The following is a 46,842-nucleotide window of genomic DNA, read 5'->3' on the forward strand; positions in this document are numbered from 1 at the left end:
CGGCGGATCTCGTCGTAGCGGCGGCCGCCGACCAGAGCCTGACCCGACGTCGGGCGGTGCAGGCCCAGCATCATCCGCATCGTGGTGGACTTCCCGGCCCCGTTCGGGCCGAGGAAACCGGTCACCACGCCCGGTCGGACCTCGAAGGACAACCGGTCCACCGCGAGTGTCGATCCGTATCGTTTGGTCAGCTCCAGCAGCTCGATCATGTGGTCGATCGTGGCAGCGGAGACCTCCCCGGCGCGTCAGACCGAGGTCGGAACTCGATGTATGACCCAGGTCAGATGTGCTCGCCCACCCGGCCCGATTAGCGTGATCGCCATCGCCATCGCCATCGCCATCGCCGAATCGCCTACCGCCGCTGCCGGGGAGGTCACGTGACCGCACAGCCCGTACCGGACATCAGTGTTCTTCTCGCCGACGACCATCCGCTGATGCGGGAGAGCTTCCGGACGCTGCTCGACGTGACACCCGGCCTCGTCCTGGCCGGTGAGGCCGGCACCGGCGCCGAGGCCGTCGCGCTGGCCCGGCTGCATCGGCCCGACGTGGTGCTGATGGACGTGCAGATGCCCGGGATGGATGGCATCGAAGCGACCCGCCGGATCCGGACATCCCCGGAGACCTCGACGGTACGGGTGATCATGTTGACCACCTTCGCCCACGACGACTTCGTGTACGCCGCCCTCGCAGCGGGCGCCAGCGGCTTCCTGGTCAAGGACTCCACCGCCCTCGACCTGCTCAACGGCATCCGTCAGGTCGCCGCCGGCGGCTCACTGCGTCCCCTCCCGGTGGGCTGACCCGCCCTACTTGTCGAACTCGCCGTCCCGGACCCCGTCGGTGAACGCCGCCCACTCCGCGTCGGTGTAGACGATCACCGCGTTCTCGGGCTTCCGGCTGTGCCGGACGGCGACATGTCCGGGCGCCTGCGGCAGGTCCAGAGCAACCTCGACACAGTTGCCAGTGCCGGACCGAACCGACTTCCGCCACTCCGCGCCGCTCAGGTCAACATTCACTGTCACTCAGCTCCTTCAGTCGTCGGGACATCAGCGCTGCGGACCGGGATTGGTCAAGCGCAGTCGCGTCGAGTCCCTTCCATACTTGTCGATATCTGTTCAAGTCCTGCGGTCTGTCGAGATACATGCCCTGTATCTGACTCTCGAGGTAGATCGTGCTCGGCGGGCGATGACCGTTCTCCAGCGGAAAGTCCAACAACACGAACCCGCTGATCTGCGAGGCTCGATGCAGCCCGACGGACAGAGGCAGCACCCGCACCGACACGTTCGAGAGGCCGGCGACCCGGAGCAGGTGCCGGAGTTGAGACCGCATCACGCCCTCGGGCAGAGCCACCCTCAACGCCGATTCGGCAATGATCACCTCGAGCCGCGACGGCTGAGGAGACGCCCGGGTCAGTTGCCGTTGACGTGACCGCCGGACCTCGACACGGGCCGCAAGCTGTTCCGGCGTCAAGTCGGGGTCCACGGCCAGAATCGCCGTCTCCATGTAGGCGGCATCCTGCAGCAGACCCGGAATCAGCCACGGCTCGAAAGTACGCAACCGGTCAGCCGTCTGCTCCAGAGCCACATAGAGCTCGAACCAGGTCGGCACGGCGTCACCATAGGAATGCCACCATCCCTTGGAACGGGTCTCGCCGGCCAGTTCCTCGAGCACGGCTCGGGTCGAGTCGGGAACGCCGTACCGCATGCACAGCAGGGTGACCTTGCCCTTCGGCGTGGAGACCGTGCCGCGCTCGATGCGCCGCAGGCTCTGCACCGTCTGCCCGATCACACCCGCCGCCTCGGCCATCGTCACCTTGGCGTTCTCGCGGGCCTTGCGCAGAGCGATGCCGAGCGTCCGCCGCGGGATCGTCGACCCCACGCTCGCGGACTCGGTCACCTCCCGGCTCCTCTCGACCCTCACGATTGCGGATTGAGGTATTCCGTCACCGCCTCTCTCTGGTCGAACAAATGATTCATGTGGATCGAACTGGAAAGGCCGTATGTGGCATCTCCGGTTTTCAGCTAACAGCCAGACCCTCGAACCCCACAAGCCACTCGACCATTCGAGAATGACGCCGGCACAGCACCACACCGACCCGCCGCGGACGGAACCGCCGGACGGGGCCTTCGGCATCCCCATGCCTGAGCTGCGACGACGGGCGGGCCGCGCAGCCTCGCCGGCGACCACCCGCCCGTCGCCGCGAGCGTCGACCGCACCCGGAGCGCCCCCCAGAAGTGGAACACCTTCGAGCACCCCGAACAGGCCCCGCGCTACGAGCACCGACCCGTCACCGAGCGGCGCCGCACCCACGAAAACGCCGTCATGAGCTCCGCCGGTCTCACCGGGCCGCCATCGGTCCTGCCGGACCGCCGGCGTGAAGGCTAACCGCGTGCCTCGATCCTGTCCGCCCGATCGCGCAGCTCATGGGCGTGCCGATCCCAGTCGGGGCCGAACGACAGCAGATCCGCCGACGCCTCCCGCAACACGGAGACGTCATCCGGCCGCTGAAGGCAAACCAACCGGTACGCCAGATTTCGTGCCCAGGGCGGCATCGCCATCCAATCCTCGTCCGCGATCTCCCGCAGCACGCGCAGGATCTCATCCGCCGGCGCAAAGGTGACCACCTCGACATACGTCCGTATCGCGTCGATCATGGCCCGGTGGCCGGCGTTGTCGTCATTCGGAATGACGTTGCGGGCGGCGGCGCCGAGGTCGGTCATGGAGTGCTGCTCTCCTTCGAGTCCGGGCAACATGCGCTCGATCATCCACGAGCCCCGGACACCCCGTGCACGGTGGCGCTGCGGGCGATGCCCCATCTGTGGCTCCCACCCGTCAGCGCTTCGGCGTCGGTGAGCAGCAGGAGCGTGTCGCCGGGCCGGATGCCGAACAGGTCGCGGGCGCCTTTCGGGATGACGACCGTCCTTTCCTTCCGACCTTGACGGTGCTGGCGAAGTTCCCCTGCGCACGCTCAGAACGGGACGAGGACGGCCGAACGTCTTGGTGACGGCGTCGATGGGAGGACTCCTTGACCCCGTGGGCCGGGTATGCCGGATTCGCCGCGGTGCTGCTCACGGCGTACACCCTCACGCTGGTGACCGGGGCGCCGCAGAGCGTGACCGACGCGCTGGGCCTGATGGGGCTGCTCGGCGGCCTCGCCGCCATGCTGTACGGGATCCGCCGCCACCGGCCCCGCTCCCGATGGCCGTGGCTGCTGGTCCTCGGGCAGTCGCTGGTCCTGAGTTCGTTCGCGATGCCGCCCGGGGTGATGTACGGCGGCCGGGTGCCGAGCGTGGGCGACGTGGTGCTGCTGGGCGCGAACGCCGTCGGAGTCCTGGCCCTGCTCCTGATCGTGCGGCGGCGGAGTCCCGGCTGGGACCTGCCCGGCCTGATCGACGCGGCGATCCTGACGGTGGCGGCGGTGTTGCTCTCCTGGATCTACGTTCTGGAGCCTATCGTCGGCGGCAGCGCTGATCTGTACACCCGGACGGTCGCGGCCGCCTATCCGCTGAGTGACCTGCTGCTGGCGGCGCTCGGGGCGCGGCTGCTGCTGGACGCCGGGCCCAAGCCGGTGGCGGTGCTGAGCGTGACCGGCTATCTGGTGCTGGTCATCGTTCCGGACACGATGAGCACTCTCGCCACGCTGTCCGGGGATCAGCGCTGGCGGGCCGCGGCGGCCCCGCTGTGGACGGCGTCGGCGCTGCTGCTGGGGATGACCGGGATGCACCCGTCGCTGCGGGACGTGGACGCGCCGGTGACCGGAACCGCCCAGGACCTCGGGCCGGGCCGGCTGGCCGCGCTCGCGGTCGCCTCGCTGCTCGCCCCGGCGGCGCTGCTGGTGCAGTACCTGCGCGGGGCGCGACTGCACGTGCCGCTGGTCTGCGTGTCCTGCGGGATCCTGTTCCTGCTGGTGATCGGCAGGTTGGCGGGGCTGGTCGCGGTGCAGCGGCGGATGGCGGTCACCGACGAACTGACCGGTCTGCGTACCCGCCGGTTCTTTCAAGGGGTGCTGGGCGGGCCGGTCAAACCGACCGCTGTGGTGCTGCTCGACGTCGACCACTTCAAACGGGTCAACGACACGTACGGGCACGACGCCGGGGACCGGGTGCTGCGCGAGGTGGCCCGGCGGATCAGTGGCGCGGTGCGCGGCGGTGACGTGGTGGCCCGGTACGGCGGGGAGGAGTTCGCCGTGCTCCTGCCGAACGCCACGCCGGAGGAGGCCCGGGCGATCGCGGCGCGGATGCACGGGGCGGTCCGGGCGACGCCGATCACGGTCAGCGACACGGCGGCGATCACCGTGACGGTGTCGGCCGGTGTCGCCTGCACGCCCGCCGACCTACCCGAGCCGGGCACCCTCCCACTCGTCGCCGACCGGTTCCTTTATCAGGCCAAGAACGCCGGGCGGGACCGGGTCGTCGCCTCCTGAGCCGACGAGGGCTGACGAGGGCCGACGAGGGCCCACGAGGACCGGCGAGGAGTCACGCGTCCAGACGCAGGTCCGGGTGACGGCCGGCCACCGTGCGCATCCGCCACCGGTGCGGGAAGACCGCGAGCAGAGCGTCGTCGCGGACCCGGGTCATCACCTCGACGTTCGACTCGGCCTTCAGGATCTCCCGACCGGCGGCGTCGGTGCGGGCCGCCACCTCGTACGGCAGATGGTCGAGCTGCACCTTCACCCCGAACTCGGCCTCCAGCCGGTAGGCGGCCACCTCGAACTGCATCGGCCCGACCGCGGCGAACACCGGCGCCTGGTCACCGCGCTGATCCGAGCGCAGCACCTGGACCACGCCCTCACCGTCGAGCTGCTCGATACCGCGGCGGAACCGTTTGAACGCGCCGGTGTCGGAGGTCCGCACGACGGCGAAGTGCTCCGGCGGGAACGACGGCAGCGGCGGGTACTGCACGGCGCCGCCCGCGTACAGGGTGTCGCCGATACCCAGAGTGGTCGCGTTGACCAGGCCGACCACGTCACCGGGGAACGCCTCGTCGATGGTGTCCCGGCCCTGGCCGAAGATCTGCTGGGCGTACTTGGTGGCGAACGGCTTGCCGGTGCCGGCGTGCGTGACGATCATGCCGCGCTCGAACCGGCCGGAGCACACCCGCATGAACGCGACCTGGTCCCGGTGTGCCCGGTTCATGTTCGCCTGGATCTTGAAGACGAAGCCGGAGAACGGGCCGTCGACCGGCTGCTCCGAACCGGTCGCGGTGGGGCGAGCGGACGGCGGCGGGGCCAGTTCCACGAGCAGGTTCAACAGCTGGCGTACGCCCAGGTTCGCGACCGCCGCGCCGAACAGCACCGGCGTCGTCGCCGCGCCCAGGAACGCCTCCTGGTCGTGGTCGGCGCCGGTCATCTCGAGCAGCTCGAGCTCCTCGCCGGCGGTGACCCAGTCGGCCCCGAACCGCTCGGCGGCCTCCTCGGCGCTCATCTCCTCCTCGATGGCCAGGTCGGCGCCGCCGGGGGAGCGCTGCATCCGGGTGAACACGCCGGTGCGCCTGTCGATGACGCCGTGGAAGTTGCCGGCGATACCGACCGGCCAGGTCAGCGGGGTCGGCTTCAGCCCGATCCGCTCCTCGATCTCGTCCATCAGCGCGAGCGCGTCGTTGCCGGGCCGGTCCCACTTGTTGATGAAGGTCATCACCGGGATGGCCCGCTGCCGGCACACCTCGAACAGCTTCAGCGTCTGCGGCTCCAGGCCCTTCGCCGCGTCCAGCAGCATCACCGCGCTGTCCACCGCGGTCAGCACCCGGTAGGTGTCCTCGGAGAAGTCGGCGTGGCCGGGCGTGTCGAGCAGGTTGATGACGATGCCCTGATATTCGAACTGCAGCGCCGCGGAGGTCACCGAGATGCCGCGCTGCTGCTCCATCGCCATCCAGTCGGAGACCACACCCTTGCGGTCACCCTTGCCGTGCACCGCGCCGGCCTGCCCGATCACCCGGGCGTGCAGGGCGAGCGCCTCGGTCATCGTCGACTTGCCGGCGTCCGGGTGGGAGATGACCGCGAACGTCCGCCTCCGGCCCGCTTGAGCGGCGACCCCCGCCGACGACGCCGGCACGTTCTGACTCACGCTATGCACTCCGATTTCACATCCCGGACAACGATGACCTGACGCACGGTATCTCCTGGCACTCGACTTTGAGTCACGCCGGACCGTGATGACCCTCACCGTCACCGGGCAGGATGGTGCCATGCGTCTCCTGGGAGTGTGCCTGATGCCGGTGATCGCCGCCCCGATGGCCGGCGGTCCGTCCACGCCCCGGTTCGTGACCGCCGCCGCCAGGCCCGGCCCGGCAGTGTTCACGACGTGCTCACCGCGCTGATCCCGTAAAGGGCTTGCCGGTACTGATAGACATCCGTGCGTGACGAACCCACTGGACCACCCTGCCCTGCTGCGCCTGATCGGTGAACGGTCCACGGCGTTCCGGGACGCGGTCACCGCCGCGCCCGGCCTCGGCACGCAGGTGCCGACCTGCCCCGCATGGACGCTGTTCGACCTGGTCCGGCATGTGGGCGAGGTGCAGCGCCGCTGGGCGGCCACCGTCACCGCGGGTCCCGCCGACGGCCCCACCCAGGGTGTCGCCGAGGATGCGCCGGAGCTGCCGCGGGAGAAGGAGGCGCTGCTGGCCTGGTCGGCGGAGTCCACCCGGGCGCTGCTGGACGCGCTGCGGGCGGCCGGACCGGACCGGGAGTGCTGGACCTGGTGGGGTGGCTCGCAGACGCCGCAGACCAGTGGTGGCGTGGCCCGGCACCAGCTGCAGGAGGTGGCGGTGCACACGTACGACGCGCAGGCCACCGGGGACGGCGGGCGGCCGCTGCCGGAGGAGGTCGCGCTCGACGGGGTCGAGGAGTTCCTGGAGACCTGCTGCGCCGGACCGTACTCCTGGCCGTACGAGCCGGGCGCCGTCGACTACGCGACGGTCGAGGGTCCGGCCTGGCGCCTGACGCTCACCGGCGACGGCGTGCACAGCGCGCCCGTGCCGACGCCGAGTGACGAGGCCGCCGCCACCCTCACCGGGACGGCGAGCGACCTGGTCCTGGCCCTGTACGCCCGGATCCCGGTGGACCTGCTCAAGATCGACGGGAACCGGCGGGTCTTCGACGAGCTGCTCGCCTGGGATCCGGAGTAGGGACGCTCTTCTACGTTTCTACGTAATTACGTTATGGTGGAGGGGTGAGCGACCCCGAACGCCTCGACGCCCTCGAACGGCGCGTGGCCGATCTCGAACGCCTCCTCCACCGCGAGCCCACCCCACCGCAGACCCCCGACCCCGACACGTTCTGGGCGCTCGAAGGACTGATCGCCCGGGTGGGCGACCCCGGCGCCGTCATGATCACCGGGCATGTGGCGCTGCCCGACGGCCGTGCCGCCCGATGGCAGGAGACCGCCGGCACCGAGGACCTGCTCGACGGCGACTGGTCGCAGCACGTCGCCGCGCTGGCCGCGCTCGCGCATCCGGCGCGGATCCGGCTGCTCCAGCACGTGCTGCACGGCGCCGCCACCGCCCAGGACCTGACCCGGCTCGACGGCATGGGCACCAGCGGGCAGGTCTATCACCACCTGCGCCAGCTCGTCGCCGCCGGCTGGCTGCAGACCATCGGCGGAGGTCGCTACGAGGTGCCGGTCGCCCGCATCATTCCGCTGCTCACCACGATCCAGGGAGCCCGCCGATGAAACGTTCGATCGCCCGCCTGCAGACCTGGTGGTTCCGGCTGTTCATCCTCATCGTCCCGGCGATGCTCGTCATCCCGGTGCCGCAGCCCTTCGACATCCTGCTCATGGCGGCGCCGCTGGCGCTCGCCTTCGTCCGCCCGCCCCGCTCCACCAGGGACCCGGTCGAGCTGGCCGCGCCGGTCCGGGGCCGCTGGGTCGTCCTCAACGGTCCCGGCACCGCGGTCCCCAGCCACGGCGTGCGGGCGCACGGACAGACCTACGCCGTCGACATCCTCCAGCCCTCCGCGGACGCCGCCGACACGATCAGCTGGTCCCCGCGCACCCGCGCCCCCGAGTCGTACGCCTGCTTCGGCGCCCCCGTCCTCGCCATGGCCGCCGGGACCGTCGTGCACACCGCCGCCGGCCGTCGTGACCACCGCAGCCGCGACACCTGGCCGGCTCTGCTGTGGATGATGACGGTCGAGGCGTTCGCCCGTGAGCTGGCCGGCGCCCCCGCGATCCTCGGCAACCACGTGATCGTCCGCCACGACGACGACACCTTCGCGGCGTACGCCCACCTGCGCCGCGATTCCGTCACGGTCCGGCCCGGGGACCGGGTCGCCGCCGGGCAGCAGCTGGCCGAGGTCGGCAACAGCGGCAACACCTCCGAACCGCACCTGCACGTCCAGCTCATGGACCACCCGCGGCCGACCGCCGCCGCCGGCCTCCCGATGCGGTGGGCCGGCCTGACCCTCGACCCCGCCGGCCGGGACCCGCGCTGGACCACCGGCGACGCGAAACCGTCCGCCCTCCCCGGCTTCCCGCAGAACGGCCAGATCGTCGAGGCCGGGACGGTCCCGTCCGGACAGAATGGACCGGACCGTCTACCGTGATCCTGGTCCACCCCCGGCTGGTTCTCAGTGCTGTCTCCCGCGCCTCGAGACAGCCCGGAGAGCCAGCCGGACCCCGGAGAGAGGACCGCCGACTGTGCACGTCGATGACGGGACCGCCGCGTTCACCGACCTGATCGCGGCGGTGAAAGCGGCGGTGAAGGCCGCGAACACCCATGCCACCTTCGACCGTCTGCTGCGCGTCAGCGAGCTGACCCTGATCGTCGCGATCACCACGAAACGCAGCGGTGGCGCCGGCCTGCAACTGCGGGTGCCGGTCGTCGGGACGAAACTCGGCGGGAAGTACACGCACAGTCGCAGCGACAGTCAGCGCGTCGAGATCGTCCTGGTGCCGCCGCCGGACGACGAGTTCGAGGTGCGCGGCGGCACGGTCGAGGACACCCTGCTCGAGGCGATCCGGACGGTGCAGGCGACCCTCGCCGCCGCGGCCGCCGGCGACGACCCGTTCCTGCTGCAGACCAGCACGGTCAGCCTCGATTTCGTCGTCACCGACGCCGGATCGGTGGAGCTGATCGGCTCCGGCGCCCTGGAGGATCAGGCCGTGCACACGGTCAAGCTGAAACTGTCCGCCGCCGGCTGACCCGCCCGCCATGAAGCCCTCCGACATCGCGGCGCTGGTCACGTCCATCGCCGCGGCCGTGGACGGGCGGGGCGACCTCGATGCGGCTGTCGCCGGCCTGCATCGGCTGCCCGCCGGCGTGCCGGGTCGCGGCGGTCTCGCCGCCGGGCTGCTCGCCGCCATCATCAGAACCGGCCGGAAACCCGGGTTGGAGCGGCTGCGGGAGGTCGGCTACCTGCTGGCGGTGGCCGACGAGGACCCGCCCGACGATCCCCTGTGGCAGCGGCACCGCGTCACCGCCCGGCTGATGAGCCTGCTGCACGCGTCGGAGCAGGGCGAACTCGGCGACGCTCGGGCGGCGCTCGACGAACTCCCCGCCCTGGAACGCGCCGGCGCCGACTTCCCCGATCTGCGCCCGCTGTTCACGGCGGCGAAGGCGGAGTTGAACTTCGCCCTCGCCATGCAGGAGGGCGACACGGACGCGATGGCCCTGCTGTTCGCCGGCACGACGTTCTTCGACTGGGCTCCGCCGCCGCCCCCACCCCCGGCGCTGCTGGAGACCCGGCCGGTGGAGTCGCTCGACGACCGGGAGAGGCGCCTTCGGCGGCTCGATGCCACGCTGCGGTCACCTCGGCTGCCAGCGGTGAACCGTGTCATGACCCGGTTGGCCCTGGGCCGGATACTGCTCGACCGGGTGACAGGCACGCTGCCGGGCGGCCCCGGAGAGACGGCGGCCGATCGCGGCAGCGACGATCCGGACCTGGCCCGGGCCATCTACAGCTTCCGCGAGGTGCTGGCCGAGCCGGTCATCGGCTCCTGGGTGACCGCGTCGGCCCGAGTGCTGCTGAGCACGGCGGAGACGCTGCGCGACGGTGTGCCGGACGCCTCGGACCCGGCGGATCGGAACCCGGTGCTGGGCGGGATCCACGGATCACCGGGAGGCGGACCCCGTCCCTGGTGGGGTGGGCGCCCGACGCCGGGCGCGACGCCGTTCGAGGAGCCGTGGGTCTCCGAACCGTCCTCGACGAGATCCGTCCCCCCGGCCGACGAGCCCGAGGACGGGCGGTTCCTCGTCGGGAGTCTGCCGGCCCAGGCGCCGCTGGGCGCCGAGGTGAGCCTGACCGTCCGCGTGACCCAGCACGTCCGGGCGCTGGAAGGCGCCCGGTTCACCGCGCTGCGCCCGATGACGATCGGCAGGGCGGGCACCACGGTGACCCTCACGGTGGAACCGGATACCGGGATGACCGTGCTCGGGCCGGGCCAGTACCGGCTGCACGTACCCGCCGAAGGGGACAGCGATCCGGTGCGGATCGAGTTCCGGTGTGATCGGATCGCACTGCACCGGGTGCGGGTCACGGCGTGGTCGGGGGGCACGTTCCTGGGCGAGCTCGACTTCGAGGTGTCGGTGTCGGCCGGTGGCCCGGCGACCGGCCCGTACATGAAGGCCGCGCCGATCGGCCGGGTCACGCCCGAGGACGGCGAGGTCACGCTGCAGGTCCGCCGCGACGGCGGACGGTACCTGTTCCAGCTGCTCAGCGCCGAGCAGATGTTCGACCCGGTGATCGTGGAGTCGATGGCGGCGGGTCCGGAGACCGCCGTCGACCAGGCGATCGCCACGTTGCAGGTGCTCGCCCGGGGCAGCGGCGGATACGAGCCCCGCCACACCCGGATCCTGTTGCAGAACACCGGGGTGGCGCTGTGGAACAGCATGGTGCCGGAGGCGATCCGGGAACAGTTCTGGCAACTGCGGCCACGGATCACCACCTTCACCATCGCCACCGGGCTCGACGTCATCCCGTGGGAACTGCTGTACCCGATGTCGCGTACCGAGGACGAAGGTTTCCTGGTCGAGCAGTTCGCGGTCACCCGGCGGGTCTACAACCAGGCCCGGGCGCGGGAGATCGGCCTGCGCCCGGCCCGGTTCGTGGCGCCCGCCGACGGTCCCCGCAACGCGGCCGCCGAGGTCGGCGCCGTGCACCGCATCCTGTCCGGGACCGGCTCGCCGGACGTGGTCGGCGACCTGGCCGGGCTGCTCGCCCTGCTCGACCGCGGCGACCCGGGACTGATGCATTTCGCCTGCCACAACAGCTACCGGCCGGACGCGGGGTCGTCGATCGCGATGGCCGGTGGCGCGTTCGTGCCCACCCTGCTGGAACGGCCGAAGGCGAGGAAGGCGCTGGCCCGTACCCGGCCGCTGGTGTTCGTCAACGCCTGCCGGTCCGCCGGGGCGGTGCCGCACTACACCCGCATGATGGGCTGGGCCGAGCAGTTCCTCGGCGCGGGCGCCGGCGCGTTCGTCGGTACCCTGTGGGACGTGCGCAGCAGCGCGGCGCAGACGTTCGCCGAGACCTTCTACGACGCGTTCGCCGGCGGCGCCACGCTCGGCGACGCCACCCTGTACGCCCGTACCGCCACCGCTGCCGCCGAAGGCGATCCGACCTGGCTGTCCTACACCGTCTACGGCGATCCGCACGCGACGGCGGCCGTCGCCGTCGATGACGACGGCGAGCACCCTCGGTGACGTCACGTTCGCCGTGACGTCGCCAGACGACTTCGCCTACACCTGGGAGAACTTCGTCGACCTGCGGGACTTCTACCAGCGAGCCGCTGCCGCCGGCCGCGCGGTGATCTTCACGGCGACCTGGCGGTCCCCGTCGGCCGTGAGGTCGTCGATGAGGGCTTCGGCCAGCGCGCCGGTGCGGGTCTCGTCGTCGTCCAGCGCGAGGATGACGAGACTCGCCCTCCGGTCGGGCACGCGGACCAGTTGCGCGGTCAGGCCGGCCCAGGAGCCGCCGTGCCGGAAGACCCACAGACCCGCATGGGTGCGCACGTCGATTCCCCAGGCGTAGTCGAGGTGACCGAGAGCCCGCAGCACGCGGTCACTGGTGCGGTCGAACCCGGCCCGGTGCAGCTCCGCGAACGAGACACTCTCGGGCAGCCCGCTCGTATGGTGGATCAGGTGACGCACCGCCACCCCGGCCGGCAGCCCCGGCAACCACCGGACCAGGTCGTACTCGGCGTCCAGCAGCCCCCGCCGGATCAGAAGCGCCGCGCGGGCCGCCGTGACCTGCTTGGACGTGACGCGGTGTAAGCCACGGTGCCGCCGGTCATCCCGCCCCGGGTCACGAAGGCCGCCGGCGCGCCGCCCACCCGCACACCGATGACAAGCGGATGAGCGGTGTTCTCGATCAGGGCGGCGGCTCGTTCCGAAAGCGGGAGGACCATGCCGAACGTTGTATCAAGCCCTCGCGAACCCGGCCGCCCTCTTTCACTTCCGGTCCGCGGTGCTTCTCTCCAACCATTCTCCGGTACGGGCCACGCACAGCCCCGTGCCTCCCCGCGGCAACGGCAGGCGTCCCCTCACCACCGTCCCCCGGTGCGGGTCATGCATGCCCCTTACGGCTACCCCCAGGCACAGCGCTGACTGGCAGGAGACCTCGGCTGGCGCTCAGTGCTGTCTCCCGCCGGTCGAGACAGCACTGAAGGTCCGCCGCCTGGCCTCTTCCGGTTGAGTGGCCCGCGAGGGCGGTGATGTCGGCCACGCCGTGGGCCGACGGGAAACAGGGGATCCGCCGGTGGCGTTGTCCGTTCTGTGACATTCGTCTTCACTGTTCTCGGGGACTCCATCGCGTACGGGCAGGGCGCCGGCCGGGCGGCCGACACCATCGGGGCGCGTCTGGTCGCTGCTCTGGCCCGTACCGGGCAATCTGTCGATCTTGAAGTTTTCGCCGTTCCGGGCGCGGACAGCCGCGGGCTGGCCGCTCAGGTCGCACGCGCCGCCGCCGCCGCTCCGGACCTCGCGCTGGTGATCATCGGCGCGAACGACCTCACCCATCTCGTTCCACCCCGGCAGGCAGCCGCGCTGCTCGGTGACGCGGTACGTGCCCTGCGGGCCGCCGGCGCCGAGGTCGTGGTGGCGCCCGCGCCGGACCTCAGCGTCGTGCCCTGGGTGCCGCCGCAGTTCCGGATGCTGGTCAGCAGCGGCAGCCAGGCGTTACGTCAGGAGCAGATCCGCGCGGCGACCGCGGCCGGCGCCCGGATCGCCGACGTCAGCGGCGTCACCTCGGTTGCGTTCGCGGCCGATCCGGCCCTGTTCAGCGCGGACCGTTTCCACCCGTCCAGCGCCGGCTACGCGGTCATCGCGGACGCGCTGGCGCCGACCGTCCACGAAGCCGCCACGGCAGCGGCGCACCGCGACCGGTCCGACGCCCGCTGACGTCTCAGGTCCTGTGTGGCGGACCCCGCAGGAGCGAGACCAGGTCCGTTGCACAGGACCTGATCTGGCTCCCGGGAGTAAGACCGGGTCCGCCGCGCAGGATCTGTTTCAGCCCTCGCGGGAGTGAGACCAGGAGGACCTAGTCTGGGCCGGTGCGCGATGACTACACCGCCGGCCTGCCCCGCAAGCGGATGGGGGCCGGCGCCCTGCTGACCGACGATCGAGGGCGGGTGCTGCTTGTCGAGCCGGCCTACAAGGACTACTGGGAGATCCCGGGCGGCGCGGTGGAGGCCGACGAGTCGCCGTTGACGGCGGTCACCCGCGAACTCGCCGAGGAACTCGGGCTTCGGCTGCGGCCGGGCCGGCTGCTGGTGACCGACTGGGTGCCGCCGCGGGCCGGGCGGACCGAGGGCCTGATGATGGTGTTCGACGGCGGGACGCTCACGCCGGAACAGGCCGCCCGGATCCAAGTGCCCGCCGAGGAGCTGCGGGGATGGGCGTGGTGCACCGAGCAGGAGGCCGGCGAACGGCTTCCGGAACTGCTGGCCCGGCGGATCGGCGCGGCGCTGCGGGCCCGCGCCGACGGCACCGCGATCTATCTGGAGAACGGGTACGGGCGCTGACGTCGCGGATGTGCCGGCATCGGGTCAGGCGACGCAGAATTCGTTGCCCTCCGGGTCGCGCATGACGATGTGGCCGAACTGACCGCCGTACGTCTGCTCCCGTACGACTGTCGCCCCGATCGCGGCGAGGGCGGCCGCTCTCCGGCGGATCAGGTGCTCGCGGTCGGCCGGTTCGCCGTCCACCAGTGTCCGGGGGCGGCGCCGGGACCGGGGCAGCCCCTACGATGGCCGGTGCCGGTGAAGGGGGACGCATGGCGCTGTTCGATGACGCGTACACGGCCGATCCGCATCCGGTTCTGGCGCGGCTGCGGGGGAGTGGGCCGGTGCACCGGGTGCGGTCGGCGGCCGGCATCCCGTTCTGGCTGGTGACCCGCTGGGACGAGGCGCGGCAGGTGCTCACCGATGCGTCGCTGTCCAAACGGCAGCCGGTCGATCAGCTGCCGGCGCCGCTGCGGGCCGCGCTGGCGACCCAGATGCTGCTGCGGGATCCGCCGGATCACACCCGGCTGCGGCGGCTGGTGTCGGCGGCGTTCACCGGGCGGCGGGTGCAGGCGCTGGAGCCGGAGATCGTACGGATCACCGACCGGCTTCTCGACGGTCTGGCCACCGAGGCGGAGCCGGATCTGATCGGCCGGTTCGCCGTGCCGCTGCCGTTCGCGGTCATCTGTGAGCTGCTCGGTGTGCCGGAGGAGGATCGCGGCCCGTTCCGCGCCTGGTCCGACGTGATCATCACCGGTGGCTCCGGGCCGGCCGGGATGGCTGAGGCGATGGCGGAGATCGTCGCCTACTTCCGGGATCTGATCGCCCGTAAGGCGGCCCGGCCCGCGGAAGATCTGCTGAGCGCGCTGCTGGACGTGCTGGACGACGGTGACGACCTGGTCGGCATGGCGCTGCTGTTATTGGTGGCGGGCCACGAGACCACGGCGAACCTGATCGGCAACGCGGTCTACCTGCTGTCCCGGTGGCCGGACCAGCGGGACCGTCTGCGCGACGACCCCGATCTGCTGCCGGCGCTGGTCGAGGAGGTGTTGCGGCTGGCCAGCCCGGCGGCGACCAGCACGTACCGGGTCACCACCCGCCCGACGACGATCGGGGCCACCACGATTCCGGCCGGGGAGCAGGTGCTCGTCTCGCTGCTGGCGGTGAACCGGGATCCGGAACGGTTCGCCGCTGCGGACACCCTCGACCTGGAACGCGGCGACGCCGGGCACCTCGCCTTCGGGCACGGTGTCCACTTCTGTCTCGGCGCGCCGCTGGCCCGGCTGGAGGCCCGGGTCGCTCTGGGCCGGTTGCTCGGCCGCTTCCCGGACCTCCGGCCGGCGGTGCCCGCGGAGGATCTGCGCTGGCGTTCGGGTCTGCTGATGCACGGACTGGAGGCTCTGCCGGTCCGCCTGACCGGGGCGACGGGGCCCTGACGGGGTGACGGGTCCTGACCGGGATGACCGGATCAGGTCAGTCGGCGGGTGGGTCGGCCAGCGGCCAGCCGCCGGCGGCCAGGTGCGCGGCGACACGGACGGTGTCCTCCGGGGTGGCCTGCTGGAGGACCGTACCGCTGATCATGGTTTCGATGTCGGCGGTGGTGATCGGGTTGGTGGACTGCTGGGACTGCTCCGCCAGGGCGCGGGCGATCTGGCGGATCTCCGCTTCGGTCAGTTTGCGGCGCAGCAGGCCGAGCAGGGCCACGTAGTCCCGGCGGGGGACGCCGTCGGGATAGCCGGCGCGCAGCCACTCGACGGCACGGGCCACGAAACCGGCGCGCTGTTCGCTCATTTGTCCACCAGGGTCGGGACGGCGTGGTCGAAGGTCAGGGTCTTGCCGAAGCCGGTCGCCACGATGTAGGTCAGGCCGAGCAGGACACCGACGACGACGATGCCGAAACAAAGGTACGCGACGGCCGTACCCCGCAAACGCCGTTGATCTTGATCTTGTCCTCCGGACGCCAGGGAGCGGATGCCGGCCGCGAACAGGGCGGGTAGGCCGGCGCCCAGGATCAGACCGGCGGCGAGCACCTTCCAGGCGCCTTCGAGGGCGAGTTGCAGGCTGCTCATGCGGTGACCTCCGCCTTCGGCCGGGACGGCTCCTGCCAGTCGTCGTTGACGTTGTGGTGATCGACCGGGGTACGCCGGGACCGCGCCCACATCAGCCCGGTGAGCAGCAGCAGGATCACGAAGACGACCACGGCGCCCGCGGTCGAGCCGATCGAGTCGCCGATCCACCACATCAGCGCGCCGGCCAGCCCGGCCGCCGGCAGGGTGATCAGCCAGGCCAGCACCATCCGCCCGGCGACCCGCCAGCGGACCTGCGCGCCCGGCTTGCCGACACCGCTGCCCAGGATGGACCCGGTCGCGACCTGGGTGGTGGACAGCGCGAACCCGAGCTGGCTGGACGACAGGATCACCGCCGCGGACGCCGACTCCGCGGCGAGGCCCTGCGGCGGCGCGATCTCCACCAGACCCTTGCCGAGAGTACGGATGATCCGCCAGCCGCCCAGATAGGTGCCCAGGGAGATGGCCAGCGCACAGCTCACCTTCACCCAGAACGGGATGCTGCCGGTGTCGGTCCACGTGCCGGACGCGATCAGGGCCAGGGTGATGACGCCCATCGTCTTCTGCGCGTCGTTGGTGCCGTGTGCCAGCGACACCAGCGAGGCGCTGCCGATCTGCCCCCAGCGGAACCCGGCGTCGGTGAACCGGCGGGCCACCCCCACCGTGATCCGGTAGATCATCCAGGTGCCGGCCGCCGCCACCAGCCCGGCGATCAGCGGGGACATCACCGCCGGCAGCAGCACCTTCCCGACGACGCCGTCGAGTTTGCCGCCGTCACCGGTCCACTTGACACCGGCCCAGCCGAGACCGGCGACGGCGGCACCGATCAGGCCGCCGAACAGCGCGTGCGAGGAGCTCGACGGCAGGCCCAGCAGCCATGTGAAGACGTTCCACACGATCGCGCCGGCCAGACCGGCCAGCACGATCAGCAGTAACGCCTCCCCGCTGTCGGCGAGCAGTCCGGGTTTCGGGGTTCCGTCCGGGTTCTGGAGGCGTACCACCGCGTTCGTCACCGTCAGGGCGACCTGCACGGAGAGGAACGCGCCGATGAGGTTCAGCACCGCCGACAGCAGCACGGCGACCTTGGGCCGCAACGCGCCGGTGGCGATCGACGTCGCCATCGCGTTGGCCGTGTCGTGGAAGCCGTTCGTGAAGTCGAAGCCGAGGGCGGTGATGACCACGAGAATGAGAACCACTGATGTCTCGGTCACGAGATGAGCGTTGCCCCGCCCGGCCGGCTCCATCCAGATCCGGACAATGCCATTCAAAGAGTTCGCTCGATGGCCCGCGAACGTTCACCTGAGGATCGGGCGGCACCCGGTTTGAATCGGTGATCGCCGATTCGATCTCCCGGCGCGGCCGCCCGCCGTCAGCCGGATCAGCGCAGGCCGTTGCGGATCAGGACGGTGATCAGCAGGTCGGGATCGTCGCTGATGATGCCGTCGGCGCCCAGGTCGATGACGCGCTGCATGATGGCCGCGTCGTTGACCGTGTAGGGCACCACCTTCAGGTGGTGGCGGTGGTGCAGGGTGGCCACGGCCGGGCCGTGGAAATAGGCGGGGTTCTGCCGCAGGTACCAGTCGGTGGACGGGACGAGCGGCTGCCCCGGGTCGTGGACCTGCCAGTTCGCGGAGACCGTGCTCGCGCCGGCGGCTCGGACCAGGGCGCCGACGTCGCGGAAACGCCACCAGTCGAGGCCGCCGGTCCACGGGCTCTTCACCGACGGGTCGCCGAACACCGCCCGCAGCGAGCACTCGTCGGCCAGGGTCGCGCACTCCTCCGGGCCGTACTGCCAGATCAGCGCGACCGTCTCGATCCGACGGTCGAGCGTGCGGGCGTAACGGATGGTGCGCCAGTCGAACGACTGCACGGTCACCCGGTCGACGAGACCGGCCCGCTGGATCGCCCGGACCAGGGTGCGGGTGAACACCGGATAGGGCGCGGTGTCCGCGGTCACCGGGCTGATCTTCGTCTCGATGTTCAGTGACACGTCGTCCCGGCCACTGCGCTTCACCAGGGCGAACACCTCGTCCAGCGTGGGAATCCGGGCACCGGGCACGGGCACCTGGTGCGGGGCGTCGGCCGGGACCTTCGAGCCGCAGTCGAGCGTCCTCAACTGGGCCAGAGTCAGATCGAAGACCTTCTTGCCGACGTACGGGAACGAAGGGTCCCCGGGACGCGCCGGCGCCGTGTCGGTGCAGTGTGAGCCGTTGACCGTCCGATCGTGCAGGACGACCAGGTGCCCGTCCCTGGTCACGCCGGTGTCCAGCTCCAGCGTGGAGATCGCTGGATTCGCCAGGGAGTGGGCGAAGGCGGGCAGCGTGTTCTCCGGCCGGGTGGCCCGGCCGCCGCGGTGCGCCTGGACGTCGAACGGTGCCTCGTACCCCCGAGGCAGTGTGCGCCCACGCTGGGCCAGGACCGACCGCAACCGGTCCGGATAGTCGGTGATCAGACCGTCGACGCCGTCGTCGATGAGCTTGTTCATCGTCGGCGTGTCGTTGATCGTCCACGGCACCACCCTGATCCCGTTGGCGTGCGCGTGCCGCACCATCGCGGCGGTCACGTACGGCCGGTACGCCGGATCGGTCACCGTGCCGTTCTGCGGGAACCCGTGCACCGGCGAGTACGTGCGAGCGCCGAAACTGCGGATCGCCCGGATAGGGTCGCCGCCGAAGTCGTCGATGTCCAGGCCGCCCAGCCACGGCGACGCGCCCGGCTGCCCGGTCTGCAGGAAGTCGTAGTTGGAGAGCGCCACCAGCGGCAGCCGCGGCTCGACCTGCCGCATCCGGATCAGCGCGCCCCAGTCGAAACTCTGGATCGTCACCTGCCGCAGCAGCCCCGCCTTGCGGATCTCGGCGGCGGTGACCTGCACGAACTGTTCCCGTGGGGCGGTCTCGGCCGGTGCCCCGGCTTCCACCTTGGTCTCCACGTTCAGCTTCACACCGTCCGCCCGATACCGTTTGACCAGGGCGAACACCTCACCGAGCAGCGGCATCCGGGCGCCCGGCACGGCGAGCTGGCCCGGCCGGTCGGGCAGGGTCTTCGAGCCGCAGTCCAGGGTGCGCACCTGCGCCAGGGTGAGCGTGTTGACGTACTTACCGACGTACGGGAACTCGGGGTCACCGGGTGTCACCGGCGCGGTGTCGGCACACTTGACGCCACTGACCCGCCGATCGTGGGTGACCACGGCCTGCCGGTCCTCGGTGATCTGCACGTCGAGTTCGAGCGTGGACACCCCCAGCCGGAGCGCGTTGCCGAACGACGCGAGCGTGTTCTCCACCCGCAGCCCCAGACCGCCGCGGTGCGCCTGCAGATCGAAACCCGCCCCCGGCTTGCCCGCCTCAGCGGCCGCCGGCGCCACCAGCGCGCCGGCCACCACGAGTGCCACCGCGCCCAGCCGTGTTCCCCGCACCGTGCCTCCCCTCACCGGCGGGCCGCTCCCGCCGCCGTTCGAGCCTGCGAGCCGCGGACAGCCTCCATTGAAGCGCGGGAATACGCGACGGTGAATCGACGGCGACGATCAGGGGAGCTTTCGGGCCGCGTACGAATGGATCCCGGTGGCCCGTCACTCCGGCAGCGTCGCGCTGTTCCGGCCGGCTCTCACTGCTTTCTCCGCGGCGCCTTCTCCACGCCGCTGTGTCCGCGACGCTTTCTCCACGCCGCTGTGTCTGCGGCGCTTTCTCCACGCCGCTGTGTCCGCGACGCTCTCTTCGCGCCGCTGTGTCTGCGGCGCCTTCTTCGCGCCGCTGTGTCCGCGACGCATTCTCCGCGCCGCGGACACAGGACCGACAACCAGCCGGGCACCGTCGGCCGGCCGCTGAAACCGGCGCGGGACGGCCGGCGTCGGAGAGGAATGGGCCGAGGAGCGCCTCGGTACGCCGTACCGATGATGGGGTTGATCGTCCCTGCGGCGTGGACCCGCCACCCCGGCCGCCGGTGGAGCCGGTGGGCGCGATCGTGGTGGTGGCCCGCGCGCAGGGACTGGCGACGGCCGTCGACCGGTGGACGCCGCCGGAGGTCACACTGTTCGGGGACGGGTCGGCGGTGCTGCGCGGACCGGTACGGGACGGCATGATGACCGGCCGGGTCCGCGACATCCCGGCGGACCGGATCCGGGAGCTGTACCGGATCGCGGATCGGGCCGGGCTGTTCCGCGGCCGGGTCCACGACCGCGGCGACATCGTGGACGCCGGGGCGCTCACCGTCCGGATCACCGACGACCACGGCAGCCACGAGACCGTGGTGGTGGGGCCGGAGGCACGCGAGGGCGGGATCCGCGGGCGGGTGCTGGCGTTCCCGGGTGCGGTGCGTGACAGCGGCGTGGACGGCGGGGATTACCTGCCGGAGCGGTACGCGGTGGTGGACCCCTCCGGTACGCGACCGTGCCGGGTGCTGGAGGGATCCTCACCGGCGGAGAACCAGGGCGCGGGCCTGGTGATCCGGCCTCTGCTGCCGAACGAACGGACGTGCGCGGATCTGTGAGCCTCCGGCCTCGCCGTCCTTTTCAGAATCTGACACGATGGGAGCTCAGGCCGGACCGGCGTGCGGGTCCTCGTCAAGGGGGCGGCGGACACGGGCGATGCGCCAGGCCAGATAGGCCGCGGCCAGTTGGGTGATCGCGGCGACGGCGGTCGGGTCGACCCCGGTGGTGGAGATCAGGAGGACCCCGACCACCAGAATCGCCACGAAGGAGGCCAATTCGGTGCGGTGGTACGGGTCGGGTGAGGAGGTGGGGCGCACGGTTCACTCCTGGATTCGGGCGGCATGCAGTGCCCTGAAGGGATTGTCCGCAGGGCTCTGAGCTGCTAACTTGATGGATCTAGTCACTTTCTGACGCTCTTGAAGTGTGGCAGATCCACGCTCACGCGAACAGGGTCGCTAATCGCACCATCCGCATGCGGGATCCGTGGGACCGGGAAGGTGGGGGAGTGCCGGAGTCCGACTTCCTGACCGAGTTGCGCGACCTCTTCCGGGCCGCCGGTAAGCCGTCCGCCCGCCGGATCAGCCAAGGGATCCGATCCCGCGACATGCCGGACACGGTCAGTCATGAAACAATCAACGCGCTGCTCAGAGGCTCGACGCTACCCCGCTGGTCCAAGGTGGAGTCGGTCATCCGCATACTCGCCGAGTGGGATGTGCGCCGACCAAATCCCGACACCGAGGTGCGACGCTTCTTCGACCTGTGGAATGAGGACGTGGCCGGTGTCCACTCCGTTGTTCCCAGTGTCGGCCCGGACACCCCCGCTGTTCCCTCGGCAGGTCTCCTCAGTTCGATGCCGCCCCGGAACGCCTACTTCACCGGCCGGACGGACCTCCTGGACGAGATGGAGCAGCTGATCTCCGCGAGGCCGTGGAGTCCTGTGGTGCTGCACGGGCTTGCCGGGATCGGTAAGACCAGCCTCGCCCGTGAGTACGCCCACCGGCACCGGGACCGCTACGGGGTGGTTTGGTGGATTCCGGCCGAACAGCCGTCGCAGGCCAGGGCCGCCCTGGCCGCTCTTGGCGAGCGTCTCGACCTGCCCACCGGCCGGGACATGCGGCAGACCGTCGCCGCGGTGTTGGGGCGCCTGGAGAGAGGGGGCCCTCGCTGGCTGCTGGTCTTCGACTCGGCGGGCAGTCCCGGAGGGATGGCCGAGTTGCTGCCGGCAGCCGGTGGCGACGTGCTGGTGACCACCCGGGACAGCGCGTGGTCGGAGCACGGCAGGGACCTGCACGTCGACGTCTTCCACCGCTCGGACAGCATCGCGTTCCTGCAACGCCGTGGCCAGTTCTCGTTCCACGACGCCGACCAGGTCGCGGATCGGCTCGGCGACCTGCCGCTGGCCCTGGAACAGGTGGCGGCGATGCAGGCGGCGACGGGATCGCCGGTCACCGAGCTGATGCGGCGGCTGGACGAGGGCGCCGTCGCATCGCCGCCCCCGGAGACCTCGTGGACCTATCCAGAACCGGTGGTGAGGGTCTTCCGCGATGCGCTCGCGCGGATTCGCGCCGATTCTCCGGCCGCCGCGCAACTGCTGGCTCTGCTCTCCTGCCTGAACCCGGAATCGGTGTCGCTGGTGCTGCTGCGCTCGGCGGATCCGGGTGTCATCGCCGCGCCGTTGAGCCGTACGCTCGCCAACGAGGACCAACTGGAGGCGGCGGTCCGGTTGTTGCGGGACTCCGGTCTGGTCACCGTCCTCGATCACGGGCAACGGATCTGGGTGCACCGCCTGGTCCAGCTGATCGTTCGCGATTCCCTTTCGGACCATGACCGGCAACAGGCGTACCACAACGCCCGTTGGTTGCTGGCCGGCGCCGATCCGGGAAACCCGGACGCTCCGATCAACTGGGAGATGCACGCCCAGATCGGCCCGCACCTCGCCGCCGCGGGACTCATCGAGGACCATGATCCCCGGGTCCGGCAAGTGGTCCTCGACCAGGCGCGGTACCTCTACGTGAGCGGTGACTTCGAGGCCAGCCGCCGGCTCAACGAGCAGGCCAGGGCGGCCTGGACGGATCCGTACGAGCGGGCGGACGACCAGGTCGCCACCGCCGTGGCACAACTCGGTGACGCGCTGGAGGCTCTCGGCCGCTACCGGGAAGCCGCCGACCTGGCCCTTTCCCTGCACCGGCAGTTCAAGGACTCACCGTCGAACAGCCGGATGGCGCAGCGCGCCGCCGGCCAGCTGGCACATCTGTGGCGGGTGCGGGGCCGGTACGCCGAGGCGCTGGCGCTGGAGCGGAAACGCGTGGAGACCGCTGAGCGTGACGGTGATTCCCCGATCGAGGCGCTGGGGGCCATGGCGGCGAGCGCACGAACACTCGGTGACTTCCACGGGGCGTCCGATACCGACCGGAGACTCGTGCAGCTGCTCACCGAGGAACAGGGTCCGGATGCTGAGCCGACCCTGTCGTACCGGTCGAATCTGGCCTGGGATCTGTACGGGCTGGGCCGTTACCGAGAGGCGCTCGACCTTGCGCGGGAGGTGCTTCCGCGGTTGAGGGTGCGGCTCGGGAACCGGCACCCGACGGCGCTGTTCGCCGGCCGTACCGTCGCGGTCTGTCTGCGGAAGCTCGGCGATGTGAACGAAGCGCTCCAGCAGAGCCAGGAGGTCTTCCGGAACTCCCGGAGCTACCTGGGCCCCGATCACCATCGCACGCTGGCGGCCGCGATGACCTATGCCAACGCGTTGCGTGCCGCCGCGACCGCCGGAGCGGGCGACCGGCCGCCGGATCTCAGCCTCGCGTTCAACGTCGCGCTGACGACGGTCAACGTGTACCGGCGGCAGTTCGGCGAACAGAACCCGCTCACCCTGGCCGCGGCGGTCGACCAGGCGGTGATCCTCCGCGCGATGGGGGAGCGGGCGCGGGCGCGCCGCACCGGGGAGTCCGCCTACCTGATGCTTCGTGAGCAGCTCGGTGACATGCATCCCTACACGTTCGCGGCGGCGGTGGGACTAGCGAACGACCGGGCGGCGGCCCGGGAGACCGCGGAAGCGGCCAGACTGCTCGACGACATGATCGCCTCCGCTGTCGAGGCCGGTTTCGCCGATCACCCGGACGTCCTGCTCGCCACGGTGAACCGGACCCTCGTCACCGATCCGGCGGACGAGCCCGCCCTGCTTCAGGCCCGCCGGGCGGCCGCGATCGGCGCCTTGCGTCAGCAACTCGGGGCAGAGCATCCGCAGGTGGCCGCGGCCGTCCACGGCGGACGTGCCGAGTGCGACATCGAACCTCACGTGTAGTCGGCGGGAGCCGCCGGCCCGGGCTTTCGAGAGAGCCCGGGCCGGCGGCCATCCGACCGCGTCACTCGCTGCGCAGGTTTCCGGCGGCGGTGAGCCGCCACAGGACCGGCAGGCCGGCCGCCGTGGTGCCGAGGACGACCAGGGCGGCGATGCCGGAGGTGGCGCCGATACCGAACCAGTCGACGGTCACCGGGGCTTCGACGGCCACCATCAGCAGCGACGCCAGGGCGGTGCCGACCGTGACGGCGAGCGCCATGCCGAGCAGGACCGGGATGGCGACCTGGTAGAGCACCGACGCGCCCAGGGTGCGGCGGCGGGTGCCGAAGGCGGCCAGCACCGCGAGGACCTTGCGGCGTTCGCGGAGTTGCTCGACCACGTTGACGACCATGCTGGCGCCGATCAGGACCAGTAGCGCGGCCGTGCCGGCCAGCAGGGCGTCGCGCATGCCGGCCAGGGCGTCGCGGACCGAGCTTCGGTCGTAGGAGTAGAGGTACGCCTGCGGGTCCAGTCGGGCGGCGGTGTTCCGCAGCCGTTCCAGGGCGTCCGGATCGTTTCCGTCGAGGGCGGTGTAGAAGCTGGTGCTGTCCGGCGCGACCGCGGCGCCCGCGAAGGCGGCGGGGGTGACCAGCAGCGTCTCGCCGGAGGCCGGCTCGTCGGTGGTGCCCGTGACGACCCGGGTGGCCGGCGGCGCCGTCCAGGCGACGCCCGCCTCGCCCAGCGCGTACCTCTTTCCGGCGGTGGCCCCGCCGAGCGCGAACACGTCGCCGTCGCGGCAGGCGCCGATCTCGGGGGAGAGCTGCTGGAGCACGTCGCAGTCGGCGATCCGCAACCGGGCCTGGTCGCCGGCCTGCACGATCCGCATGACCCGGTGCTCGCGGACGCCGGGGGTGGCGGCGAGCGCGGTGGCCCAGTCACGGTCCGGTAGTTCGGTCATCGGCATGACGACGGTGCCGTAGCGGACCGGGCCGGCGTCGCCGTCGCCGTCATACAGCGATTCGACGCCGGTCACGATGCCCTGCATGGCGATCACCCCGGCCACCGAGACGGCGATGCCGGACACCGCGCGGATGGCGGTGCCGCTGTCGGACTGGAGGCGCCGCACCGCCAGTTCCCACGCCGGGCTCCCGCCGCCGAGCCGGCGTACCGTCGCCTCGACCAGCCACGGCAGCAGCAGCGCTATGCCGATCAGCAGGAACGCCATGCCGACGACGACCTGGATCTCGTAGCCGGACGACGACTCGTCGATGCCCTGGTACAGCGGCCAGAGCAGGACCACGCCGATCACCGGCAGGATCAGCCGCCACCACAGCCGGCGGCGGATCGTGACGCTCATCCGGGTCACGCCGAGCGGTTCGACGACGACGCGGCGCATCGCCGAGAGGGTCACCGTGACCGCCACGGCCGGCACCACGATCACGATCACGGCCACCAGCAGCGGCACCGGGCGCATGTCGGACAGGTAGAAGCTGAGCCCGCCGGTGCCGTACCGGTTGGCCAGGACGATCCCGCCGGCCCAGAGCAGCGCGCCGATCAGCAGACCGAGGACGGCCCCGGTCAGCGTCTCCCCGGCGGCGATCCGGCGGGTCATCGCGGCGTCGGCGCCGACCAGGCGCAGGGCGGCGAGACGCCGGTCGCGGGCCTGGTCGCCGAAGCGGACGGCACTGGCCATGAACACCATCACCGGGATCAGCAGCACCACCATGCCGACCAGGGTGAGCAGTACGAAGATCGGTACCGTCTCGGGTTCGGCCACCGCCCCGGGGGGCCCGAACTCGCGGATGCGGACGGCGGTGTCCGGGGACAGTGTGTTCGTACCCAGATAGAGGAAGAGCTCCGCCGGGCCGGACAGGCCCTCGTCGCCGATGGTGCCGATCACCTCGGCGTCCCACCGCTCGCGCAGCAGCGCGGCGTCCGGTTGCGCCAGCAACCGGGCCAGCGCGGGCGAGACGACCATCTCGCCCGGTCCCGGGATCCGGGACACCCCGGGTGGGAGCGGTGGGCGGGAGCCTTCCGGTTGCAGCAGCTCACCGTCGATCGACTGGCCACGGTACGGGCTACCGAGGTGCGCCGTGAGCATGGTGTCGTCGCCGCGCGGCACCTCCGCCTGGTTGTCGATGGCGCGAGCGCCGGTGCGGACGTTGCTCGCGGACATCGCGGCCGGGACCGTCGCCGCGCCGAGCAGCACCGCGACCCCCAGCCCGACACCGATCGCGATCAGCGCGAGCCGCAGGATGCCGGAGCGGCCGCCGGCCACGCTCATCCGGGCCCCGAGGGCCAGCTCGAAGATCCAACTGCGCGGGCCGGTCACCGGATCAGCTCCCGCTCCCGCACCCGGCCGTCCCGCACGACCGCCTCCCGGTCGGAGTAGGCGGCCACCCGCGGCTCGTGGGTCACCAGCACCACCGCGGCGCCGGTCTCCTTGGCGGCCGCGATGAACAGCTTCATCACCAGCTCGCCGTTGAGCGAGTCCAGGGCGCCGGTCGGCTCGTCGGCGAAGATCACCGTCGGCTCGGTGACCAGCGCCCGCGCCACCGCCACCCGCTGGCCCTGACCACCGGAGGCCTGGCCCGGCCGTTTGCCCCCGACGTCGGCGACCTCCAGGCGCTCCAGCCAGTCGGCGGCGCGGCGGTGCGCGTCCCGGCGGGCGGCGCCGGCCAGCCGCAGCGGCAGGGCCACGTTCTCCAGGCAGGTCAGCTCGGGAACCAGCTGCCCGAACTGGAACACGAACCCGAACGTGCCGCGCCGCAACGCGCTGCGCTCGGTGTCGGACATCCGGGCCAGGTCGCGGTCGCCGTAGCGGACACTGCCCGACTCGGGCGTGAGGATGCCGGCGAGGCAGTGCAGCAGCGTCGACTTGCCGGAGCCGGAGGGGCCCATCAGGGCGAGGACCTCACCCGCGTAGACCGACAGGGAAGCGCCCTGCAGCGCTCGCGTCTCACCGAAGCCCAGGTGCAGGTCCTCGGCGGTCAGCACGGGCCGGGTGCCGCTCGACGGGGCGGTCACCGGCCGACCTTCTCGGCGAGGCGGTCCAGGCGGGCGGCGGTGAGCTCCAGCCAGCGCAGATCGGCTTCCAGGTGGAACAGGGCGTGGTCGCAGATCAGCTCGTCGGCCAGGTCGCCGTCGATCTTGCGGCGGGTCAGCTCGCGCATCAGCCGCAGGTGCTCGGAGCGCTGGGTGTCCAGGACCTCGGCGGCGTCCCGGCCGGTCATCAGCGCGAGCACCACCTTGGTGTACAGCGTGCTCTGCAGATAGGGCTCGGGTTTCTCGGGCTGGGTGAGCCAGGCGGCCATGTCGGTGATCCCGGCGTCGGTGATCGCATAGCGCTTGCGGTCGGGGCCGTCGCCGGGCTCCGACTCCACCTCGACCAGACCGTTCTTCAGCAGGCGCGCCATCGTCGCGTACACCTGGCCGTAGTGCAGCGCCCGGTCTCGTCCGAACGCCTCGTCGTAGGAGCGTTTCAGGTCGTAACCGTGGCGGGGACCGCCCTCGAGAAGCCCCAGCAGGGCGAAGCTGACTGACATGGCAGCCACTATACACACGATGTATAAACCCTATGTATATGCAGCCGGGCGGGATGACGGCAGGCTTTCCGGCATGATGGGCCGATGCGTTCCGTGCTCTTTCTCGCCCTCGCCCGCCTGGGTGTCTTCCTGGCCGTCTTCGCCGTGCTGACCGCGCTGCCGCTGGGGGTCGACATCTTCCTGCGGGCGCTGATCGCCATGCTGATCAGTCTGGTGCTGTCGGTCTTTCTGCTGCGCAGGGCCCGGCAGGAGGTCGGGGAGAAACTGGTCGACTCGATCGAGCGCCGCCGCGCCGGCAAGTGACAGCACGAAGGGGCGTCCCCGCAGTCGTCATGCGGGAACGCCCCTTCGTGCTGCCGGGGTCAGCGCTCGCGGGGGTCGAGCGCGTGGCTGCGGCTGCCGGCCTTCGCCAGGCCACGGCTGACCAGGTAGCCGATGGTCAGCAGCGTGATGTAGAACCAGGCCTTGTCGGCGGCGAAGTAGTCCGCGCCGTTGTTCGCGGCGCCGTCGCCGACGGTCTGCGAGGCGATCAGCACGCCGGCCACCGCCGCCAGGTAGACGAACAGTTCGGTGGTCTTCCACGAGGGTTTGGTCTCGGTGCCCACCGGGTGCGCGTGGTGCGCCTCGTGGTGACCGGTGAAGTGGGCGGTGCGGGTGCCGTCGACCGGAGCGGTGGTGGTCATGGGAAACTCCAAAGGGTGCGTCGTATCGGACTGTCCGAGTGGCCTGTCCGTTCTTGATTAGGGGTTTTCCCGTCCCGCGAGCGACGAAAACCCCACAGACGGCACGTGGCCCGCTTTCCGCGATTTTCGACCCGAAAGGGACAACCATGACGCGTCAGGTCGCCGTCTGCGGGCCCGCGGACTGCACCCGCACCGACGCCGCGAACGCGCACCGCGTCGGTGAACTGCTCGCCGAGCGCGGCGCCGTGGTCATCTGCGGCGGCGGAACCGGCGTGATGGCCGCCGTCGCGGCCGGAGCCCGCGCGAAAGGCGGCCTCGTCATCGGCATCCGGCCCGGCGACAGCGCCGCGGGAGCCTGCCCGGACCTGTCGGCGACGATCGTGACCAATATGGGCGAGGCGCGCAATGCGGTCATCGTCGCGAGCGCCGACGCCGTCATCAGCATCGGCGGCTCCTGGGGCACCCTCAGCGAGGTCGCCCTCGCCATGCGGCGCGGTGACATCCCGGTCGTCGCCCTCGGCGGCTGGCACGTCGTCGCCGCCGACGGAACCCCGGTCGGCGGCATCCACCACGCCGGGACGCCGGAGGAGGCCGTGGACCGGGCGCTCGCGTGAGCCGGCGTCAGCGATCACGCCGGGACGCCGGAGGAGGCCGTGGACCGGGCGCTCCCGTGAGTCGGCGTCAGCGATCCCCGGCCCGGGAGTAGGCCAGGGCGAGCTGGGTGCGGTCGCGGAGCCCGAGTTTGCGCAGAGCGGCGGAGACGTGGTTCTTGACGGTGCCCTCGGTGAGGAACAGGCGCCGGGCGATCTCCTGATTGGAGGCGCCCGTCGCGACCAGCCGGGCCACCTCGTCCTCCCGGGCCGACAGCCCGGGAAGAGCGGACGTCGGCGCCGGGGGAGTGCCGACCCGGGCCAGCACCCGGGACGCGACCTGCCCGTCGATCACCGTGCCGCCGTGCGCGGCGGACCGGATAGCGGCGACCAGGGCCTCCGGGGAGGCGTCTTTGAGCAGGAAGCCGCGGGCGCCGGCGCGGAGGCTGCCGAACACGAACTCGTCCTCGTCGAACGTGGTCAGCACCAGCGCGTTCACGCCCGGATGGTCGCGGGTCAGGCGGGCGATCAGCTCCACCCCGGTCATCCCGGGCATCCGTGCGTCGACAAGCGCCACGTCCACGTCGATGTGCTCCAGCAGCGCCAGCGCGGCGTCGCCGGAGGCGGCCGCGCCGACGACCTCGATGCCGGGCTCCAGCTCGAGCAGCCGGTGCAGGCCGCGGCGCATCAGATCCTGGTCGTCGACCAGCAGCACCCGGATCGTCACGCCGGCTCCGGCAGGTCCACACAGACCCGGAAGCCGCTGCCGGTGTCACCGGTGCGCAGCGCGCCGCCGGCCGCGCGGACCCGGCCGGCGAGCGACGTCAGGCCGAAACCGGGCGGCGCCCCGCCGGCGCCGTTCCCGTCGTCGGTGACGCTGAGCCGGACCGCGTCCGGGGCGAAACGCAGCCGCACCGTGACCCGGCTCCCGCCGGAATGCCGCAACGCGTTCGTCAGGCTCTCCTGCAGAGCCCGGAACAGGGCGTTCTCCCGGGGCTCGGCCAGCGGGCGCTCCGCACCGTCGACGGTCACGTCGACCTCCAGGCCGGTGCCGTCGAAGGTCCGGGCCAGCTCACGCAGCGCCTCGCTGCCCCGCCTGCCGTCCAGTTGGGCCGGGCGCAGCGCACGTACCACCCGGCGGATCTCCCGCAGCGCCTCACCGGTCAGCGACCTGGCCTGGCGGACGTCCTCGCGGGCGGCGGCCGGATCGCGGTCGTGCCAGCGGTCGGCGTTCTCCAGACCGACTTTGATCACGGTGAGATGGTGGCCGATCGAGTCGTGCAGATCCCGGGCCATCCGGACACGCTCCTCGGCCACGGCCAGATCGTGCACGCGGTCGGCGTACCGCTGAAGCTCCTGATGGGCCTCGGCCAGCTCGGACCGCAACCGGTCGGCATGGTCGCGCGCGGCACGGGCCTCGTTCACGGCGGTCGCCAGAGTCATCACGAAGACGCCGTACAGGGCGATGGCGAAGGCCTCGTACGCCGCGGCGCCGGGCGGCCGGTGCACCAGCAGCAGTTGAGCGGCGAACTGAACGGCGGTGAGACCGGCGGTGGTGGCCGCGCCCGCCCGCGGGCCGAACACCAGGGTGATGATGGCCAGGGCGATCAGCATCAAGAACAGGCTCACGCCGGTGCCGTCGACCATCGCCGCGAGGACGCTGAGCACGAGGAACACGGCGGTGACCGGCCAGCGCCCGGCCCCGCGCCGCCAGCGCAGCGCCGGCCACGCCAGCGCGATCGCGGTGAGGAACACGGCCAGCAGCCACCGGCCCCCGACGGCCAGACCCGGGCCGGCGGTGTGCAGCACGGCCAGCGCGGCCAGGCAGCCCCAGAAGAGCACACTGACCAATCGCGGACGATCCTGCCGGGGGGTGTTCACCCGCTCAGGGTAGAGCGGGCACCCCCATGACCCGAGTCATGGTTCTCCGCCATGACCGCAGCACGATGTGCCGCCACCCGCGGATCCCTAGCGTCGTCCGGCATGACCACCACATCGATCGCTCCGTCCCGTCCCCGGCTGCCGCTCCCGGTCCGGGCCCTGCTCACCCTGGTCGCGATGTTCGCCGCGGCATTCTCCGGATACGTCGCCCTGGTCCTGCCGGCCGGGCCGGCGCAGCACCTCGGCGCGTGCCTGTGCGCGAGCGCGGCCGGGATCGGGCTGGCGATCGCGCTGGTCCGGGGCATCGACCGGCGGCCGATCGCCGCGCTCGGGCTCGGCCGCCCCGCCGGGCGAGCCTGCCTCGTCGCCCTGACCGTGACCGCCGCGTGCACCGCCGCCGGAACCGCCCTGGCCGCCGCCGCGGGACTGACCACATCGGGATCGTCGCCGCAGGGCCCGGTGCTCCTCGGCGTGCTGATGATGCTGGCGCAGGCGTTCCTGCTGCAGGCCGTCCCGGAGGAGGTGCTGTTCCGCGGCTATCTGGTGCAGACGGCGCTCGGACGGCTGCCACTGTGGGGCGTGACCGCGCTGTCCGTGCTGGTCTTCACCGTGCCGCACCTGCTGTCCTCGTCCGGAGCCGACACCGTCGGCGAGCGGCTGACGTTCCTGCTGCTGCCGCTCGGGTTCGCGCTGCCGGCCACGGCGTTCCGGCTGCGAACCGGATCGGTGTGGCCGGCGGTGACGGTGCACGGCGGATTCCACGTCAGCTCATCGGTGGCCGGCCTGTGGGCGGCGCCGCGGCCGGAGAGCTACGGCGCCTACCTCGCGGTGATCGGCGGTGTGTTCGTGCTGGCCGGACTGGTCGCGGCCCGGCACGTCATCCGGCACGCCGGCCGGGACTGACGTCAGTCGGTGGCGCGGTGCGGAGCGGTACGCCGGCGGGGCTGACGTCAGTCGGTGGCGCGGTGCAGATCGGCGCGGCCGGCGTGGAGGTTCACCACGCCCGGCTCGCCCTCGACGCTGCCGGCGATCTGCTCGCCGGAGACGTAGACGTCGTTGGACAGCGCCCCGCTGCCGTCGATGCGGAGGTAACCGGATGCCATGAGAGCCTCCGCGACACCCGCCACGGTGTCCGGGTGCACGTCGGTTCCGGGCATCTGCACGGCGCTCACCGTGCCGACCTGGTCACCGGCAGCGTCCACGACCATCATTCCGACGTTGACCCGGGCGATCGGCAGGGGCTGGGTCGGCATCGTTGTCCCATACTGCTCCGTTGGCTGCATGGGGTGATGATTCCCCGCGTGAACCCGCCGAAACGGCCCGCGCCGTGCGGCCGGCGGATCCCGGCCATGGAATCCAACCTGCCGCGCGGCCGTTCTCCGCCGTTCGCGGCCGTTGATTGCGGCAGGTGGCTCCGCGAATCACGGCGGGAATGCACACGGGAAAAGAGCCCGGCTCGAGATCGTCAGTCGGTGAGGACGACGACCTTCTGCTCACGGTCATTGCACTCGAACCGGTCGGTCTGGGCGACATGATTTCCGCTCCAGTTGTTGCCGACGCGGTGCTGATAGGTCACCGTGAAACTGGTCATCTCCCCACCCACTCCCTGGAGGGTGCGGGTGTATCTCCTCTCCTCGTTGTTCCCGATACGGTCGTTTCCGCCGAAGAATATGTTCTCGTTCTTCGATCTCGAGCCGTCCATGTACTCGAACTTCGTGGCCTTGATCTCGACACCGGTCTTGTTCTGTATGATGATCTCGAATTCGCCGGCACTGGTCATCGTGCACCTCTCCTTTTGTTCGCCCCGGGACGGGGTACGGCAACCGTTTCATCGTTAGATGTGCACGGTCAAGGAAAGGGTCGGCGTAAAGCCATTTCTGTCGAATATGAATTTTCTGTCGGCATACGGGAGAGATTCAATGACGATGCGCGCCGACTCCGACATCCCCCGGCCACACCCGCGGGAACCGGCTCAGTTCGCCGCCAGGACCCGGACGTCGTGGAGCTCGCCGGCCATCCCGTGCAGCCGCTGGACCGGGACATGGCGGCGCAGGAGTGGGAACTCGTCGACCTCCTTCCTCGTCAGGTGTTCCAGGACGGCCTGCCGCAGGGCGGCGAATCCGTCGCCGAAGCCCGGGTCGCCGGTGCCGAGGGCGTCCAGCGTGTCCAGGGACCGCTCGATGGAGTGCGACTCCACCATCCGGTCCCGGCCGACCGTCCGGCCGAGGGCCGACGCGTCGCGGGCCGCGGGATGAACGACCTCCCGCTCGCCGAACTCGTGACGGCGCACCACCCGGGAGAAGTCGGCGAACCTGCGGCCCCGCTCCTCGTCGTGGGACCGATCGACGGCTGTGCACAGCCGCCGGATCTCGTCATGTTCCCTGGTCAGGGCATCGATGAGGTCCAAGGAGGTCATCGCCGGGCCCGGCCGATCGCATTCGAGGTCCCCAGGATCTGACGGTGGAGACGGCCCAGGGAGACCGGCGCGTCGATGACGTGGTGGTTGTGGCAGGACAAACGGATGAACCACATGATCAGTCCTGACTGCGGCCGGAGCCGGAGAGGTGTCGCACTCGGAGGCGGTCGGTGACGAACGCGCCCGCTCGCCGCGATGGCCGGGCGCCGATGCCACCGGGGTCCGGGGTGACACCTCGACCCTACTCCCGCGCGATCCGGGCCCCGCGTGGTCAGCGTGGGCCGGGCACGTAGTTGTCGGCCAGGTGGTCGCGCAGCGCATCGGTGAACCCGGCGGCGTCGCCGGCGCGCAGACGCTCCACCAGCGTCTCGTGCTCGGCGATGATGTCGTCGCAGCGGGCCAGCAGGTGGTCGCCCTTGCAGAACAGCAGGAACCGCTGCCGGTCGGCCAGCCGGTCGTTGAGCTCCAGCAGCACGTCGTTGCCCGCGGCCTGCACGAACGCGCGGTGGAAGTCGATCGTCAACTCGATGAACCGCCGGACGTCCCGGTCCTGGAAGGCGTCACGCTGCGCCACGATCGAGACGCGCAGCCGCTCGGCGAGATCGTCGCGGATCTCGGCGCTCACCCGGCTCGCCCCGGCCGACTCCAGGATCAGGCGGGTGTCCTGGAGGTCGGCGATCGCCCGCTCGCTCAGGCCCTGCACGAGCGCGCCCCGCTTGGGGTAGATGACGATCCAGCCCTCGTCCTGGAGACGGGCGAGCGCGGAGCGGACCGGGGTGCGGCTCACGCCGATCTCGGCGGCCAGGGACTCCTCGCCGAGCATGGCGCCGGCCGGGTGGAGTCCGTTGAGGATGCCGTCACGGATCGTGCGGTAGGACCGTTCCGCCGCACTCGCGCTGCCGTCCAACGACTCTCCTTCGCACCATGACGCCTGTCGTACGCCGGAACCAAGTATCCAACCGCCTCCCACGGCGCCTCACGCCCGGCCCTGGCCTATGTTGGATACATAATGTATACATGACGTCGTGCTATCGACGACCGACCTTGACGAATCGACCGGCCGCTCCGCCCTGCACCAGCGCACCCTGAGCGTGGTGATGGCCTCCCAGGTGTTCAGCGGCGCCGGGCTGGCCGCCGGAGTCACCGTCGGTGCGCTGCTCGCCGAGCAGATGCTCGGCGCCGGCGCCCTCGCCGGGATGGCGGCCGCCCTCTCCACCGGCGGCTCCGCCGTCGCCGCCCTCGCCGTCGGACGCCTCTCCCAGCGCCTCGGCCGCCGCTCCGGCCTCGTCGCCGGATATGCCGCCGGCGCACTCGGCGCCGCGGGGGTGGTCGTCGCGGCAGCCCTCGACAGTGTCGTGCTGCTGCTGATCTCGCTGTTCGCCTACGGGGCCGGCACCGCCACGAACCTGCAGGCCCGCTACGCCGGCGCCGACCTGGCCGCGCCGGAGCGCCGGGGCCGAGCCGTCAGTGCGGTGCTGGTCACCACCACCGTCGGCGCCGTCATCGGGCCGAACCTCGTCGCCGCCGGCGGCCGCGCCGCCGAGCACTTCGGCCTGCCCGCGCTGGCCGGACTGTTCGCCCTGGCCGCCGTCGCCTACGCGTTCGCCGGAGTGATCCTGTTCCTGCTGCTGCGTCCCGACCCGCTGCTGGCCTCCAGAGCTCCGCAGGCCCACGCCATCCCGGCCGTCACCGCCACGGCCGCCCCGGCGGGGACCGCGTCCCGCGGCGTGATCGCCGGCGCCGCCACCATGATCCTCTCGCAGCTCGTCATGGTCGCGGTGATGACCATGACACCGGTGCACATGCGGGCCCACGGCCACGACCTCGCCGCCACCGGCCTGGTCATCTCCCTGCACATCGCCGCGATGTACCTGCCGTCACTGGTCACCGGCATCCTCGTCGACCGGGTCGGCCGGGCGCCGGTCGCGGTCGCCTCCGGTGTCACGCTGCTCGCCGCCGGCCTCGTCGCCGCCTCCGCCCCCGACGATTCGGTCGCGCTGCTGTCGGCCGCGCTGATCCTGCTCGGCCTCGGCTGGAACCTGGGCCTGGTCGCCGGCACCGCGATGATCACCGACGCCGCTCCGGTCGAGGGCCGGGCCCGGATCCAGGGCAACGTGGACCTCCTCATCGCGCTCGCCGGAGCCGGTGGCGGCCTCGCCAGTGGCCTGGTCATGACCGCCACCAGCTATGCGGCCCTCGCGATCACCGGGGGCCTGGCCGGCCTGGCACTGATCCCGTTCGTCGTCGGCCGCGCTCGAAAGGCCGGTTGATCAGGACCGTTGCGGCGGAGGTCCGCTTCCGGTCCGCGGCGCTTCTCTCACACCATGCTCGGGTACGGGCCACGCAACGTCCCGTGCCTCGCGGCGGCCCCGGCAGGCGTCCCCTCACGGTCGCCCTCGAAGGCGGGTCATGCATGCCCGTGCCGGTCACCCCCGGCAGGCGTCTCCTCACGGTCGCCCTCGAGTGCGGGTCATGCATGTCCGTGCCGGTCACCCCCGGCTGGTTGTGGCTGCTGACTCCAAAGTCGCCATCACCGCAGCTCATGCCTTGATCGAAGACGTTGTGTCGACCGCGCCCAGCGGCCGACTTTCCCGCACGGCACGGGCGTCGCAAGGACACGGATGGCTGTCTCAGCAGCGCTGGGACAGCAGCCACAGCCAGCCGGACGAAAACCGCAACCACTGCTATGCCGGAACCCCGCCGTAGCAGTACTAACGGCGTTGCTCAGGCGGGCTGCTCGACGGTTCGGTCCGCGCGGGTCCGGCCAGGTTGCCGGCGCGCCGGGCGATCGCGCGGGCCTCGGCGGTCACCGCGTCACCGAGGCGGTCCAGCCGTTCGGCGGTGCGCTGGTCCGGCGACGCGGAGGCGCTGCGGTGCAGGGTCTCCTCAGCGCATTCCAGTTCCTCCGCGGTGTGACGCATCGACTCCGCGATCCGCTGGGCGTCCTGTGACGGTTCGATAGCCATTGACCGCTCTTACCCACCGATCTCCATCCTGCACGCATCAGCGATCGCCGACGTTCATCGGTTGTGCGGCTTCCTGCCCCCTGCCGGGAGACCGTCGCGCAGGCGGAGGAAGGGGCGGGTCCGGAGACGGTGATGCGGTGGAAGCCGGGCGTGCTGCGACGCCGGCCAGTGGTAGTACCGAGGCGTCTCACCGGTTCCCGTGCGGGTGGAGGCGCCGCGGCCGGCTCTTCCCGTCATCGGCCATCGTGCGACCTCGGGAAGTAGATCACTGTCGAGCAGGCGGCCGTCGCGGCCGACGTCATCTCGGTGCGGGATGTGGTCGTACCAGCAGGGTGTCGCTGTCATGGGTTGGGCCGCCGGCGAGTTCGCCACGGGCAGCGGCTCGGCCTCCGAGGCGTTTCGGAGGGTGCTCACGGTGATCCTTCGGCCGGAGACCGGTCCTCTTGCTCGAGTGGTGCCGGCCGATCCTCCTGCTCGAGTCGAACTGGACGAGAAATGAGCAGCGCCGTACGTCGGGCTTTCAGGGACCGCCGCGTCGTCGATGGGAATGTCCGCCGACTCGGGCTGACGGTGCGGCGTCTCGTGGCGCCGCCCGGCGGCACGGGGCCGACCAGCGTCGGACTCCGCTGACCATCCCGGCCGGAAGCCGCGTCGGGTGACGTCCTCCGGGCGGGTCAGGGTGGCCTCCTCGAAGCCTTCCGGGAACGTGTCGGTGGTGTTGCGGGCCACGGAGGCGACGGTGCCGATGTTCGCGGCGATCCGGCTGGATCCGGGCGGATCGCCCGGAACGCCTCCCAGAACAGGATGTCCCGGCGTGGTGACGCGGATTCCCGCCGCGGTGGCGGTGTCGGATCCACCACGGCGTCGTCGAGGACAGCGGTCGGCGCAGTCACGGCAAGGACCGGTCACTTCGGAGCTTGGCTCTCCTCCAAACCGGGCCGCTTGATCGATTCGGGTGCCGGGCGGGCGAGCAGCGCCATGCGGCGGACGATGATCGCGAGGCCGGTGAGCGAGGTGACCGTGAGCAGCAGTGTGAAGGTGGGATAGAGGTAGACCGTCTGGAGCCAGGAGATGTCACGGCCGCGGTACAGGGCGGTGACGATCCGATGGAACCGGACGAGCATGATCAGCGGCACCAGCCAGAGCAGCAGCGTGACGGTGGACCGGCGGGTCGGTCGCCGGGCCCGGCGGACGCCGCGTACACCCAGCAGCGCGACGGCGAGAGCGAGCCCGATCAGGACCAGGTCGACCGGGACCAGGGGAGTGGTGGCGTGCGGCGGGGTGCGCCCCTCGATCACATCGATGATGTGGGCGCCGATGGTTTGGGCGTCCCGATGCAGCGTGCCGGTGCCGGCCATGACCGCGACGCCGTACCCGCTGGCCGGCAGGACGGCCTGGTAGGCGGTGAACGTCATCATGTCGCCGTCGTGGTCGACCAGCGGCGCGCCGGACGGGGTGGTGCCGGCCTGCCAGCCCAGTCCGTATCCGCCGGCGGAGGGGCGGTGCATCTCGGCCACCGCCGCGGCCGGAACCACCTGCCGGCCGTCCGGCCCCCGCCCCTGGCCGGCCTGGGCGATCAGCCAGGACGCCATGTCGTGGGCGGTGCTCACCACCGCGCCCGACCCGGCGCCGAAAGCGGGTGGCTCCGGCAGGGCGACGGGCACTCCCGCGATCATGATGTGGCCGCGGCTGCTCGCCGGGAGCTGATCAGCGGTGTCGAGGGTCCGGCTGTCGGTCATGCCGAGCGGGGCGAAGACGTGGTCGCGGAGATAGTCGCCGAACGGCCGCCCGCTGACCACCTCGACGAGCCGGGCGGCGATCTGGAAGTTCGGGTTGTGGTATTCGACGGCGGTGCCCGGGTCCGTGGCCAGCCGGGCGGTGCGCATGGCCGCGACGGCCGCCCGCAGGTCGGGAACCGGCGGGCGGCTGAAGGACGGATTGGTCCGGTCGGTCAGGCCCGAGGTGTGGTCGAGTAGCTGCCGCACGGTGATCCGGCCCGCACGGTCGTCGGCGAGGGTGAACTCCGGGAGGTACGTGCGGACCGCCGTGTCCAGCCGCACCCCGTGCGAGACGGTCAGCTGGAGGACCGCGAGGGCCGTCATGGACTTGCTGACCGAGGCGACGGCCATGACGGTACGGTCGGTGACCGCCTCGCCGTGAGCGGTGCGCCCGTAACCCGCGACGTGGACGACGCGGGAACCGTGGGTGACGGCGACGGCGACACTGGGAACCCCGGTCTCCTCCCGATAGGACTGCACCACCGCGTCGATGATGGACGGGGTCGGGCCGGTGACCGGCGGAGCGGCCGGGACGGCGAGGAGCACGGCGGTCAGTGTTCGGATCAGCACCCGTCCAGCGTGCTCGGTGCGGCCGTCCCCGGCATCGGACCACGGTCCGATGCCGCGGACGACGGCGGTCGATACCGTTGCGACCGTGATGGTGTCCCGCCGAGTCCCGCCGGCCCTCGATGTGCTGCTGGCCGTCGCGGTGATGGCCGCCGCGGTGTTCCGGACACCGGCCGGCGGTGTGGCGGTGTGGATGCCCGCCGTGCTGTTAGGGCTGCCACTGGCCGCCCGCCGCCGTCGGCCCGAGCTGGTTCTGGCGGTCACCACGGTGACCGCGGCCGTCGCCGTGCTGGCCGGCACGGGCGCCGACGTGGCGATGTGGGCGCTCGCCCTCGCGCTCTACCCGGTGGCCGGCTCGGCGCGCAGCCCGGTCTGGTGTCTGCCGGCCGCGCTGGCGGGGATCCTGCTACCCGGCGCCGCCGATGCCGCCACCGGCAGGTTGCCCCTGATCGCGGCCCCGGAGGCGGTGGAGTCGTTCAGCACGACGCCGTTGCCGGCGGCCGCGATGACCGTCACCGTGATCACCGGTTCGTGGGTGCTGGCCCGGGCGGTCCGGGCCCGTCGCCGGCACGCCGCCGAGTTGGCGCGGCTGCGCACCGCCCAGGCGATCACCGAGGAACGGCTGCGGATCGCCCGGGACGTCCACGACGTCGTCGGGCACAACCTGAGCCTGATCGCCATGGACGCCGCGGTCGCTCAGCACCTGGGCACCGGGCAGGCCGCTGCGCTGCGCACGATCGAGCAGGTGAGCCGGGCCGCCCTCAGCGACGTCCGTGCGGTGCTGGGCGGGCTGCGGACCTTCGTGCCGGGCCCAGCCCGGCTGTCTGACGAGTCGGCCTTGGTGCCGGGTGCGGGCGGGCTGTCTGGCGAGTCGGCCTTCGCGCCTGGTTCAGCCCGGCTGGCTGGTCGATCGACCTTCGCGCCGGAGTCGGGCGGGCGGTCTGGCGAGTTCACCTCCGACCCGGGTCTGGCCGGGCTGGACGCGCTGATCGACGCGACCCGGGCGGTTGGCGTCCGGGTCACCGTGGACCGGTCGTCGGTGTCGGCCGTTCCGGCCGCGGTGCAGACGTCCGCCTACCGGATCGTGCAGGAGGCTCTCACCAACGTGCGCCGCCACTCCGGTGCCCGCAGTGGTCACGTCACCGTCACGGCGTCGCCGGACGCGCTCACCCTGTCCGTGACCGATGGTGGCCGCGATACCCCGCCGGCCTCCGGTGCGCCGGGTGTGCGGGACGGCCAGGCGGCGCCCGGACCAGGAATGGCGGCCGGGCGGGACGGCAGCGCCCCCCCGGGAAAAGGTATGGCGGGTGTTCAGGAACGCGATGGGGTGGCGGGTGTGTGCGAGGGTGGCGCCCAGCCGGCGATCGGTGTGGCGGGTGCGCGGGAAGGCGAGGTCCGGCCTGTTCGTGGGCTGCGGGGCGGCGACGGCCGGCGCGGGTTCGGCCTGGCGGGCATGCGCGAACGCGCCGGCCTGCACGGCGGCACGCTGACGGCGGGACCGGAGCCGGGTGGCGGGTTCGCGGTCCGGGCGACCCTGCCGTACGCCGCATGATCGGCGACATGGGCGGCCCGGCTGATGGCATGACCGGAGGCTCGGCTGGTGGCATGAGCAGCGGCCCGGCTGGTGGCATGAGCAGCGATCCGGCTGGTGGCCTGGGTGGCGATCCGGCTGGTGGCATGAGTGCTGGAACGAGTGGCGGTGGGGCCGGGGGCGACGTGCGGGTGCTGCTGGCCGATGACGAGCCGCTGTTCCGGGCCGCCGTGCGCCGGCTGCTCGACGCCAGCCCCGGTGTCACCGTGGTCGCGGAGGCGGGGACCGGCGGCGAGACCGTAGCGCTCGCCGCCGAGCACCGTCCCGACCTCGTTCTCATGGACGTCCGGATGCCCGGTGGCGACGGCATCACCGCGACCGCGTGCCTGACCGCCGGCCCGTGCCCGCCGCGGGTGCTGGTGCTCACTACGTTCGACCTCGACGATCACGTCTATCGGGCGTTGCGGGCGGGAGCCGGGGGTTTCCTGCTCAAGGACACCACCCCGGCACGGCTGCTCGACGCCATCCGCATCGTGGCCGGTGGGGAGGCGCTGCTCGCCCCCAGTGTCACCCGCCGCCTCATCGCCGCCTTCGTCAGCCCGTCGCCGGCTGTCCGGCAGTTGCCGGAGGTGACGCCGCGCGAGCGGGAGGTCCTCACGCTGATCACCCGGGGCCTGTCGAACGCTGAGATCCAGGGTGCCCTGCACATCAGCCGGGCCACCCTGAAGACCCACATCGGCCGGCTGTTGATCAAGCTGGACGCCCGGGACCGGGCGCAGCTGGTGATCGCCGGCTTTCAGGCGGGCCTGGCGGGGGAGACCACGTCGTAGGTGTCGCGGTGAGCGGACACCTCGCCCCTGTGCTGTTCAGCCCGGAATGTGAGGCCGCGCCTCATCCGGTGCGGGGACAGGCCCAGATCGGTCGGCTCGTACGAGACGGTGACCGACAAGGTCGGTGTCGCGTTCAGCGAGCGCAGCGTCAGTCGGCTGGGAATCCGGCAGACCATCACGAATCAGAGGTACGGCCTTCCCGGCGGCACCTGGACACTCGGCGATCTGACCACTGCGGCTGGTATCGTCGAGCGGAGCGGCGCGCACCTCCTCGAGCAGCTATCGTCACCCGCTTCGGATACGGCGCCATGCGACTCACCGGCCCGTCGGTGATGGGTCCGCCCGCTGACCGGGATGGGCACTTGCCGTGCTCCGCGAGCCGGCCGAACTCGGCATCACCCACATCGACACCGCCGACGCCTACGGGCCGCGCGTCACCGACCAGCTGAATCGGGGGCGCTTCACCCGTACCCCGCAGGTCTGCGCATCGCGGCGAAGGCCGTCGTCGACCGTGACCGGCAGGATGGCCTGATCCGGCACCTCGGGGCTTGCGGCTGTCCTCGACGGCCTGGCCGACCTCGACAGGATCGGCCAGGCCGGCCGGGTCAGAGGACGGTGACGACGCCGGTGTCCAGGTCGTAGCGGGCGCCGACGACCGCCAGCTCGTGCCGCTCCACCTTCTCCCGGACGATCTCGCTGCGCTCGATCAGGGCCGCGGCCTGGGCCCGGATGTTCGCCCGGACCGCCTTTTCCACGCCGTCGGCGGCGTTCACATAGGGCGTCACGATCGGGCGCAGCGCGTCCACGATGGTCTGGATGTGGCCGGGCGCCGAGGTGCCGGTGGCGATCGCGTTCAGCGTCGCGGAGATAGCGCCGCACCGCTCGTGGCCGAGGACCAGCACCAGCGGCGGGGCGAACTCCTCGATCGCGTACTCCATGCTGCCGAGCAGCAGGTCGTCGACGATGTTGCCGGCCACCCGGTCGTCGAACAGGTCACCGATGCCCTGGTCGAACAGCAGTTCCGGCGACACCCGCGAGTCGGCGCAGCCGAGCAGGACCGCGAACGGGTGCTGAGCTGTCGACACCTCGTGCAGGCGGCGCACCGTCTGGTGCGGGTGCCGGGCGTGCCCGGTGACGAACCGGCGGTTGCCGTCCAGCAGGGCCTTCAGCGCGGCTCGCGGACCGGCGGGACGGGGGGTGGCCGCGGCGGCCGGCTGCGCGGCCGCGCCGACGGCGATCGAACCGGCGACGGCACCGCCGGCGGTGAACAGCGCACGACGGCGGAGGGATGAGTCGATCATCGGATCTCCAAATCAGGGTGAGAATCCGAATCCTCCTCCCGTCCGTCGCGCGTGGACAGGCCCGATCGCTGCGATGGTCGACACAACGGTCAGCCGCGCCCGCAGCGGTAGACGACCTCGGTTCCGGCCTGGATCGCCGATGGTTCGACGATGTTGACGGTGGCGGTCTCGGTGGCCGTGCCGACTCCGTTGAACGACCAGTTCAGAGTGAGGGTGGCGGTGTTCTGGCCGCGGGGGACCCGTTCGGTGAGCACGGCGCTGGGCAGCGCGTCCGAGCGGAGCCACTGGTAGCGGATCGCGCCGCTCCGTCCGTTGGTCCGCACGGTGGCGACCACGTCGACGGAGACGTCGCAGCGGTCTCCGGCGGGCCGCGGCACGGCGATCGTGACACCTTCCACCTCGAGCGGGCTGAGCCGCTGCCAGAGGATGAAGCCGACCACACCGACCAGCGCGAGCGTCAGCAGGCCGGAGACCAGCGAGGTCACCCGGCGCCACAGCGGGCGCCGGGCCGGGGTGGGAGTGGACCAGGTCGGTGCGGCGGGCGGGGCGACCGGCACGCCGGGCCCGAACCGCACCTCCTGCTGCGTGCGTACGGTCGTGGCCCCTTGATCCGGCCCGAGGTGGACGGTCCGGCCCGGATCGCCGAGGTACGCGGTGGGCCCGTCGAGGTTCACCGTGGCAGCGGGACGGTCGATGGTCGCCCAGGGGTCGACAGGCTCCGGGGGTCTCGGTGCAGTGGACACGGTGAGCTCCTAGCCGGGGGTGCAGACGACGTCGAGGGTCACGTACGCCGGTGACGCCGAGCGGGCCGGATTCCCGGCCGCGTCGGACGCGACGACCGTGACCGGGATCCGGGTGACCGACCTGGGCGACGGCAGCGGGCCGAGCGTCCCCCGGAAGACGCCCCTGCCGATCGAACTCATCGCGACCGTCGAGGTGGAGCCGTTCACCGTGTAGCGGAAGCCGACCTCCAGCGCCGCCGGGTCGCTTCCCTCGTCGGTGACGGTCACCGAGATGGTGCTCGTACGGTTGCCGTAACGGCAGTTCTCCGCCTCCAGCGCCGCGGGTTTCGCGGTGACCGCCCCGACGGCGGGTGCGGTGGTGTCAGCCGGCGACGGGGAAGGGTTGGGCGACGTGGAGGGCGACGGGCTCGCCGCCGCCGGCGTCGTCTCGGTCGTCGTGGTCGTGGCGGGGGTGGTCGTCGTCGTCGCCGGTGCGGCCGGGGCCGGTGCGGTCGACGGCGCGGCCGAGACCGGCGGCGCCGTCGTGACCGCCGGAACGACCGCGCTGGACGGCCCGGCAGCAGCCGGTGCGACGGCTTCCGGGCTCGTCTGGCCCGTCGCGAACACCGGGGTCTCGCCGGCCGCGGCGGCGTAACGGTACCCGGCCGCGCCGGCCAGCAGCACCGCGACGAGCGCGCCACCGGCCAGCGCCATCCCGCGGTGCCTGCGGAACCCGCCGCCACGGCCGGCCGCGGCGCTGCTCACCGTCGTCGTGGCGAAACTGGTCCCGCCGGTGGCCCGGTCCGGGAACGGCCACAGCGCGGCCAGCAGCGCGGCCCGGCGAGCCAGTTCGCGGAGGCCGCGGTCCTCCCAGTCCGGGCCGTACGCCGTACCGGCCACCCGCTCCAGGATGTCCAGGAAGGCGACGGCGTGCGGCGGCCGGTCGGCGGCCTGTTTCGCCAAACCCCGCCGGAGCAGCTCGTGCACCGCCACCGGGGCCGGATCCGTCGGGATCGGCGCGTTCGCGTGCTGATCGTGCAGGGCGAAGAGGTTCGCCCCGTCGAACGGCGGCCGGCCGGTGAGGCATTCGAAGAAGGTGGCGGTCGCCGCGTACACGTCGCAGGCCGGTGTCGCCGGGGCGCCCGTCCACTGCTCGGGCGCCATGTAACGGGGTGTGCCGGTCACGACGGTCCCGGTGCCCCGGCCGACGGGTACGGCGATGCCGAAGTCCGCGAGCTTGCTCGTTCCCTCCGCGGTGACCAGCACGTTCTCCGGCTTGTAGTCGCGGTGCACGACCCCGTGCGCGTGCGCCGCCGCCAGCCCGGCGAGGGATCCCTTCAGCACACAGAGCGCCGACTCGGGAGTGGCCGGGCCGTGCTCCCGCAGCATCGCCCGCAGCGACACCCCGTCGACCAGCTCCATCACGATCGCCGCGCCGTCGGCGGACTCGACGTACTCGTACAGCCGGGAGACGTGCGGATCGTCGATCTGCCCGAGCAACTCCGCCTCCCGCCGGAAGGCGGCCCGGAACTCGGCGTCGTCCCCGAGCACGTGCGTCAGGTACTTGATCGCGACAGGTGTTCCGGTCAGGTCGTGGGTGGCGAGCACGACGCTGCCCGACGCCCCGGCGCCGAGCTGACGAACCGATGTGTAGCCGGACAGCTGCCAGCCGCTCATTCCCACTCCACCGTCCCGGGGGCGGATGCCGCTCTCCGCCGCGCCGACCATTATGGTCACGCGGCCGCTACCGTGGGTCCGCTCGAACGGTTGCTGTCAGCGACCGGACAGGCCCATGCGGCTCACTCGCGGTTCGTGGTTCCCCTCTCGACCTCCTGCTGTCGTACGGGCCGAGCGAAGTCTGGAAGATCTCCGTGTACGCCTACGACGGTCACGGCGACGTCGGCATCGAACAACGCTCGATCAAGGTCGTCCCGCGGGTCACCAGTGCCGCCCGTCCGGCAGCCCACCCAGACCCGGAGCCGACAGATGCAGCACCTCGTACCGCTCGGTGGCGGGCTCACCGTCCGGCACACCGCCCTGCCACAGGACGAACCGCACCAGCTCCCAGCGTGACGGGTCCACCGCCAGCGCGGTCGTGTGCACACTGTCGCGCTGGGACAGCTCACGCGTCCGCTCGACCTCCTCCTCGACAACGGCGCTCAGCTCCGGGCCGCCGGCCGCCAGCGGGACGATCTGCCGGGAGGCGCTCTCCGGGACCGCTGCCCCGGCCGGTCCCCGGAAGGTGGCCGCCACCGCCCACTGGCGGACCGGGGGCCTCCCGAAGTCGCGGACGATGTTCTGGAATCCGCCCCCGCCGACGAGGAACCGCGTCATGGCGGCGGCGTCGTGCCACAGATAGAACGGGGCGTACTCGTTGACCGGTGCTCCGGCGACCCCGCGACGGCGCATCAGGAACGCTTTCAGACCCAGTCCCGTGACAGCGTCGAACAGGGGCCCGCCCACGGCGACGCGTTTGCGGATGATCCCCATGTCGTAGTCGGCCGGCAGGGTGATCTCGTACTGCTTCGCGAACATGTCAGCTTCCCTTCGAGCGCGCGACGTCGTCGGGACAGTCGATCACCCAGCACAGGACGTCGCGGACATGGGGTCCGGCGCGGGGCGCCTGCGGCCGCCGGGACTGTTAGCTTGTCGTCTAACCAGTTCGGCGGGGCTTGGTGCCTTTCTTGTGGTGGGCCGGCCGTTGATGCGCCTGGCCGGTGACCAGGACGAGCCCGACGTCATGGCGGACAGCGGCCTGTCGGTTGCGAGAACCTGGCGGACGTCTGGGGCCGGGACGGCTGGGTTTCGGTGCACGCGCTGGTGAAGGGCTGGTTGCGCAGAGGTTCCGAAACCCTCGCCGCACCCGGGCCGGGGTGAGCCGTTCCGGCGCCATCGGACGTTCCCAGGGCCGGCGCAGGTCCTGGGCGAGGGGCCGGGCGAGACGCAGCTGAGTATGCGCGGACAGGACCAGCCAGGTCCAGCGGTCCGCGGCAGCCGGTTCGCGCAGCTGCGGGGTGGTCCAGCCGAGGGTCTGTTTGAGCAGGCGGAAGGTGTGTTCGATGTCGAAGCGGCGCAGGAACGCCTGCCGGCATCGGTCGACATCAGCATCGGTGGCGTCGATCTTGGACCACCACAGCCAGAGCGGCTTCGGCTTGCCGCGGCTGGGAAGGTGCTCGACGGTGAGCCGGATGACCGTGCCCTCGATGATCGGCAACTGGCCGTCATGGTCGTTCCAGGCGGCGCGGTGGGTCAGTCGTGGGTGCAGCCGGTCCCAGGCCTGCGCCCGGACCTGGCCGTAGAGCCGGGTGTCAGTGTGGGTAACCGCCTGTTCGCTGTTCCAGGTGGCAGGGTCTCCGAAGACGAACTCGCCGCCGTGCTTGGCCGGCCGGCCGCCGTCGGGGTTGTAGACCCGTGGCGGGGTCGCTCGGCGCAGTACCCGGTCGGAGCGCATCCGGCCAAGGATCCCCACCGGTAGGTCACGCAGCAGCCAGGCGATGCGTGGGGCTTCGTAGCCGGCGTCGAGCACGATGAGGACGTCACGGTCTCCCGGCCGCCACTGGCCTGGGTCAGTCAGCCGGTCGACGAGCTGCCGGATCTGCGCGCAGGTGATCGTCGTGACGTCCGCGCCGGGCGGCAGGCGGACCGCGTCCAGCAACGCCGTCCAGGAGGTCCGGCCGTTCTCCAGTGCGGCGACGATCGAGTACGGCCAGCCAGGGAAGGCGACCGGGATTCAGGTGAGCCTGTACGACGGGCGAGGGACAGTCCCACCAGGGTCTTGACCGGCCCGTCGGTGCACAGCAGGACGTCGGCCAGCTCGAACAAGGCGTCCGCCCGCCTGGTCATGCATCGGTAGAGCTGCTCACGGAACTGCGCCAGCACATCGATCGCTTCTGCTCGGTCAGCCATGACCGCCACAACGATCATCGATAGGCGCGAACACGGCTCCGCGGGCTTCAGCATGCCGAAGCGTCAACTACCCCAGGCACCGCATGACGCTCAGTTACAGCAGTCGGCTCGGGGACGGACCCGACGAGTACACGGATCTGCCGACGAGAGGGCACGCTAATGCGAGAACTCAATGCCACCCCAGAGTCAGGACGAGCGGACTTCGCCATTGTCCTTCGGCGGCTGAAGTACACAGAACTCGTTGCCGTCGGGATCGGTGAAGACATGCCACCTCCAGCCGTATTCCTCAATCGGGTCTTCTGTAACACGCCCCGCACCGAGCGCCATCACTCTGGCCGTTTCCGCGGCCAGATCGGGTACGCGCAGGTCCAGATGTAACCGGTTCTTGGTGACCTTGGCCTCTGTCACCTGCTGGAGCAGAAGTTCGAC

The 46,842-nt window shown here is 71.5% G+C and carries 49 protein-coding genes and 3 pseudogenes; 21 read left to right on the plus strand and 31 right to left on the minus strand.

Going from position 1 to position 46,842, the window contains the following annotated elements; genetic code table 11:
- A partial coding sequence (locus Aut01nite_RS41850; protein ID WP_204037939.1) for an ATP-binding cassette domain-containing protein occupies window positions 1-209 on the minus strand: 209 nt, incomplete at its 3' end.
- A 168-nt stretch (window positions 210-377) separates the two neighbouring features.
- Between Aut01nite_RS41850 and Aut01nite_RS41855 the strand changes: the two genes are divergently transcribed.
- Window positions 378-797, plus strand: a complete 420-nt coding sequence (locus Aut01nite_RS41855; protein WP_307837565.1) for a response regulator — start codon at window positions 378-380, stop codon at window positions 795-797.
- Between the two features lie 6 nt (window positions 798-803).
- On the opposite strand, the gene Aut01nite_RS41860 is transcribed toward Aut01nite_RS41855, so the two are convergent.
- The 4 genes from Aut01nite_RS41860 to Aut01nite_RS44135 all read right to left on the minus strand — a co-directional run bounded on the left by Aut01nite_RS41860 (window position 804) and on the right by Aut01nite_RS44135 (window position 2,908).
- Complete coding sequence (locus Aut01nite_RS41860) at window positions 804-1,019, minus strand: DUF397 domain-containing protein (RefSeq protein ID WP_043529966.1); 216 nt, start codon at window positions 1,017-1,019, stop codon at window positions 804-806.
- Window positions 1,003-1,893, minus strand: a complete 891-nt coding sequence (locus tag Aut01nite_RS41865) for a helix-turn-helix domain-containing protein (RefSeq protein WP_161790719.1) — start codon at window positions 1,891-1,893, stop codon at window positions 1,003-1,005. The genes Aut01nite_RS41860 and Aut01nite_RS41865 overlap by 17 nt, the downstream gene beginning before the upstream one ends.
- A gap of 485 nt (window positions 1,894-2,378) precedes the next feature.
- Window positions 2,379-2,762 (minus strand): hypothetical protein, encoded by a 384-nt coding sequence (locus tag Aut01nite_RS44130; protein ID WP_236643021.1) that lies wholly within the window; start codon window positions 2,760-2,762, stop codon window positions 2,379-2,381.
- On the minus strand, window positions 2,759-2,908 hold the full coding sequence (locus Aut01nite_RS44135; RefSeq protein ID WP_307837568.1) for an AbrB/MazE/SpoVT family DNA-binding domain-containing protein: 150 nt from the start codon (window positions 2,906-2,908) through the stop codon (window positions 2,759-2,761). The genes Aut01nite_RS44130 and Aut01nite_RS44135 overlap by 4 nt, the downstream gene beginning before the upstream one ends.
- Window positions 2,909-3,022: 114 nt before the next feature.
- Here Aut01nite_RS44135 and Aut01nite_RS41880 point away from each other — a divergent pair, with 114 nt between their 5' ends.
- On the plus strand, window positions 3,023-4,420 hold the full coding sequence (locus tag Aut01nite_RS41880) for a GGDEF domain-containing protein (RefSeq protein ID WP_052164292.1): 1,398 nt from the start codon (window positions 3,023-3,025) through the stop codon (window positions 4,418-4,420).
- Between the two features lie 52 nt (window positions 4,421-4,472).
- On the opposite strand, the gene Aut01nite_RS41885 is transcribed toward Aut01nite_RS41880, so the two are convergent.
- On the minus strand, window positions 4,473-6,059 hold the full coding sequence (locus Aut01nite_RS41885) for a peptide chain release factor 3 (protein ID WP_052164293.1): 1,587 nt from the start codon (window positions 6,057-6,059) through the stop codon (window positions 4,473-4,475).
- 121 nt (window positions 6,060-6,180) lie between these two features.
- Between Aut01nite_RS41885 and Aut01nite_RS44570 the strand changes: the two genes are divergently transcribed.
- The 7 genes from Aut01nite_RS44570 (at window position 6,181) to Aut01nite_RS45025 (ending at window position 11,962) form a co-directional block, all read left to right on the plus strand.
- On the plus strand, window positions 6,181-6,312 hold the full coding sequence (locus tag Aut01nite_RS44570) for a hypothetical protein (protein ID WP_268871731.1): 132 nt from the start codon (window positions 6,181-6,183) through the stop codon (window positions 6,310-6,312).
- Between the two features lie 39 nt (window positions 6,313-6,351).
- The gene (locus tag Aut01nite_RS41890) at window positions 6,352-7,119 is read left to right on the plus strand and encodes a maleylpyruvate isomerase family mycothiol-dependent enzyme (protein ID WP_043529968.1); all 768 of its coding nucleotides are present in this window, start codon (window positions 6,352-6,354) and stop codon (window positions 7,117-7,119) included.
- Window positions 7,120-7,163: 44 nt separating this feature from the next.
- Complete coding sequence (locus Aut01nite_RS41895) at window positions 7,164-7,664, plus strand: helix-turn-helix domain-containing protein (protein ID WP_043529970.1); 501 nt, start codon at window positions 7,164-7,166, stop codon at window positions 7,662-7,664.
- Window positions 7,661-8,536, plus strand: a complete 876-nt coding sequence (locus Aut01nite_RS41900; protein WP_052164294.1) for a M23 family metallopeptidase — start codon at window positions 7,661-7,663, stop codon at window positions 8,534-8,536. The genes Aut01nite_RS41895 and Aut01nite_RS41900 overlap by 4 nt, the downstream gene beginning before the upstream one ends.
- A 94-nt stretch (window positions 8,537-8,630) precedes the next feature.
- Window positions 8,631-9,134, plus strand: a complete 504-nt coding sequence (locus tag Aut01nite_RS41905; protein WP_043529972.1) for a trypco2 family protein — start codon at window positions 8,631-8,633, stop codon at window positions 9,132-9,134.
- 10 nt (window positions 9,135-9,144) lie between these two features.
- Complete coding sequence (locus Aut01nite_RS41910) at window positions 9,145-11,634, plus strand: CHAT domain-containing protein (protein ID WP_043529974.1); 2,490 nt, start codon at window positions 9,145-9,147, stop codon at window positions 11,632-11,634.
- Window positions 11,609-11,962 (plus strand): DUF1877 family protein, encoded by a 354-nt coding sequence (locus tag Aut01nite_RS45025; RefSeq protein ID WP_083999674.1) that lies wholly within the window; start codon window positions 11,609-11,611, stop codon window positions 11,960-11,962. Before Aut01nite_RS41910 ends, Aut01nite_RS45025 begins: the two co-directional genes overlap by 26 nt.
- 17 nt (window positions 11,963-11,979) lie before the next feature.
- On the opposite strand, the pseudogene Aut01nite_RS45030 reads toward Aut01nite_RS45025, so the two are convergent.
- Window positions 11,980-12,180 (minus strand): annotated as a pseudogene (locus Aut01nite_RS45030) (hypothetical protein); the annotation flags it as partial.
- Between the two features lie 525 nt (window positions 12,181-12,705).
- On the opposite strand from Aut01nite_RS45030, the gene Aut01nite_RS41920 reads away from it, so the two are divergent.
- Window positions 12,706-13,329, plus strand: coding sequence for a GDSL-type esterase/lipase family protein (locus tag Aut01nite_RS41920; protein WP_043529979.1), 624 nt, complete (start codon window positions 12,706-12,708; stop codon window positions 13,327-13,329).
- 152 nt (window positions 13,330-13,481) lie between these two features.
- A complete protein-coding gene (locus Aut01nite_RS41925) occupies window positions 13,482-13,952 on the plus strand; it encodes an NUDIX domain-containing protein (RefSeq protein WP_307837567.1) in 471 nt (156 codons plus the stop codon).
- A gap of 24 nt (window positions 13,953-13,976) precedes the next feature.
- Here Aut01nite_RS41925 and Aut01nite_RS41930 read toward each other — a convergent pair whose 3' ends face one another.
- Window positions 13,977-14,135, minus strand: a complete 159-nt coding sequence (locus Aut01nite_RS41930) for a VOC family protein (protein WP_236643023.1) — start codon at window positions 14,133-14,135, stop codon at window positions 13,977-13,979.
- A gap of 68 nt (window positions 14,136-14,203) precedes the next feature.
- Here Aut01nite_RS41930 and Aut01nite_RS41935 point away from each other — a divergent pair, with 68 nt between their 5' ends.
- Entirely contained in the window at window positions 14,204-15,367 is a 1,164-nt protein-coding gene (locus tag Aut01nite_RS41935; protein ID WP_043529981.1) for a cytochrome P450 family protein, read from the plus strand.
- Between the two features lie 37 nt (window positions 15,368-15,404).
- Here Aut01nite_RS41935 and Aut01nite_RS41940 read toward each other — a convergent pair whose 3' ends face one another.
- The 4 genes from Aut01nite_RS41940 to Aut01nite_RS41955 all read right to left on the minus strand — a co-directional run bounded on the left by Aut01nite_RS41940 (window position 15,405) and on the right by Aut01nite_RS41955 (window position 19,409).
- Window positions 15,405-15,722 (minus strand): DUF3349 domain-containing protein, encoded by a 318-nt coding sequence (locus Aut01nite_RS41940; protein ID WP_043529983.1) that lies wholly within the window; start codon window positions 15,720-15,722, stop codon window positions 15,405-15,407.
- Entirely contained in the window at window positions 15,719-16,000 is a 282-nt protein-coding gene (locus Aut01nite_RS41945) for a hypothetical protein (RefSeq protein ID WP_043529985.1), read from the minus strand. The genes Aut01nite_RS41940 and Aut01nite_RS41945 overlap by 4 nt, the downstream gene beginning before the upstream one ends.
- Window positions 15,997-17,208 carry an inorganic phosphate transporter gene (locus Aut01nite_RS41950; protein ID WP_043530035.1) on the minus strand — a complete coding sequence of 404 codons (1,212 nt, stop codon included), beginning with the start codon at window positions 17,206-17,208 and terminating at the stop codon, window positions 15,997-15,999. The genes Aut01nite_RS41945 and Aut01nite_RS41950 overlap by 4 nt, the downstream gene beginning before the upstream one ends.
- Window positions 17,209-17,375: 167 nt before the next feature.
- A complete protein-coding gene (locus Aut01nite_RS41955) occupies window positions 17,376-19,409 on the minus strand; it encodes a glycerophosphodiester phosphodiesterase family protein (protein WP_083999678.1) in 2,034 nt (677 codons plus the stop codon).
- Between the two features lie 500 nt (window positions 19,410-19,909).
- Here Aut01nite_RS41955 and Aut01nite_RS41960 point away from each other — a divergent pair, with 500 nt between their 5' ends.
- On the plus strand, window positions 19,910-20,479 hold the full coding sequence (locus Aut01nite_RS41960) for a hypothetical protein (protein WP_043529987.1): 570 nt from the start codon (window positions 19,910-19,912) through the stop codon (window positions 20,477-20,479).
- Between the two features lie 45 nt (window positions 20,480-20,524).
- Here Aut01nite_RS41960 and Aut01nite_RS41965 read toward each other — a convergent pair whose 3' ends face one another.
- Window positions 20,525-20,737, minus strand: a complete 213-nt coding sequence (locus Aut01nite_RS41965; RefSeq protein WP_043529989.1) for a hypothetical protein — start codon at window positions 20,735-20,737, stop codon at window positions 20,525-20,527.
- Window positions 20,738-20,925: 188 nt separating this feature from the next.
- Between Aut01nite_RS41965 and fxsT the strand changes: the two genes are divergently transcribed.
- Window positions 20,926-23,721: an FxSxx-COOH system tetratricopeptide repeat protein gene (fxsT, locus tag Aut01nite_RS41970; RefSeq protein ID WP_043529991.1), complete on the plus strand. Its 2,796-nt coding sequence runs from the start codon at window positions 20,926-20,928 to the stop codon at window positions 23,719-23,721.
- Window positions 23,722-23,782: 61 nt separating this feature from the next.
- On the opposite strand, the gene Aut01nite_RS41975 is transcribed toward fxsT, so the two are convergent.
- Genes Aut01nite_RS41975 through Aut01nite_RS41985 form a run of 3 tightly spaced genes read right to left on the minus strand, consistent with a single transcriptional unit; the run spans window position 23,783 to window position 27,242 of the window.
- Window positions 23,783-26,029, minus strand: a complete 2,247-nt coding sequence (locus Aut01nite_RS41975) for an ABC transporter permease (RefSeq protein WP_043529993.1) — start codon at window positions 26,027-26,029, stop codon at window positions 23,783-23,785.
- On the minus strand, window positions 26,026-26,724 hold the full coding sequence (locus tag Aut01nite_RS41980) for an ABC transporter ATP-binding protein (RefSeq protein ID WP_043529995.1): 699 nt from the start codon (window positions 26,722-26,724) through the stop codon (window positions 26,026-26,028). The genes Aut01nite_RS41975 and Aut01nite_RS41980 overlap by 4 nt, the downstream gene beginning before the upstream one ends.
- Window positions 26,721-27,242: a PadR family transcriptional regulator gene (locus Aut01nite_RS41985; protein ID WP_043529997.1), complete on the minus strand. Its 522-nt coding sequence runs from the start codon at window positions 27,240-27,242 to the stop codon at window positions 26,721-26,723. The genes Aut01nite_RS41980 and Aut01nite_RS41985 overlap by 4 nt, the downstream gene beginning before the upstream one ends.
- 84 nt (window positions 27,243-27,326) lie before the next feature.
- Here Aut01nite_RS41985 and Aut01nite_RS41990 point away from each other — a divergent pair, with 84 nt between their 5' ends.
- Window positions 27,327-27,545, plus strand: coding sequence for a DUF4229 domain-containing protein (locus Aut01nite_RS41990; protein WP_043530039.1), 219 nt, complete (start codon window positions 27,327-27,329; stop codon window positions 27,543-27,545).
- A gap of 59 nt (window positions 27,546-27,604) precedes the next feature.
- On the opposite strand, the gene Aut01nite_RS41995 is transcribed toward Aut01nite_RS41990, so the two are convergent.
- Window positions 27,605-27,925, minus strand: coding sequence for a hypothetical protein (locus tag Aut01nite_RS41995; RefSeq protein WP_043529998.1), 321 nt, complete (start codon window positions 27,923-27,925; stop codon window positions 27,605-27,607).
- 146 nt (window positions 27,926-28,071) lie between these two features.
- Here Aut01nite_RS41995 and Aut01nite_RS42000 point away from each other — a divergent pair, with 146 nt between their 5' ends.
- Window positions 28,072-28,539 (plus strand): TIGR00725 family protein, encoded by a 468-nt coding sequence (locus Aut01nite_RS42000; RefSeq protein ID WP_083999680.1) that lies wholly within the window; start codon window positions 28,072-28,074, stop codon window positions 28,537-28,539.
- Between the two features lie 67 nt (window positions 28,540-28,606).
- Here Aut01nite_RS42000 and Aut01nite_RS42005 read toward each other — a convergent pair whose 3' ends face one another.
- Both Aut01nite_RS42005 and Aut01nite_RS42010 read right to left on the minus strand, forming a co-directional pair.
- On the minus strand, window positions 28,607-29,266 hold the full coding sequence (locus Aut01nite_RS42005) for a response regulator (protein ID WP_083999682.1): 660 nt from the start codon (window positions 29,264-29,266) through the stop codon (window positions 28,607-28,609).
- Window positions 29,239-30,396, minus strand: a complete 1,158-nt coding sequence (locus Aut01nite_RS42010; RefSeq protein ID WP_152628973.1) for a sensor histidine kinase — start codon at window positions 30,394-30,396, stop codon at window positions 29,239-29,241. Before Aut01nite_RS42010 ends, Aut01nite_RS42005 begins: the two co-directional genes overlap by 28 nt.
- A gap of 102 nt (window positions 30,397-30,498) precedes the next feature.
- Here Aut01nite_RS42010 and Aut01nite_RS42015 point away from each other — a divergent pair, with 102 nt between their 5' ends.
- Window positions 30,499-31,299, plus strand: coding sequence for a CPBP family intramembrane glutamic endopeptidase (locus Aut01nite_RS42015; RefSeq protein ID WP_052164297.1), 801 nt, complete (start codon window positions 30,499-30,501; stop codon window positions 31,297-31,299).
- Window positions 31,300-31,346: 47 nt separating this feature from the next.
- Here Aut01nite_RS42015 and Aut01nite_RS42020 read toward each other — a convergent pair whose 3' ends face one another.
- The 4 genes from Aut01nite_RS42020 to Aut01nite_RS42035 form a co-directional block, all read right to left on the minus strand.
- The gene (locus tag Aut01nite_RS42020; RefSeq protein ID WP_236643025.1) at window positions 31,347-31,649 is read right to left on the minus strand and encodes a hypothetical protein; all 303 of its coding nucleotides are present in this window, start codon (window positions 31,647-31,649) and stop codon (window positions 31,347-31,349) included.
- A gap of 212 nt (window positions 31,650-31,861) precedes the next feature.
- On the minus strand, window positions 31,862-32,176 hold the full coding sequence (locus Aut01nite_RS42025) for a hypothetical protein (RefSeq protein ID WP_043530004.1): 315 nt from the start codon (window positions 32,174-32,176) through the stop codon (window positions 31,862-31,864).
- Window positions 32,177-32,368: 192 nt separating this feature from the next.
- Window positions 32,369-32,812, minus strand: a complete 444-nt coding sequence (locus tag Aut01nite_RS42030; RefSeq protein ID WP_052164298.1) for a hemerythrin domain-containing protein — start codon at window positions 32,810-32,812, stop codon at window positions 32,369-32,371.
- Between the two features lie 271 nt (window positions 32,813-33,083).
- Window positions 33,084-33,719, minus strand: coding sequence for a GntR family transcriptional regulator (locus Aut01nite_RS42035; protein ID WP_043530006.1), 636 nt, complete (start codon window positions 33,717-33,719; stop codon window positions 33,084-33,086).
- 118 nt (window positions 33,720-33,837) lie between these two features.
- On the opposite strand from Aut01nite_RS42035, the gene Aut01nite_RS42040 reads away from it, so the two are divergent.
- The gene (locus Aut01nite_RS42040) at window positions 33,838-35,082 is read left to right on the plus strand and encodes an MFS transporter (protein WP_052164299.1); all 1,245 of its coding nucleotides are present in this window, start codon (window positions 33,838-33,840) and stop codon (window positions 35,080-35,082) included.
- A 441-nt stretch (window positions 35,083-35,523) separates the two neighbouring features.
- Here Aut01nite_RS42040 and Aut01nite_RS42045 read toward each other — a convergent pair whose 3' ends face one another.
- Window positions 35,524-35,778 (minus strand): hypothetical protein, encoded by a 255-nt coding sequence (locus Aut01nite_RS42045; protein ID WP_043530009.1) that lies wholly within the window; start codon window positions 35,776-35,778, stop codon window positions 35,524-35,526.
- Window positions 35,779-36,683: 905 nt separating this feature from the next.
- Entirely contained in the window at window positions 36,684-38,126 is a 1,443-nt protein-coding gene (locus tag Aut01nite_RS42050) for a serine hydrolase domain-containing protein (protein ID WP_043530050.1), read from the minus strand.
- A gap of 88 nt (window positions 38,127-38,214) precedes the next feature.
- Here Aut01nite_RS42050 and Aut01nite_RS42055 point away from each other — a divergent pair, with 88 nt between their 5' ends.
- From Aut01nite_RS42055 to Aut01nite_RS45035, 3 genes and pseudogenes are all read left to right on the plus strand, one after another.
- Complete coding sequence (locus Aut01nite_RS42055) at window positions 38,215-39,675, plus strand: sensor histidine kinase (RefSeq protein ID WP_307837569.1); 1,461 nt, start codon at window positions 38,215-38,217, stop codon at window positions 39,673-39,675.
- Window positions 39,676-39,800: 125 nt separating this feature from the next.
- Window positions 39,801-40,484 (plus strand): response regulator, encoded by a 684-nt coding sequence (locus Aut01nite_RS42060; protein ID WP_052164301.1) that lies wholly within the window; start codon window positions 39,801-39,803, stop codon window positions 40,482-40,484.
- 225 nt (window positions 40,485-40,709) lie between these two features.
- Window positions 40,710-41,012, plus strand: a pseudogene (locus Aut01nite_RS45035) (oxidoreductase); the annotation flags it as partial.
- Between the two features lie 77 nt (window positions 41,013-41,089).
- Here the strand turns inward: Aut01nite_RS45035 and Aut01nite_RS42070 are convergent.
- The 6 genes and pseudogenes from Aut01nite_RS42070 to Aut01nite_RS42095 form a co-directional block, all read right to left on the minus strand.
- Complete coding sequence (locus Aut01nite_RS42070) at window positions 41,090-41,785, minus strand: carbonic anhydrase (RefSeq protein ID WP_043530019.1); 696 nt, start codon at window positions 41,783-41,785, stop codon at window positions 41,090-41,092.
- An 89-nt stretch (window positions 41,786-41,874) separates the two neighbouring features.
- The gene (locus tag Aut01nite_RS42075) at window positions 41,875-42,528 is read right to left on the minus strand and encodes a hypothetical protein (protein WP_236643027.1); all 654 of its coding nucleotides are present in this window, start codon (window positions 42,526-42,528) and stop codon (window positions 41,875-41,877) included.
- A 9-nt stretch (window positions 42,529-42,537) separates the two neighbouring features.
- A complete protein-coding gene (locus Aut01nite_RS42080) occupies window positions 42,538-44,235 on the minus strand; it encodes a serine/threonine-protein kinase (protein ID WP_236643031.1) in 1,698 nt (565 codons plus the stop codon).
- Between the two features lie 210 nt (window positions 44,236-44,445).
- The gene (locus tag Aut01nite_RS42085) at window positions 44,446-45,042 is read right to left on the minus strand and encodes a DUF4865 family protein (RefSeq protein WP_204037941.1); all 597 of its coding nucleotides are present in this window, start codon (window positions 45,040-45,042) and stop codon (window positions 44,446-44,448) included.
- 118 nt (window positions 45,043-45,160) lie between these two features.
- A pseudogene (locus Aut01nite_RS42090) lies at window positions 45,161-46,431 on the minus strand (transposase).
- Between the two features lie 168 nt (window positions 46,432-46,599).
- The coding region (locus Aut01nite_RS42095) for a VOC family protein (RefSeq protein WP_275409771.1) at window positions 46,600-46,842 on the minus strand (243 nt) is incomplete at its 5' end.

This window comes from Actinoplanes utahensis (genome assembly GCF_016862455.1).
Lineage (GTDB): Bacteria > Actinomycetota > Actinomycetes > Mycobacteriales > Micromonosporaceae > Actinoplanes > Actinoplanes utahensis.

What these genes read in the sequence shown, in the direction of transcription:
- Aut01nite_RS45025 (WP_083999674.1), top strand. Translation starts at nt 11,609, where the DNA reads ATGACGACGGCGAGCACCCTCGGTGACGTCACGTTCGCCGTGACGTCG.
- Aut01nite_RS44570 (WP_268871731.1), top strand. Translation starts at nt 6,181, where the DNA reads ATGCGTCTCCTGGGAGTGTGCCTGATGCCGGTGATCGCCGCCCCGATG.
- Aut01nite_RS41935 (WP_043529981.1), top strand. Translation starts at nt 14,204, where the DNA reads ATGGCGCTGTTCGATGACGCGTACACGGCCGATCCGCATCCGGTTCTG.
- Aut01nite_RS42055 (WP_307837569.1), top strand. Translation starts at nt 38,215, where the DNA reads ATGGTGTCCCGCCGAGTCCCGCCGGCCCTCGATGTGCTGCTGGCCGTC.
- Aut01nite_RS44130 (WP_236643021.1), bottom strand. Translation starts at nt 2,762, where the DNA reads ATGATCGAGCGCATGTTGCCCGGACTCGAAGGAGAGCAGCACTCCATG.
- Aut01nite_RS41985 (WP_043529997.1), bottom strand. Translation starts at nt 27,242, where the DNA reads ATGTCAGTCAGCTTCGCCCTGCTGGGGCTTCTCGAGGGCGGTCCCCGC.
- Aut01nite_RS42045 (WP_043530009.1), bottom strand. Translation starts at nt 35,778, where the DNA reads ATGGCTATCGAACCGTCACAGGACGCCCAGCGGATCGCGGAGTCGATG.
- Aut01nite_RS42020 (WP_236643025.1), bottom strand. Translation starts at nt 31,649, where the DNA reads ATGCCGACCCAGCCCCTGCCGATCGCCCGGGTCAACGTCGGAATGATG.
- Aut01nite_RS41990 (WP_043530039.1), top strand. Translation starts at nt 27,327, where the DNA reads ATGCGTTCCGTGCTCTTTCTCGCCCTCGCCCGCCTGGGTGTCTTCCTG.
- Aut01nite_RS41945 (WP_043529985.1), bottom strand. Translation starts at nt 16,000, where the DNA reads ATGAGCAGCCTGCAACTCGCCCTCGAAGGCGCCTGGAAGGTGCTCGCC.
- Aut01nite_RS42030 (WP_052164298.1), bottom strand. Translation starts at nt 32,812, where the DNA reads ATGACCTCCTTGGACCTCATCGATGCCCTGACCAGGGAACATGACGAG.
- Aut01nite_RS41910 (WP_043529974.1), top strand. Translation starts at nt 9,145, where the DNA reads ATGAAGCCCTCCGACATCGCGGCGCTGGTCACGTCCATCGCCGCGGCC.
- Aut01nite_RS42085 (WP_204037941.1), bottom strand. Translation starts at nt 45,042, where the DNA reads ATGTTCGCGAAGCAGTACGAGATCACCCTGCCGGCCGACTACGACATG.
- Aut01nite_RS42060 (WP_052164301.1), top strand. Translation starts at nt 39,801, where the DNA reads ATGAGTGCTGGAACGAGTGGCGGTGGGGCCGGGGGCGACGTGCGGGTG.
- Aut01nite_RS42000 (WP_083999680.1), top strand. Translation starts at nt 28,072, where the DNA reads ATGACGCGTCAGGTCGCCGTCTGCGGGCCCGCGGACTGCACCCGCACC.
- Aut01nite_RS42070 (WP_043530019.1), bottom strand. Translation starts at nt 41,785, where the DNA reads ATGATCGACTCATCCCTCCGCCGTCGTGCGCTGTTCACCGCCGGCGGT.
- Aut01nite_RS41940 (WP_043529983.1), bottom strand. Translation starts at nt 15,722, where the DNA reads ATGAGCGAACAGCGCGCCGGTTTCGTGGCCCGTGCCGTCGAGTGGCTG.
- Aut01nite_RS42080 (WP_236643031.1), bottom strand. Translation starts at nt 44,235, where the DNA reads ATGGTCGGCGCGGCGGAGAGCGGCATCCGCCCCCGGGACGGTGGAGTG.
- Aut01nite_RS41900 (WP_052164294.1), top strand. Translation starts at nt 7,661, where the DNA reads ATGAAACGTTCGATCGCCCGCCTGCAGACCTGGTGGTTCCGGCTGTTC.
- Aut01nite_RS42025 (WP_043530004.1), bottom strand. Translation starts at nt 32,176, where the DNA reads ATGACCAGTGCCGGCGAATTCGAGATCATCATACAGAACAAGACCGGT.
- Aut01nite_RS41995 (WP_043529998.1), bottom strand. Translation starts at nt 27,925, where the DNA reads ATGACCACCACCGCTCCGGTCGACGGCACCCGCACCGCCCACTTCACC.
- Aut01nite_RS42015 (WP_052164297.1), top strand. Translation starts at nt 30,499, where the DNA reads ATGACCACCACATCGATCGCTCCGTCCCGTCCCCGGCTGCCGCTCCCG.